The following is a 57671-nucleotide window of genomic DNA, read 5'->3' as shown; positions in this document are numbered from 1 at the left end:
CTCGGCCAGCCGCGCTTCCAGCTTCACCGGTCGTTTTTCGCCGGGCTGCTGCGTGCCCCGCATCAGGGAGAAGGGGTCGTCGGAGTGAACCGATGGCGTGCTCTGGGCCAGCGCTGCCGCCGGCGCGGCCAGCAAAAGCCCGGCCATGACAGCGGCGACGGGCCGAAGGGTCTGATGTCTGGGCGTTCTGTGCGGAAACATGCTGCTCGCCGGTTGACTTGCCTGACGCAAGTGTTCACTTCAATGTCCGATTGCGTAGTGACCCGAATATCGTGGCGTTTTCAAGAGCGTCGCGTGATTTTTTGACCGAGTGAGGCCCGCCGTGAATGCCAAGAATGACACCCTCATCGATTTCCTGAAAACCCGCCGCTCGACGCCGGTGTTGCAGCTTGCGGCCCCCGGTCCGAGCCGCGGCGAGATCGAGGAAATGCTGACCATCGCCTCGCGCGTTCCCGATCACGGCAAGCTCGCGCCCTGGCGCTTCATCGTCTTTGCCGGCGCGGCGCGCGAGGAGGCGGGCGAAAAGCTCGCCGGTATCGTCAAGGCGGACGATCCGGAAGCCTCGGCGGAGCGGCTGAAGCTGGAGCGCGAGCGGCTTTCGCGCGCGCCGCTGGTGATCGCCGTCGTCAGCCGGGCGGCGGTTCATCCCAAGATCCCCGAATGGGAGCAGGTGATGTCGGCGGGCGCGGTCTGCTACAATCTCGTGGTTGCGGCCAATGCATTCGGCTACGGCGCGACCTGGCTTACCGAATGGTACGCCTTCGATGAGCGCGCCAAGCCGGCGCTGGGCGTGGAAGCGGACGAGAAGATCGCCGGCTTCATCCACATCGGCACCCGCACGGAAGCGCCGTTTGAGCGCGTGCGGCCGGCGCTCGAAGATATCGTCACCTGGCGCGGCGAGGCCTGATCATGTTTTACACCACCGACACCAATGCGCATGGCATGCCGCACGATCCTTTCAAGGCGATCGTCGCGCCGCGGCCGATCGGGTGGATCGGCTCGCGCAGCCGGGACGGCAAGGACAATCTGGCGCCCTATTCATTCTTCAACGCGGTCTCGTCCGCGCCGCCGGTGGTGATGTTTTCCTCCGACACGGTCAAGGACAGCTTTACCTATATCGAGGAGACCGGCGTGTTCACCGCCAGTCTCGTGAGCCGCGACCTTGCCGAACAGATGAACACCACCTCGGCACCTTTCGCTCGGGGCGAGAGCGAGTTCGAGGCGGCCGGCCTGACCGCCGTGAACGGGCAATTGGTGGACGCCGCCTTCGTGGGCGAAGCCTATGCGGCGCTTGAGTGCCGCGTGACCCGGATGATGGCGGCTCCCACGCTTGAGGGATTCGCTACCGAGAGCAGGCTGGTGTTCGGTCAGGTGGTCGGCATCCACATTCGCGAAGATGCAATCGGCGAGAATGGCCTTCTCGATATGGCCAGGATCCGCCCTGTCGGTCGCATGGGCTATCTGGACTATGCCGAGTGCGGCACGCCGTTCCAGATGAAACGTCCACGCCGCGGCTGAGGCAAGGCTTTCTCAGCTTTCCGCATCGTCGGCCTCCGCTTTCCACCGCGAGGCATAAAGACGCATGCCGGGCGTGGCGGTGACGCCGTGGACCAGGATCGAGCCCGCGACGGCGGCGCTGACCGCGTACCAGACGAACTGATCGCCGGTCCGCTCCACGCTTTCCATAGCGTAGAAGATCGCCGCGATTCCGATCGGTCCGAACCAGCCCGCAAAGGCGATATCGCGGCCGCTGAAACGGCTCGACAGCAGCGGTGCCAGCGCGAGCATCAGCGGCGGCCGGCGCAACAGAAGGATCGCCAGCGGAAACAGCACCGCCCACACGCCGAGGGTTGCCCAGCCGTGCCATGGAATGACGAGGCCGAAGATCACAAAGGCCGGCAGGTCCATCAATTTGCTGATGGTTTCGTGCACATTCTCCTCTTCCATGGCGTCGTGCCGTCCCACCGTCAGGCAGAATGCGCCGCCGGCGGCAAAGGCCGTGAGTATGCCATCCGCGCCCAGCATCCGTCCGAGCCCGAGCGCGCCAAAGGCGAGCGCGATCGATATAGCATGGTAGGAGTGGAACTCCGCCAGATGATAGCGGTCCGAGAGCCTTTGCAGACGGGCGACCAGCCAGTCGAGAACGATGCCGACGCCGGCCGCCAGCAGCACGTCGAGGATCAGGATATCGACAAGCCAGTGCCGAACCAGTTCGCCGCCGGCCTCGCCGCGCGCGATTGCCAGCATCGGCAGCATGACGAACAGATAGCCGAGCCCGTCATTCGCGCCCGATTCCAGCGAAAGCAGGCCACGCAGATTGGCGGGCAACATGTTTTCCGCGATAGGACCGGAGACGATCGCGCTGGCCGCCACCGGGTCCGTCGGCGTCAGGCAGGCGGCGGTCAGCACCGCGGTCGCAAAACTCAGCGAGAATGCGGGGCCGAGCGTGACCCAGGAAACCAGCGTGGACATTGCCCACATCCCGGCCATGCCGAGCGTCAACATCACCGTGACGGGACGGACGAGACGTTTCCAGGTTTCCGGCGGCGTGCGGATGGCGATACCCACCACGCTGATCGCGATCGTGAAGCGGGCGACCTCGCGGACGATGATTTCCTTGCTTTGCCAGTCGGAAGGGTCGATCCAGCCGGTTAGGGCTGGCCCGGCGACAATGCCGGTTACGACGGCAAGCAGAGGCAGCGACGCGAGCGTGCCCTGAACATAGGCGGAGAGCGCGCCGAGAATGATAACGACAAGGGAACAGAGGGCGACGACGTGGTAGATTTCGGACATGACGGACAGCGTTTATTGTTGCGCTCATATCCGTTCAATTGCTGTCGGGCGGACTTGTTCCGCACCGCGGCCTCGTTTTTCCCGCAGATCGGGATCAGGCGGCGCCGAAGGCGTGTTTGATGATGCCGATATGGTCGGGATTGCCGGTCAGCTTGCCGGTGAAGCCGGTGCGGGCGGACTGGTGGCAGGCGGTTTTGAAGGCGGCAGTGGCGCTTCCGGCGCCGGAAAAATCGATCGCCGGTATGCCGAGGTTGCGCGCCGCCAGCATGGTTGCCACTGCGCCCTGGCGGGCGATGTCACTGCTGCCGGATTCGTTCTGCAGGGGCTCGGCATCGTAGCCGAGCGCGATCAGCCGGTCGAGCTTGTGGATGAAGTGGCGGGCGTTCAGCAGGCCGCCGCCATTGTCACCGATCATCGCGATCAGGGCGATGGCGTTCTCGGTCAGGCCCTCCCGGGCCTCGACGACCCTGAGCAGGGTTTCGGCCATCTGGATCCGGGCCGCGCTTTCGACGCCGCGCAGGATGATGCCGTCCGGCGCGCATTTCGCGGCCTCGGAGAAGTCGGCGATATTGTAGGCCTTGGAGATCGGTTCGCAGATCAGGAAGATCGGCAGCGACGGCAGCAGGTTGCGGAACGTCGCGACGCGGCCGGCAAGGTTTCTCTCGCCGGCAACGGGAAGACAAAGGCAGTCGGGCTGGGTCTCTCGGGGATCGAACGGCAGGGGCTCATCGGAGCCAAGTAACCAGACTTTCATGCGGCGAATGTCCATGCGTCATTCCTCCAACCGGGTCTCCGTCGGGCTGCAGAATGCCAAAACGCCCGCCGGTTTCAAGCGGCGGGCGCGGGTATCCACGTCATTTATGACTAATATGCTGCGGCTTCGTGAAATTTTTGCGATTTTCGCATTCACGGTCGGTGGGGATACGGACCGCAATCATGCCGAAGCCGAATCAGTCGGCGTTGCGGATCGTCGCCAGCGGGCCGGCCCATTTGAACAGCTCGTCGAGCATGCCCTTGGCGCCCGCGTCCATTTCGTCGTTGGGCGTGAACACGCCGTCTTCGCTGATGAATTTGGGAAACAGCGGAACCGGAACGACCTGCGGAATGGCATGGGCATTGAGATTGCCGAGCAGCGTGCGAAGCTCCTGAGCGGAGCGCAGGCCGCCGGAAATGCCGCCAAAGCTGACGACGCCGGCCGGCTTGTAGCCCCATTCCAGCGAAAGCGCCTGGATGGCGTTGACCAATGCTGCCGGCGGAAAATAATCGTATTCCGGCGTAACGAACACGAAGGCATCGGCTGCCTGAACGCTGGCGCTCCATTTCTTGCTGTGTTCATGTTCGTATTTCTGCATCCGGGGATGCGCCGCTTCATCGAGCAGTGGCAGGTTGAAATCGACGAGATCGACCAGTTCGACCTCGAACTTGCCATGTTCGCGAGCCGCAGCTTCCACCCATTTTGCAATCTTGGGGCTGACGCGGCCGGGACGGGTGCTGCCGATGATGATGTTCAGTTTCACAATCATTCTCCTTGCCGCCGCAGGCGCGGCGGTCTTCAAATTCAAAACCCTTGATGGGTGTCATTTCCGGGGAGGAACGCGACCATAACGGTCACAAAAAATGACTTGCTAAAAATAAATGACCGAATACCCTGATGCAAGAACGCAATTTTTTGCAACCAGGTCACATCGAGATGACTAATACGGGGTCAAAGCCCGAAACAAGGCCAGATGCAAGGCCCGAGACTAGGCATGTTCTGGAACGGTGTCGAAATGTCGCGCCCATTCTGCAGCGCGTCGGCGACAAATGGTCGATGCTGATCATCATCGTGCTGATTGACGGGCCGTGCCGGTTCAGCGTCCTGAAGCGCAAGATCGACGGGATTTCCCAGCAGATGCTGACGCGGGTGCTGAAGGCGCTGGAGCGGGACGGGCTGATCAGCCGGACTACCTATCCGACCAGCCCGCCGCAGGTGGAATATGCTCTCACCGAACTCGGCCTGTCACTCAGCGAGCCGGTGCTTCGGCTTGGCGACTGGGCGCGGGACAATATTGGCAGCATAGAGCAGGCGCGCGCTGCCTACGACAGCAAATAGCGCGCCTGAGATTAGCCCCCGGCAAGCCGGAGGCTCAGTGACTCACTGATAGACGACGATCGGCGTCGGCAGGTTGTCGACCCGGTTGTAAAGGTCGATCACATCCTGGTTCAGCATGCGGATGCAGCCGGAGGAGACCGCCTTGCCGATAGACGTCCAGTCCGGATTGCCGTGGACGCGGTAGAGCGTGTCCTTGCCGTTTTCGAAGATATAGAGGGCGCGCGCGCCGAGCGGGTTCATCAGCCCGGCCGGCATGCCGCCATTGGCTTCGGAATATTCCTTGAGCTTGGGGTCGCGCTCGATCATTTCGGCCGGCGGGAACCATTTCGGCCATTCCTGCTTCCACTTGATCACGCCATTGCCGCCCCAGGAGAAGCCGGCGCGGCCGATGCCGACGCCATAGCGCATGGCGGTGCCGTTTTCTTCCACCAGATAGAGGAAGCGATTGGGCGTATCGACCACAACGGTGCCGGGCGCTTCGCCGGTCGGATCCTTCACGCGCTGGCGATAATACATCGGATCGATCTGCTGGTAGGGCACGGCCGGGATCAGATAGCCATTGTCCTCAACCGGGCCATACATGGCATCGAGCTCGGCGACCGTGTAGGGGGTGTCCTGGACGCGCGGGGAGGGCGGGGCGACCGGGGTGATATCGCGCTGGCTGACGCAGCCTGCAAGCACAGCGGTGGTCGAAACGGCGCCGAGAAGAAAAATCCGGCGCGACATCGTTTTATCAACGAGCATTCAAGCCTCTTGTATTGGTGAGATGTAAATCGATTACGGCTTTTATCCGACCGGATTGCCGCTTCATAGCGGCGCGTGATCACAATCACGGGATCGCTGCACTTGGAGTGATGAGTGTGGCGGAAAACACGCATTTCTGTGAAGAACGGCCGCCGCCGCGCGGCTTATTGCACCGCGCAGCCGGTATCCTTGCCCATATTGCAGATTTCTTTCAGTGCTGTCGTGCGTGCCGGCGACCAGTCCTGCGGACGGGAAACGGCGACCCAGGCGTCGATATAATCGCGTGCGAGATAGTTGTGGCCGAAGCCGGCCGGCAGCGCCTTCGACAACGCCATGTCGAGCGCGAGCTGGAACTGGGTGACGACCGGCACGAACCGCAGATAGGGCGAAACATCGGGCGCGGGCGGCTCGCGCATCCACTCCGGTTCTATGAAGCTCGCATTCGGCTCGAAAAACACAATTGGATCAGAGGCATATTGCAGGAAGTTGATGCGCACTCTGCCCCAGTCATCGCCTTCCGCCTGCGGTTTTCTGAACTGTGAGGAAAAGCGGACGACGGCGCTGTTGTCGATTACGGGCAGTACATAGGGCGTGCCGGCATTGCGGGCGGAAACGGTGTGACGCCAGAGATAGGACGGGAAGGGCGGGCCTGCCCAGACCGCTCCGGCAACCGGTTCATCCAGCATCTGGAACACGTTGAAGGAATACATCGACGACCATGCGCCGAGACTGATTCCATGCATATAGAGTTCCGGACGGCTGTCTTCCGGCAGGGTGCGCCAGTAGCGATAGACTTCTTCCATGGTCGCGGTGGCCTGCTTGAGGCCGGTATCGGTCTCGAAGATCAGCGCCAGCGGCGATTGCAGGAAGGAGTACTGAACCGCGACCGTCGCGACATCGCCATTATGCATATATTCGAAGGTGTCGTGCGCGCCGGGATCGAGCCAGCCGGTGCCGGTGGGGCTTGCAATCATCAGATAGGCGCGGTCGAACGCGCCGAGGCGCTGCATCTCCTCAAGCGCGATCCTAGCGCGCTCCTGCGGCTCGTCGGCCTGGGACCGGCCGACATAGACGCGGATCGGGCGTTCGGCCGGGCGGCCGGTGAAGGTTTCGATATCCTCGGCGGACGGCGCGCTGGTGACGAAATTGCGTCCGGGCTGGCCCATCGCCTCCCAGCTCGCCAGCGAGCCGGGGCCGCCGGCGATGAAGGAATCAGTGGGCGGCGGCGGGGCGGTTTCGAACAAGTCCTGCGCGGTCTCGTAGCTTTCGTCGAGGAAATCGAAGATCGCGGGCACCACCCAGTCGCGGCTGGCCACGACCACGACCAGCAACACGATCACGACGCCGGCCAGATTGGCCGCGCGCGGCGACATCACCCGGTAAAGCCGCAGCCGGACGATATCGAACGCCTTCTGAAACAGGGCGCCGATCAGGAACAGCACGATGAAGACGGCAAGCCCGACGGCGAGGATGCCGAGCACCGTGCCGCCTTCCAGCAGTTCCATATTGACCCGTGAGCGCACCGAATTCTGCCATTCGGTCATCATCGACAGGCAATAGACGAGAAGGATCAGCGCCGCGGCGTTCAACACCGCGAGGCTGATCGCGCGCCAGCGACCGCGCGGCTCCGGGATCTGCAATCCGCGCCACAGCGCCACGAAGAACCGCCCGATCATATAGCCAAGCGCCATCACAAGGCCGGCCAGCACGGCCTGCAGCGGCCATGCCCGCGGGATCAGCGACGGCGTGAGCGAGGCGGCGAAGAATGCCAATCCGAGCGCGAGCGAAAAAAGGCTGATTGAGAACCAGCGCGCGGTTGTCGGCGTTTCCGTCTGCATGGCGGCTGACCCGTCCTTATCTGTTCTGCTCTGCGAGCTCTTCCATCTGCCGCTTGAAGGCATCCTGGTCCTTGTCAACGGTCGAGAGGATGGTCTCGATGTTGAAGAAATCCAGAGGCTGATAACGCCCGACATTCGGCGCCACGAAAAGGTCCGGCGCCGCGTTTTTGAGTTTTTCCACCACGATCGAGTGTTCGGTGATGGAGAATGAACCGGCCCAGGTCTCGAACGACCCCGGAATGCTGCCGTCATTCTCGATCGTCGAGCCGGTCACGTCGATGCCGATGGTGATGTAGCGGTCGGCGTCGAGAAGGTCGAAGGGCGTCGGGTTCACGAAGCCGCCATCAATCAGCACCCGGCCGTCGCGACTGACCGGCGTCAGCAGAACGGGCAGGGCGGAGGACGCGGCGATCGCCGACAGCAGCGGCCCCTCGCGCATCACATATTCGTTCTGTTCGTAGAAATCGGTCGCGACGATCGCGAGCGGTATCTCCAGCCCGGCGAAATCGGCGGGCAGGTCCGCAGGCAGCAGCGCCGCGAACAGCACCTCCGGCTCGATCACCGCCGGGCGGAACAGGTTGAACAGCGAGCCCCAGGTCTCGCCGGTATCGATCAGCAGGCGTTTCAGCAGCGACTGGCGCTGGGTCAGAAGTTCAACGCCATATTCGCGGATTTCGGTGCCGGTCATGCCGCTGGCGTAGAGCGCGCCGATGATCGAGCCCATCGACGTGCCGGTCATCTGTTTCGGCTTGATGCCGAGTTCATCAAGGCTCTGGAGGTAGGGGATATGGGCAAAGGCCTTGGCCGCGCCGCCGCCGAGCGCCAGCGCGAAACCATCGCGGCCGACGGACTCAGCCTCCAGCGCGACGCCGGGCAGATTGCGGGTGATCGTTCCCGGTCGGCTTTCGGCCCTGGCAAGACCGGTCGCGCCGGCCAGACCGGCAGCAGAGGCGATGATGAAGTTTCGGCGCGAAGTCATTGTTTCACAGAGCTTTTCTTTTTTGTCAGGCACAGACTATAGAGAGCGTATCCATGCCCGACAAGCGCGGAAACCGGCTCAATTTTGGCGTTTGCGGAGAAACTGGTTTAAGTCGTTGGTACCATGGTTTGAGTTTCCTTCGTAACGCCATGTTTATTAAAGATATAATTAACCTTAACGCCAGCCTTTCACCATCACGTGCGGGCCCCGCGCTTCACGGAGATGCGGGCCCGCCCGTCGATTTGGCCAGCGCGTCTTCAGCGGCTGACGCCGGGCAGGTGGCCGATCCGGAAGGCCAGGAACTGGGTCTTCTGTTCTGCATTGAAATTATTGTCGGAGGCCAGCAGCAGGAGCGGCGTGCCGTCTTCGGCGCGGCCGATCGTCATTGCCTCGATATTGTCGGGGTCGATGCCGATGGCGCCGAGATCGAGAATCTGGGTCTTGGCGACCGGCACGATGGTCTCGTCGCTTTCGGCAAGCGAGGCGATCGCCGAAACATCGGTCGCGCCGTCGAGGTCGATCATGAAGATCCGGATGGTGAAGCCGCGGTTTTCGGCGAAGCTGCGTTCGGAAACCAGAAGGCGGGTATCGTCGAGCGGCATCATGTCGGACAGGCCGTTGTCGTTCCACGCGCCGCCGTCGACAGGCGCATGGGGAATAGGGTCGATCATGTAGATGTACTGCGCCGTCGGTTCGCCGCTTTCGGCATCGTAACGCACGATCCGGGCGGGGCTTGCGGTGGTGAGCGTCGAGGCGGGGCCGTCCTGATAGAGGGCTGCTTCATTGGCCACCAGCACGTCACCGGCCGGCATCAGTGCGATGCTCTCGAAAGCGTTATTGTTGCGGATGCCGGTGGCATGGTCCTCGCTCGGCGCAAAGCCGTCGGGCAGGGCGAATTCGCGCACGAAATCGCCATCGGTTGACGTGACGCGCACGAACGGCGCGATCATCGCCTTGCCGTCGCCCTCGCTGGACCAGATCAGATTTTCGCCGAACAGGCGGATCTGCTCGGGATCGACAGTCTTTTCCGCAAAGGGCGATCCGTTCTCGTCCTTCAGCGTCACGGTCTTCACGACCGAGACATCGTCGATGCCGTCGGCGCCGGATTTGATGTCGAGTTCGTAGAACCGGGCAGGGGCCTTTTGTGAACGGTCGTCGGAGATCGCGATGTAGCGGCCGGTTGCGGCATCGTAATCGATCCCGGAAATGCCGCCGAACTCTACGCCGTCGACCATGGTGCCGGTATCGATGGCGAATTCACCGGCGAATGTCAGGCCAATCGGGCTGTCGCAGTCGTTGAGCGGGCAATCGACGGCAATTGTCTTGCCGATCTCGGCGGCATGGGCGCCGGCGGCGAGCGCGGCGAAAAGGGCAGTGGCGGAAAGCAGGGATTTCATGGCAGCACCTCGTGTGAGACGGCGGGAGTTGACCGTCACTGAGGTAGTGCCCTCGCTCGTTATCAGGCGTATGACACCGGCCGGGTGAGAACGTCTCCGGGCCGGCGCTCGCCGTCAGATATCCAGGTTTTCCGCGAATGCCGCGTTTTCCTGGATGAAGCGGAAGCGGGCTTCGGCCTTGGTGCCCATCAGGTCTTCCACTGCGGCCTTGGTGCCTTCGAAATCGACGTCGTCGATGTCGACGCGCAGAAGCGTGCGCTTCTTCGGGTCCATCGTGGTTTCCTTGAGCTGAGCCGGCAGCATTTCGCCAAGGCCCTTGAAGCGGCTGATCTCGACCTTGCCGCGCCCGGTGAACACCGACTTTATCAGCTCCTCGCGGTGGGCGTCGTCGCGGGCGTAAGCCGTCTTGCCGCCCTGGGTGAGCTTGTAGAGCGGGGGGACCGCCAGATAGAGGTGGCCCTGGCGGATCAGCTCGGGCATCTCGGTATAGAAGAAGGTGATCAGCAGCGAGGCGATATGGGCGCCGTCGACGTCGGCATCGGTCATGATCACGATGCGTTCGTAGCGCAGGTCTTCCTCGCGATACTTCGTCCGCGTGCCGCAGCCGAGCGCCTGGATCAGGTCGGCCAGCAACTGGTTGGACGAAAACTTGTCGCGCCCGGCGCTCGCCACGTTCAGGATCTTGCCTCGCAGCGGCAGGATCGCCTGGTTGGCGCGGTTGCGCGCCTGCTTGGCCGAACCGCCGGCAGAGTCGCCCTCGACCAGAAACAGTTCGGCGCCGGCGGCGGTGTTCTGCGAACAGTCGGCAAGCTTGCCGGGAAGGCGCAGCTTCTTGACTGCGGTCTTGCGGTTGACCTCGCGCTCCTTGCGGCGGCGCAGCCGCTCCTCGGAGCGTTCGATCACCCAGTCGAGCAGTTTTTCGGCTTCGGCGGGATTGGCCGAAAGATAAAGGTCGAAGGGGTCGCGCAGCGCGTTCTCGACAATCCTCTGCGCCTCGACGGTGGCCAGCCTGTCCTTGGTCTGGCCCACGAATTCCGGCTCGCGGATGAATACGGAGAGCATGCCGACGGCCGAAATCATCACGTCGTCGGTGGTGATCTGCGCGCCGCGCTTGTTGCCGATCATTTCGGCATAGTTCTTCAGCCCGCGCATGAGCGCCTGGCGCAGGCCCGCCTCGTGCGTGCCGCCTTCGGGCGTCGGGATGGTGTTGCAGTAGGAATGGACGTTCGGGTCGCCGCCATACCAGGCCACCGCCCATTCCACCGCGCCGTGGCCGCCGGCCTTTTCGGTCTTGCCGGCGAAGATTTCGCGGGTGACGGTGAAGTCCTTGCCGATGGTGGCGGCGAGATAATCCTTCAGTCCGCCGGGGAAATGGAACTCCGCCTTTTCCGGCAGGTCCTCCTTGCCTTCCACGAGCGCGGGATCGCAGGACCAGCGGATTTTCACGCCGCCGAACAGATAGGCCTTGGAACGCGCCATCCGGAAGAGGCGGGCGGGATCGAACTTCGCGCGCGGCCCGAAGATTTCGGCATCGGGATGGAAACGGATCTTGGTGCCGCGCCGGTTCTGCGTCGGGCCGCAATCTTCAAGCTCGCCCTGCGGCACGCCGCGCGAGAAGGAAAGCCGGTAAAGACGTCGGTCACGGGCGATCTCGACCTCCAGCACATCGGAAAGCGCATTGACGACCGAGACGCCGACGCCGTGCAGACCGCCGGAGGTCTCATAGGCCTTGCCGTCGAACTTGCCGCCGGCATGCAGCTTGGTCATGATGACTTCCAGCGTCGACTTGCCGGGCACCTGCGGATGGTTTTCCACCGGAATGCCGCGGCCATTGTCCGTGACCGTCAGGAAGCCCTCGGCATCGAGATGGACTTCGATGAAATCGGCATGCCCGGCGACAGCCTCGTCCATGGAGTTGTCGATAACTTCCGCAAACAGATGGTGCAGCGCCTTCTCGTCGGTGCCGCCGATATACATGCCCGGCCGCATGCGCACCGGCTCCAGCCCCTCGAGCACGCGGATCGAGGATGCGCCATAGTCAGCGTTTTCCACGGAGGCGGGTGCGGAGGCTCTCGGCTTCGCCGCGCTCTTGCGCTCGGGCTGCGTGGTATCGGTTTCGGCCTTGCTGCCGCCAAGATCGGCGAAGAGGTCTTTGCTGTTGTCCATAGGGTCGGGCAGCCTGTAAAGATCGGTTTGCGCTGGTGCCGGCGCTTTGCGGCGAATCACCCCGCTATTCTGGCAAAGTTTTGGTCGCGAAGCGATGCCGCGCCAGATTCTCGCTATAAGGGTGTGGATAGTCTGATGCGCCGTTTAAAGCCGTGATTGGGCCTGCTGTCAAACCGAGAGCGGCAAAACGCCCTTTGACGGCGCGCGCAAAACGGACGACAAGGGAAAACCTTTGCCGGTCGCGCCGGCCACAAAAGCAATGAACGGGAGAATGACGAAGATGACTGCCGCAATACGCCCCATGGTCGCCGGTAACTGGAAGATGAACGGCACCCGCGACTCGCTGGCTCAGATCCGGGCCATCGCCGAAGGCGTGAGCGGCGGGCTCGCCGACAAGGTCGACGCGCTGATCTGCCCGCCGGCCACGCTGCTTTACGTCGCGACCACGCTGACGGAAGACACAAAGCTGATGATCGGCGGCCAGGACTGCCACGAAAAGGCGCGGTCGGGGGCGCATACAGGCGATATCTCGGCGGAGATGATCAAGGATTGCCTCGCCACCCATGTCATCGTCGGCCATTCGGAACGGCGCGCCGAGCACCACGAAAGCAACCGCACAGTTTCCACAAAGGCGCGCGCGGCCTACGACCAGGGCCTGACTGCGATCGTGTGCATTGGCGAGACCCGCGAGGAACACGCCGCCGGCCGCACCATGGAAGTGCTGAAGACCCAGCTTTTTGAATCCATGCCCGATGATGCCGCCGCCGAAAACACGATCATTGCCTATGAGCCGATCTGGGCGATCGGGACCGGCCAGACGCCGGGCCCGGAACAGGTGGCCGAGGTCCACGCCGCCATGCGCGCGGATCTGGTCGAGCGTTTCGGCGAGGCGGGCGAAAAGATCCGGCTTCTCTATGGCGGCTCGGTGAAGCCCGCCAATGCGCGCGAACTGCTGAGTGTGCCCAATGTCAACGGCGCTCTGATTGGCGGCGCCAGCTTGAAAGCGGCCGATTTCCTCGCCATCTATCAGGCCTATGAGGATATCCTGTCCTCGACAAAGTAGGAATCGACGGCGGATCGGGCCGAAAACGGCCAGAAAAAGGGGTTGGATTGCGCGCCGGCCTCATGTAGAGAGACGCCAGTTATTCTAGCGGGCCCGGACCTTCAAGGCGGGGCCGGATTGGACATTCATGCAGACGGTATTGATCGTAATTCACCTGATAATCGTCGTTGCGCTGGCCGGTGTGATCCTCATCCAGAGGTCAGAGGGCGGCGGGCTCGGCATCGGCGGTGGTTCCGGTTTCATGACCGCGCGCGGCACGGCCAATGCGCTGACGCGCACCACGGCCATTCTCGCAACGCTGTTTTTCGTGACCTCGCTCGGTCTCGGCATTCTCGCCCGCTACCAGGGCAATCCGTCGGATATTCTCGACCGGATCGAACAGAACGCCGAAACGGACGGGCAGGGCATCCTGAACCAGCTCGGCGGGTCCGTGACCACGACGACGCCGGCCGCGTCTGACGAAAGCGGCGTTCCGAGCGGCAGCGAAGGTTCTTCGGCGCCTGCCGTCAGCACCCCGGCGCAGGATTCGAACGCCACCGGCGTTCCTACCGGCGACTGATCGCCGACATATGTAAAGACATCAGCCGGCGGGCCTCCCGCCGGCATTTCTTTGGGCCGCTCGTCCCGCGCAAGCGTCGGCGATGCGGCATTATTGTGACAATTGGCCGGGAATGGACGGGCTTTTTTACGCGAAGGCTCTGGCAGAATCGGTTTGAAAACGGTATCGGAATAAGCCCATGGCGCGATATATTTTCATCACAGGCGGCGTGGTTTCCTCCCTCGGAAAAGGCATTGCCGCAGCAGCACTCGGTGCATTGCTGCAGTCACGGGGCTATCGGGTCCGGCTCAGGAAGCTCGATCCCTATCTCAACGTCGATCCGGGCACGATGAGCCCGACCCAGCACGGCGAGGTGTTCGTCACCGACGACGGCGCGGAGACCGACCTCGATCTTGGCCATTACGAGCGCTTTACCGGCCGCTCGGCGACCAAGACCGACAACATCACTACCGGCCGCATCTACAAGAACATTCTCGACAAGGAACGGCGCGGCGACTATCTCGGCGCGACGGTGCAGGTCATTCCGCACGTTACCAACGAGATCAAGGACTTCGTGCTCGAGGGCAACGAAGATTTCGATTTCGTGCTTTGCGAGATCGGCGGCACGGTCGGCGATATCGAGGCGATGCCGTTCATGGAGGCGATCCGCCAGCTCGGCAATGATCTGCCGCGCGGCAACGCCGTCTATGTTCACCTGACTCTGATGCCCTATATCCCGGCGGCGGGCGAATTGAAGACCAAGCCGACCCAGCATTCCGTCAAGGAATTGCAGGCGCTCGGCATTCATCCCGATATCCTGCTGGTGCGCGCCGACCGGGAAATTCCCGAGGCCGAGCGCCGCAAGCTTTCGCTGTTCTGCAATGTCCGCGAATCCGCCGTCATCCAGGCGCTCGATGTCGCGAACATCTACGACGTGCCGCTCGCCTATCACCACGAAGGGCTGGATGACGAAGTGCTGCACGCCTTCGGTATCGATCCCGCTCCGGTGCCGCGCATGGATGCGTGGAAAAAGGTCAGCGAGCGCATTCGCACCCCGGAAGGGGAGGTGACGATCGCCATCGTCGGCAAATATACCGGGCTGAAAGACGCCTATAAATCGCTGATCGAGGCGCTGCACCACGGCGGCGTCGCCAATCGCGTCAAGGTCAATCTCGAATGGATCGAGTCGGAGATTTTCGAGAAGGAAGACCCGTCGCCCTATCTCGAAAAGGTCCATGGCATTCTGGTACCGGGCGGCTTCGGCGAGCGCGGTTCGGAAGGCAAGATCCAGGCGGCCCGCTTCGCCCGCACCCACAAGGTGCCGTATTTCGGAATCTGCTTCGGCATGCAGATGGCCGTGATCGAGGCGGCGCGCAATCTGGCGGGCATCAAGGACGCCTCATCGACGGAGTTCGACCGCAATGCCGCCGAGCCGATCGTCGGTCTGATGACCGAGTGGGTGAAGGGCAATACGCTGGAGAAGCGGTCCGATACCGATGATCTGGGCGGCACGATGCGGCTTGGCGCGTACAAGGCGCACCTTGGCGCGGATACCAAGATTGCCGAGATTTACGGCACGACCGAAATCTCGGAACGCCACCGCCACCGCTACGAGGTGAACTTCCGCTATCGCGACAAGCTGGAGGCCTGCGGGCTGGTGTTTTCCGGCACCTCGCCGGATGGCGTGTTGCCGGAGACGATCGAGTATGCCGACCACCCGTGGTTCATCGGCGTGCAGTACCATCCGGAATTGAAGAGCCGGCCGCTGGAGCCGCATCCGCTGTTTGCAAGCTTCATCGAAGCCGCGCTGGAGCAGAGCCGGCTGGTATAGCCTGTCATCGGAAACGGCTGCGGCCGCTACACCAGTTCAGTCTGCTTGCGCAGCACTTTCTCGAACTCGCCGGCCGGCATCGGCCGGCCCAGCCAATAGCCCTGAAGAACGTCGCAGCCGAGCTTGGTCACGATCTCGGCGTGTCGTCTGGTTTCCACGCCCTCGGCGATCACCTTGATCTTCAGCGTTTTGGCGATGTCGATGATCGATTTGACGATCGCGCGCTGATCGGGCGAGTGCGGCAGCGGCAAGACCAGTTCGCGGGCGATCTTGAGGCCGTTGGGCGCGACCTTCAGCAGGCCGCTGATCGATGTATATCCCGTGCCGAAATCGTCCACGTCGATCCCGATGCCGAGCCTTCTGAGCTGTTTCAGATTGTAGGCGCTGATATCGTCGGGCTCGTCTAGGAAGATCGATTCCAGCAGTTCGAAGGTCAGCTTGCCCGCAGGCAGTTCGAATTCCTCCAGCGCGGAAACCAGCGCCGGATCGCTCAGGCGGCGCGGCGACAGGTTGAGCGATATGCCCGGCGGGTCGAGCCCGAGATCGCTCCAGCGCCGGAAGTCGCTGGTCGCCTGGGCGAGGATGCTGGTATCGATCATGTTCATCAGGTTCAGCGTTTCCGCCAGCGGCATGAATTCCGATGGCTGGCCGAAACTGCCATCTGCGTGGCGCCAGCGCGCCAGCGTCTCGACGCCGGTCAGCCGCAGCGTTCTCGCGTCAAACTGCGGCTGGTAGAACGGGATGAAGTCGCATTGCTCCACCGCCTGCATCAGCCGGTCGGTGGGCGTCCGGTTGGCGGCAACCGCGCTTTTGAGATCGGGCGAGTAGAAGGCGATGCGGTTCTTGCCCTGCTGTTTTGCCAGCTTGAGGGCAAGGTCGCTGTTCTTCATGAGGCTGCCGGCGGACAGGTCCTCGCAGGCATCCGCGGTGACGATACCGACGCAGGCGCCGATGCGGATGCGATGCTCGCCCAGTTCGACCGGTTTGGATAGTTCCAGAAGCATCCGCTTTGCGACCTGCTCAAGACTGGTCGCGCCATTGCCATAGCTGCAGATGAAGGCGAATTCGTCGCCGCCGACGCGCGCGACGAAATCATTGTGGCGGCTGACGCTCAGCAGGACCTGGGCGGCATGGCGCAGCACCGCATCGCCGGCGCCATGTCCATAGCTGTCGTTGACGGCCTTGAAATCATCGATATCGATCTGCATCAGCGCAAGCTTGCCGGCCGTTGTCGGCGCCATCTCGACGCGGCGCGACAATTCATCGTCAAGAAAGCGCCGGTTGGGCAGGCTGGTCAGATAGTCGTGCAGGGCTGCCTGTTCGATATCGGATTTGGCGCGGTCGAGCTCGAAATTGCGGGCTTCGGCAAGCTGCTTGGCGGTGATCAGATCCTGACGCAGCCGCACCTCTTCGGTGACGTCCCAGTTGATCCCCAGGATGTTCTGCTGCCCTTCATCGTCGATCCGCATGGTCATCAGAGCGCGAACATGACGCACTGCGCCATCGTCCTCGCGGTTGATCCGGAACTCATCGGATATCGGAGGGTCGCCTGGCTTCAGTGTTTGCAATGCGGCCCTGATGCGATTCAGGTCTTCCGGGGCGGTGATCGCGCCAAGACGGCTGGCGTTGTAGGTTTCTGCCTCTTCCCCAAAACCATAAATCTCACAGATACGCTTGTCGGCAATCACCATGCCCGTTTCCGGATTGTATTCGAACACGCCGATGCGGGAGGTGCTCAGGGCCAGTTCGAGCCGTTGCCGGGTCCGCGAAAGCAGCATTTCCGCGTTCTTGCGATCGGTGATGTCGCGATCGGTGCCGACGATACGGGCCGGTTTGTGGTCGGAGAAGCTCGATACCGCATCGCCCCGACACTCGATCCAGATCCAGTGTCCGTCCGCATGGCGCTCGCGGTATTCGAAGTTCATGTACTGGGGATCGCCGGTCTTCTGGCGTTCGATCGCGTTGGCAACGAAATCGCGATCGTCGGGGTGGACCAGTTGCAGCCATTCCTCGGTCGAGCCGAAGGGCTGCGGGCCGCCGCCGGGATAGCCGCGCATCGTCAGCCAGGTTTGCGAATAGAAGAACTGGCCGCGCCGGTAATCATGGTCCCAGACGCCGAGCCCCGAACTGACGAGCGCATAATCCCAGCGATGGGCGCGCTCATTGGCTTCCAGTTCGCGCAGCTTTTGTGCGTTGATATCCGTGCAGCTCAGCAGGGAAAGCGTTTTGCGTCCGTCGTGTTCGGGCGGCAGGGGCCTGTTGGAGCAGAGCATCCAGCGCCAGGGGCCATCGGGACGCGGGCCGAAACGTATTTCCCGGGTAAGCGGCTTGCCCTTCTTGTCCGCTGTGGACAGCAGGGACTGCAGCACCGGGCGGTCGTCACTGTGAACCCAATCGAGAATATTCGCGCCGACAAGATCGCTTCCCTGAGCGATCGCCTTGAAGCTTTCATTGACGGCCCGGATCTTGAAACTGAAGACGTCAAGCGCCGCCATCGCGACTGCCGAGCCTTCAATTGCGGCGGCCGCTATTCCGGATTTGCTCCAAAACTCACTCCTGTCCTCCGTCAACGTTTGCCCTCTTGCTGGAGGCGGTTTTGACAGATGCTGAACTTGCTTTGCTCGGCTGCAAGGCCGCATCAGCCCGGTTCGCGCGCTCCCCTCAATTTTCTATATTTGGCCGATCCGGATGCAAAGTCATCGTGGACCAACAGTACAAGTGTGGTCCATGAATGGAGAAAGTCAATTCTGATTTGAAAGCCGCAATGATTTCAGTTCGCTGAAGCGGCGTTTGCGATATCGCGAATTCCACGCGTCCTACAGCTTTATCCTGCCCTCACAGATGCGACAGAAAACGCCCGAACATCAATATGCCCTCGGGCCAGGGGCCGAAGCCGTCTTCCTCGTTGATGTGCCCGGCCTCGCCGACATCGAAGAAAGCCGACCCCCACGCATTGGCGATGTCGCCGGCATGGTCGAATGAGCCGAAGGAATCATTGCGGCTGGCGATCACGATGCTAGGAAACGGCAGCGGGTCGCGCGGATAGGGGCCAAAGGTCTGGAGATGCTTCGGCCGGATCTTCGGATTGTCGACTTCCGGCGGCGCGACGAAGAAGCCGCCGGCCACCGGTTTCTCGAATTTGGGCAGCGCGAGGATAGCGGTGGGAATGCCGAGCGAATGGGCGACCAGCACGGCCGGGCGCGTCGAGGCGTTGACCGCTTCCACAAGCTTGTCGACCCAGTCTTCGACAACCGGCTTGTTCCATTCAGCCTGCTCCACCCGCCGGGCCGTCGAGAGCTTCTGCTCCCAGCGGCTCTGCCAGTGACCCGGCCCGGCATTCTTGTAGCCGGGGATGAGAATGATATCTGCTTCGGAGGCTTTCATGCGGATCGTCGTCTTTGATAGGGAGCGGGCGTCAGGCTTCGCCGAAAACCCGCTTGAAAATGGTATCGGCATGCTTGGTATGATAGCCGAGGTCGAATTTCTCGCGGATCGTCTCTTCGGAAAGGGCGGCGCGCACTTCCTCGTCGGCGAGCAGTTCTTCCAGGAAGTCCTTGCCTTCCTCCCAAACCCGCATGGCATTGCGCTGGACGAGGCGATAGGCGTCCTCGCGCGACACGCCGGCCTGCGTCAGCGCCAGCAGCACGCGCTGGGAATGAACCAGCCCGCGGAACTTGTTGAGATTGTTCATCATCGTCTCGGGGTAGACGAGCAGCTTGTCGACAACGCCGGTGAGCCGCGCGAGCGCGAAGTCGAGCGTCACGGTCGCGTCGGGGCCGATCATGCGTTCGACCGAGGAGTGCGAAATGTCGCGCTCATGCCACAGCGCCACATTCTCCATCGCCGGCATCGCGAAGCTGCGCACCATGCGGGCGAGACCCGTCAGGTTTTCGGTTAGCACCGGGTTGCGCTTGTGCGGCATGGCCGACGAACCCTTCTGACCCGGCGAGAAATACTCCTCCGCTTCCAGCACCTCGGTGCGCTGCAGGTGGCGGATTTCCGTGGCAAGCCGCTCCACTGACGAGGCGATCACGCCGAGCGTGGCGAAGAACATCGCATGCCGGTCGCGCGGGATCACCTGGGTCGAGACCGGCTCCGGCTTCAGGCCCATGGCTTCAGCGACATGCTCTTCAACGCGCGGATCGATATTGGCGAAGGTGCCGACGGCGCCGGAGATGGCGCAGGTGGCGATTTCCGCGCGCGCGGCGACAAGCCGGTCGCGGCAGCGGTCGAATTCGGCATAGGCCTGGGCGAGCTTGATGCCGAACGTGGTCGGCTCGGCATGGATGCCATGCGAACGGCCGATCGTGACCGTGTCCTTGTGCTCGAAGGCGCGGCGCTTCAGGGCGGCAAGCAGCTTGTCGAGATCGGCCAGCAGCAGGTCGCTGGCGCGGGTGAGCTGGACGTTGAAACAGGTGTCGAGCACGTCGGACGACGTCATGCCCTGATGGACGAACCGGGCATCGGGGCCGACGATTTCGGCAAGGTGGGTGAGGAAGGCGATGACGTCATGCTTGGTGACGGCCTCGATCTCATCGATGCGGGCGACATCGAAGGTTGCGGCGCTGCCCTTTTCCCAGATGGTCTTGGCGGCACTTTCGGGAATTACGCCGATTTCGGCGAGCGCGTTGCAGGCATGGGCCTCGATTTCGAACCAGATCCGGAATTTCGTTTCCGGCGACCAGATTTCCGTCATCTCGGGGCGGGAATAACGCGGTATCATCGAGGCTTCGTCCTTCACATTTTCATCTGGCAAAGCGCATAGACCATTTCCGGCGCAAATGAAATCTTTGCGCCCGCACAATGCTCCGTGTCCCTGTGTTTTACGGGCGGAACGGCACGGCGATCCAGCGCCCGTTCGGTCCCTCGAAGCCTTGCGACAGCACGATCACCAACGCGACATGCACGGCATCCGGCCCGCCGCCGCCATAGGTCATCATGCCGCCAAGGCGGTAATCCAGCGGGCAGTTGCGGCTTTCCGGCAGGCGCGTGTCGGCGTGAATTTCCCGCTCTTCGCCCTCAGGGCTGCGATAGGTCAGGCGAAAGCCGCGGGCATCGGGTGTGATGTCGGTGCAGGCGGGGTTCGGCGCGAGCGGAAAGGTTTCGAGGACCATCTCGCTGACGGGCGACAGGTTCGGGTGGGCGCGATACCTGATTGATCCGTTATCGCCATTGTTCTCCGTCACTGGGTTGAAGGCGGCAAGCCAGCCGGGGTGGTCTAGCAGGTTGTAATCCTGGATCATCTGCAGAGCCTCGCGCACGGCGAGCGCGCGGGCCGCGCTGATCGAGGCATTGTCGGTTTCGGTGCGAAGGCGGAACGGCGTGCCGTCCAGAAAGGCGTCGTTTTGCGTGTCGATGAAGAAGATGTTGGAATAGGCGAAGCCGGAACCGTCTTCCTGGCCGTATTCCTCGAAAGCAAAGACCTTGCCGTCTTCCGAAAAACCGAGTGGGGTGAAGGCGGCGAAATCGCCGGCGCTCGCGGTCGCGGCGGCGAGGCCGGAAAGCACCGTTGCGCCGAGAAGGCGTGTAAGACCTGGCATTGCAGCTCCTTATTGTTGGCCGGCGCGGTGCCGGCATATCGGCAAACCTCATCGGGCCGGGCGCGTGACATCGCTCCCGGCCGTTGACCCATTTCCAGAATACGCCTGAAACGCTTTACGCTAAACTGCGGCCGACCGCATCGCATCCATGGCCGGTCGGTAACTGCCGCCTTCGGCCTTGCCGAAGATGGCCGAGCCCGCGACCAGCACATTGGCGCCGGCCCTGGTGACCGCTTCCACTGTGTCCGGCGCGATGCCGCCATCGACCTGAAGCTCGATCGGGCGGTCGCCGATCAGCGCATCGACCTGCTTGATCTTCTCAAGCATGGCGGGGATGAAGGCCTGGCCGCCGAAACCGGGATTGACGGTCATCACCAGAATGAGGTCGAGATCGTCGATCACGTTTTCGATCGTCGAAACCGGGGTTGCCGGGTTCAGCGCCACGCCCGCCTTCTTGCCCAGGTTGCGGATGGTCTGCAGCGAGCGGTGCAGGTGCGGACCGGCCTCCTGGTGCACCGTGATCCTGTCCGATCCGGCCTTGGCAAAGGCCTCGAGATAGGGATCGGCGGGCGCGATCATCAAATGGCAGTCGAAGACGGCATCCGTGTGGCCGCGCAGCTTGGAGATGATCGGCGGGCCAAACGTGATGTTCGGCACGAAGTGGCCGTCCATGACATCGAGATGCACCCAGTCGGCGCCGTCATCAACGACGGCCTTCACATCCTCTCCCAGTCTGGAAAAGTCGGCGGAAAGTATCGAGGGGGCGATGCGCAGGGGACGTTTCACTGCATGTATCCTTCTTGGTATTACTGGCGGGCCGAATCGAAAACCGGCACGAACTGATTACCCTGCCAGCGCAAAAGAAAATACGGATTGTCTGCCAGTTCGTGGCGATCGGTGAAGGAAACCGGGCCGAGCGCGGTGTCGAATTCACCGGTGGCAAGCATAGCGGCGAGCCGGGCGGCATCGCCATCCGCCGCCGCCATTGCCTGGGCGGCAACATCGACCGCGCTTGCGGCGGGCACGACATAGCCTTCCGGGATGATGCCCTCACTTGCGGCAAGATCCACGAGCTCGGCGGCAGGGGGGAGTTCGCCATATTCGGGAATTCCGATCGCCAGAACGCCGGGTTCGAGCGGCACATCGGTTTCCCTTGCGCTGAGCGCCTCCGTGCCGAGGATGGTGAGATCGACGCCCTGCTTCAGCGCATCGCGCGCCACGATGGCGACATCGCCGCGCGTGCCGCCGATGAAAACATGGGTTGCGCCGGCCTGGGAGAGGCGGCGCACCAGCGACAATTGCTGTTCCTGCGCCGGGCGGAACGTATCGACGAGAACGGGCTGCAGCCCGCGCTCCTCCAGCGCGTTGCGCACGGCATTGACCATCTCGCGGAAATAGATGGTTCCGTCATCGAGCAGGGCGACCGGCTGGTCGATCCATTCGCCCATGATGAAATCGACGATCGCGTCGGTCTCGTCCTGATCATTGGGCGCCATGCGGAACAGCGGCCAGCCTTCCTTCAGCGCGGTCGCCATCAGCGGCATCGAACGGGCGGAAAGGGTGATCGCCGGAATGCCGGAATCCCTGAGCATCGGCATGGCCCCGCGCACGGTCTCGGAGCAGAAAAAGCCGATGGCGATATCGACGCCGGCATCGGCAAGCGTGCGGCCGATATCCGCGCCGCTGCCATCCTCGCAGCTTTCATCGACCGGAGTGAGCTCTATGTCCTGGTTTCTGGCGGCAAGGTTCGCGCCATCAAGCGTCTGCTCGCCGAGAATGGCGTAGTCTCCGCTCACCGGCGCGACAACGCCGATCTTCAGGCTCTCGGCCGCAAGGGAAGGAGCGGCGGCGAGCCCGGTGATGGCGAGGCCAAGGAGACAGGCGTGAATGGATCTCATGATCGCGCGTCCTCTTCTCAAAACTTGCCGCAATGAACCCTGTCATAACCCTTGCCAGATGCAGGGGCAACGCCGTAAGTACCGCAACTGAGTATTAGAGGGATGGTTCCTTGACAGTCTTTTCCACGCATAAGCGCGGCATTTCCCATGCATGATGATCCGCAGTTTTCCAAACACTACCGCGACGCAATGGCCCATTATGCCGGCCATGTTCAGATCGTGACCACCGCCCATGGCGGTGTGATGCGCGGCGTGACGGCGACCGCCGCCTGCTCGGTATCCGACGCGCCGCCGACGGTGCTCGCCTGCGTCAATCGCCTGAACGAGCACAATGCGATATTCGAGGAAAGCGGCAATTTCGCGCTCAATACGCTTGCCGCCCATCATCGCCCGCTCGCCGATGCCTTCGCCGGCTTCACCGGGCTTTCGGCCGAGGAACGGTTCGCCATGGCCGAGTGGGAGGTCGAGGCAAGCGGCGCGCCGGTTCTGGCCGATGCGCTGGCCAGCTTCGATTGCAAACTTGTGGAAGCGAAGGCGATGACGACGCACTGGATCCTGATCGGCGAGGTCGTCGGCGTGAAGATGAGCGCGCCCGGCGAAGCCTTGCTATACTACAGGCGCGGTTACCACTACTTGTCGTGAAGTGCGAGCTTCTCGAAAATATAATTGACCGATAATGCGCATTTGTAGTATATAATGCGTATACCAAATGAATATTGAGAGATTTTTATCTGTATGTATTTCTGTAAAGGCAAGCTTACTGACGGTTTTTTGACGGCATATCAGGCATATGATGAGAGCCGCACCTCCTGAAGGAGATGCGGCTCTCATCATATTCAAGGAATAGTTCCGACGTCAGGCCTTGGCGGCGACCAGCATGAAGGCCGGGATTTCGTCACCGAAGCCGACAGGCGTCTGGTCGTCGTCGCGGTCGCGGCGGCGCGAGCGCCGGCGATCGTCATTGGCGGGCTTCTTCGACGGGGCCGGCTTTTCGACCGGCGCAGGTTTCGCCGCCTCGGGGGGACGTGCAGCCTCTGCCTTTTCCTCGGCGGGCTTGTTGTCCTGCTTGCGCGACTTGCCCTTGCGGGTGCGCGCGGCGGGCTTTTCGCCCTCGTCTTCAGCCGCGACCGTGCCGAGATCGCCGTCGAGATACTCGATCTTGCGATCGATCAGCTTTTCGATGGCATCGACGAACTTGGCGTCCTTGGGAGCAACCAGCGTGAAGGCCGCGCCCTTGCGCCCGGCGCGACCGGTGCGGCCGATGCGGTGGACATAGTCCTCGGCATGGATCGGCACGTCGTAATTGAAGACGTGGCTGACATCGGGAATGTCGAGGCCGCGGGCGGCGACATCGGAGGCCACCAGCAGCGGCAATTTGCCGTCACGGAAATTCTGCAGGATCGTCGTGCGCGAATGTTGGTCCATGTCGCCATGGAGCGCGCCGCAGGGATATTCGTGGCGCTGCAGCGAGCGTAAAAGATCGGCGACCGACTTCTTGCGGTTGCAGAAGATGATCGCGTTCTTCAGATCGTCCTGCTTGTCGATGATGGCGCGTAGCGACGCGCGCTTCTCATAGTCCTTGCCGCCGGTGGCGACGAGCTTCTGCTCGACGGTGGCCGCGGTGGAGGAGGGCGGCGCGACTTCGACGCGGGCCGGATTCTGCAGGAACCGGTCGGCGAGCTTCTGGATCTCCGGCGGCATCGTCGCCGAGAAGAACAGAGTCTGGCGCGTGAACGGAATAAGCTTGGCGATCCGCTCGATATCGGGAATGAAGCCCATGTCGAGCATGCGGTCGGCCTCGTCGATGACGAGGATTTCGACGCCGGTCATCAGGAGCTTGCCGCGCTCGGTGTGGTCGAGCAGGCGGCCGGGCGTGCAGATCAGCACATCGGCGCCGCGTTCAAGCTTGCGGTTCTGCTCCTCGAAGGAAACGCCGCCAATCAGCAGCGCGACATTGAGCTTGTGGTTCTTGCCGTATTTATCGAAATTCTCGGCGACCTGGGCCGCGAGTTCGCGGGTCGGCTCGAGAATCAGCGTGCGCGGCATGCGCGCCCGCGCCCGGCCGCGCTCCAGAAGCGTCAGCATCGGCAGCACGAAGGAAGCGGTCTTCCCGGTGCCGGTCTGGGCGATACCGCAAACATCGCGGCGCTCCAGAGCATGCGGAATGGCGCCCGCCTGGATGGGCGTGGGTTCGCTGTAGCCGGCCTCGGTTACAGCGGAGAGTACTTTGGGACTGAGCCCAAGATCGGAAAATGAGGTCAAAGGAAAACGGGTTCCGTGTTTTCGTGACAAATTCGACGGCGCTTTCACCATCGTCATGCGTACGAGGGGCGGGATAGTCGCAAACGGCCCGAGAGTCAAGAAAACCGGGCGATCAAGGGCATTTCAGCGCAATGAAATGCCCTTTTTCGTCGGTTACCCGCCGTTGACGGCCTCAAGCACCGCTTCGGCATGGCCGTCCGCCTTCACCTTGCGCCAGATGCGCTTGAGCGTGCCGTCCGGCGCAATCAGGAAGGTCGAGCGCTCAATCCCCATATAGGTCTTGCCATACATGCTCTTTTCCTTCCACACGCCATAGGCCTCGGCCACCGCGTGGTCCTCGTCAGCGCCGAGCAGAACGGAAAGGTCGTGTTTCTTGGCGAACTTCGCGTGGCTCTTGAGCCCGTCGGGCGAAACGCCCAGAACAATTGTGTTTGCCTTTTCAAAGGCTTCCGCAAGGGCGGTGAACGCAATTGCTTCGACGGTGCAGCCCTTGGTGTCGTCCTTGGGATAGAAGTAAAGCACCAGGTTCTTGCCCTTGGCGTCCGCCAGCGCGAACGTCTCTTCCTCGGAAACGGGAAGGGAAAAATCGGGGGCTTTGTCGCCTTCTTTCAGTTCGGTCAAATTCTCACTCCTTTGTTCATTTAGCGTTCAAGCACAGGTCGGCATAAATGGCGACCGGATGGAGGGTTGCGCGCTTGCCAGCGATGCGCTTCGTCGTGAATATGCCTTCAGAGATTCGCGCCGGGCAGACCTGTTTCAGCGCAGTTTATACGCTTACGGAGCGGCTTTGGACGACAGCAAGCAAAAAGATTCCCTGATCAGAGGCGAACGCACCCGTTTCGGCCGCGGCGAAAATGTTTCGCTCCACAAGCTGCCGTCCGCCCAGGCGCATGAGCCGATGATCGTGCGCGCGTCGAAGCATCGCAGCTTCACCCGTCACTGCTTTCGTTTCCTGGCGTTTTTCGGACTGTTCGCCGGCGGTCTTCTCCTCATCGTCTATTATGTTATCGAAAGCGGATCGCTGGACCGGTTCCTGGCCGCCAAGGCCAATGAGCAGATCGCTGCGGCGATGCCGGACGGCTATCACGCCCGCATCGAGACCGCGCGGTTGAGGCTCGGCGGCGATCTTGACCTGAAGCTCAGCGTGCGCGGCGTCACGCTGCTCGGCCCGGGCGAAAAGCAGATCGCGTCGATCGGAACCATGGATTTCGCCGTGGACCCGATCAAGCTCGCCGGCGGCCAGGTGACCGTCAACTCCGTGTCCGTCGATGACATCGCGGTTGATTCCGCGGCGCTGCCTTCCACCGGGACCTTCCGCCTCACCGAGCACCGGGTCGACAGCCTGCCGGTTCTGGTGGAGCAGATGTTCACCCATACCGATTTCGCCCGCGGCATTCTCACCGCCGCCGATACTCGCTCGATCTATCTGAGCGATATCGTGTTCCCGGTCGGCAGCGCCTCGCCCGGAAAATCCGTCAATGTCGATATCCGCGAGATCAATCTCAACCTTCTGGCCGACGGCATACTCCGGGTCGATGGCGAGGTGCTGCTGGACGGAACGGCGGCCGCGTTTTCTGCCGAATCGGTGGAGCAGGACGGCCGCACACAAAGCCTGCAGGCCGAGGTTTCCAACCTGGTTCTGACGCCGTTCCTGCTGAGGACGAAGGAAGACGGCGAACCGATGCTGGGCCTTGAGGGGACAGCCGACCTCGTGCTTTCGCTCGAGCGGGCGCGCGTTGACGGCGAGCCGGCGGTCGCCGCGCAGATCGATGTCGGCGCCGGCCGCTTCATCGCGGATTCGATCGCGCGGCCCTTCAATGACGCCAATCTGAACCTGATCTACGATACCACCAAGAAATCGATCGAAATCAGCGATTCCTCGTTCGAGTTCGACGGCAGTCAGTTTCCCTTCACCGCCGGGATCATCGATCTCGACCGCTATCAGCCCGATGCCACGGATGGCTATGCGCTGGACGTGCTGGTGCGCGGGGGCCGGTTTAAGTCGCGCGAGCCGGGCCTGCCGCCGCTGATCTTCGATGCCAAGTTCACCGGGGAATACCGCGCCTCGATCCCGCGTCTGCTGCTCGACGATATTTCGATCAGTTCTCCGCAGGGCATGATGGCGGCCTCGTTCAAGGCGGTGTTCGGCGACGCCAGCCCGGAACTGAGCTTCGGCGCGCGGATCGAGCGGATGGATACCGAGGCGGTCAAGCAGCTTTGGCCGTTCTGGATCGCTCGGAAGCCGCGCGAATGGGTCAGCCGCAATCTCCATGGCGGTGTGGTCACCAATGGCGATATCGCCATCTATCTCTCTGCCGGGCGGATCGAGGGACCGGGCATTCCGGTTCAGCTCGACGAGACCGAGATGAAGGTCGCCTTCGATATCGATGACACAAGGATCACGCTCAGCGACCAGATGCCCGATGTCGAGCGCAGCGACGCCCGCGTCGCGATCAATGGCGGCCGGGTCGATGTCGAGATCAGGGACGGCTCGCTCAGCGTTGCCAAATCCCGCACGGTGAAGCTGAAGGAGGGAACCTTCGCGATCGCCGACACCTATTCCAAGCCGCTGACCGGGGCTGTCGACATCATGCTCGCCGGCGAAGTGCGCGATCTGGTGAAGCTCGCCGAGGCGCCGCCGATCAACGCGCTGAAATCGACGGATTTCACCTCCGACCAGTTTTCCGGAAACACCGAGGTCAATCTCAGGGCGAGCTTCCCCCTCGATCGTGACGTCGCCTTTGATCCGGACTGGCATGTCGTGGCCGATATCACGGATGGCGCGATCGCCACGCCGATCAGCGGCCGTCAGGTCAGCGGCCTCAACGGACTGGTCGAGATCGTGCCCAGCCGGATTTCCTACGAAGGCAAGGGCAGTGCTGACGGCATACCGCTTGACGTGCAATGGAGCATGCCGCTCGGCAAGCCGGGCGCGGATGGCGAGGATGCTCAGTCGGTGCTGTGGCTCGCCGGCAATCTGAGCGATGCCCAGCGCAACCAGCTTGCGCCCGGCCTTGACGACTATGTCAGCGGCCCGGTTTCCGTCACGGTCGAAGGCGGCGATGAGGGCAATATCATCGCGGTCGACCTGCAGCAGACGACCCTGTCTTTGCCCTTCATCGGCTGGCAGAAGCCGGCGGGCGTGCCCGCCACGCTGTCCTTCACGCTCACGCCCGGCGAAAACGGCGTGACGACGCTCAACGATCTGCACCTGACGGGTAGCGGGCTTGGCGCCAGGGGGCGGGTCACGCTCGACAAGGAGGGCCTTCTGGCCGCGACGCTGACCGATGTGGCGATCTCGCCCGGCGACAGCGTCAATATCGGCATGCAGCGCGGCGCGAGCGGGCTCGACGTGACGCTGACCGGCCGGTCCTTCTCAGCCAAGCCGTTGCTCGACCAGCTCGTCAAAAGCGGCAATGGCGGTTCGATCGGCGGCGGGGGAAGCGGCGGCGGCAATGTCGATGTGCATTTCGATATCGCCCGGGTTTCCGGAGAAAACGACCGTCAGCTTTCCGGCGTCAATGGCGACATCAAGGTTCGCGCGGGCAAGATGGCGGATGCCACGCTGAAGGCGACCACCGCCTCGTCACAGCCGATGGCGCTGACCGTGGCGCCAGACGGCGACCGGCAGTCGGTGTCGCTCAAGACCAGCGGCGCCGGCGCGCTGCTGCGTTTTCTCGGCATCTATCAGAAGATGACCGGCGGTTCGCTCAATCTCGACATGATCGAGACCGATGCCGGCTGGCAGGGAATGGCAACGCTGACGGATTTCCGTCTGATCAAGGACGAGCAGCTCAAGAAAATCCTGTCGGACCCGGTCGCCGCCAATGGCAAGAGCCTGAACGCCGCCTACAAGAACCAGATCAACGAGACCGACCAGCGCTTCCAGCGCGCCCAGGCGGTGATCGATATCTCCAACGGCGTGCTGCGGGTGTCAGACGCCTTCGTGCGCGGCGACCAGGTGGGCGCGACCATCAAGGGCGTGGTGCGCGATGCCGCCGGCAATATCGACATGACCGGCACCTTCATGCCCGCCTACGGCCTCAACCGGATCTTCGCGGAAATCCCGATCTTCGGCCCGCTGCTCGGCAATGGCAACGACAAGGGCCTGTTCGGCATCACCTTCCGTCTCACCGGCAAGACCGAAAAGCCGGAGCTGATCGTCAACCCGCTCTCCGCCATCGCGCCCGGCGTGTTCCGCAAGATCTTCGAGTTTCAGTGATGTGAGGCTTCGCGGCTTGTCGTGATGATCACGTTCAGGGGAGTATCCGCATAGCCCCCCAGTCTTCTCGCCCCGGAGGGGAGAGATGTCGCGAAAGCGACAGTGAGGGGGGAGACTATCACCGCGAACGCCCTCACGAGTTGATATGCTGCACCACCCTCACTGCCCCTTTCGGGGCATCTCTCCCGCCAGCGGGAGAGAGTATTGGGAGCAAGCTGCAGGGCTGTGTCCGACACCCGGCCTTAGAGCAAGAGGCGAGTAGGGCGACCGCAGGACGCCGACACCGCAGCCCTTTGTCACACCGGCCGCACCAGAATGTGCTTCTTCTTGCCCACCGATAGCTTGGCCACGCCTTCCTGCGACAGCGCATCGGCGCCGACCGAGAGACGTTCGTCGGAGACGGCCTTGTCGTTCAGCTTCACCGCGCCGCCCTTGATATGGCGGCGGGCCTCGCCGTTGGAGCCGGCGAGACCGGCCTGGACCATAAGGGTCAGAATGCCGATGCCATTGTCGAGTTCGGCCTTCGCCACCTCGACCGTCGGCAGGTTTTCGGCGAGCGCGCCTTCCTCGAAGGTCTTGCGGGCGGTCTCGGCGGCTTCCTCGGCGGCAGCGCGGCCATGCAACATGGCGGTCACTTCGGTCGCGAGGATCTTCTTGACCTCGTTGATCTCCGAACCGCCAAGCGCTGCAAGGCGAGTAACCTCATCCATCGGCAGCGTGGTGTAGAGCTTCAGGAAACGGCCAACATCGGCATCCTCGGTGTTGCGCCAGTACTGCCAGAAATCATAAGCAGAGAGCATGTCCGGGTTCAGCCAGATCGCGCCATTGGCCGACTTGCCCATCTTGGCGCCCGATGCCGTCGTCAGGAGCGGCGAGGTCAGCGCGTAGAGCTGCGGGCAATCCATGCGGTGGCCGAGATCGATGCCGTTGACGATATTGCCCCACTGGTCCGATCCGCCCATCTGCAGCCGGCAGTCATAGCGCTTGCAAAGCTCGACGAAATCATAGGCCTGGAGGATCATGTAGTTGAATTCGAGGAAGGACAGCGATTGCTCGCGGTCGATGCGCATCTTGACGCTCTCGAAGGACAGCATCCGGTTGACCGAGAAATGGCGGCCGACATCGCGGAGGAATTCGAGATAGTTGAGCCCGCGCAGCCATTCGCCATTGTTGATCATCAGCGCGGATTTCTCGCCGGCGTCGTAATCCATGTAATTGGCAAAGACGCGCTGGATCGAGTTGATATTGTCCTCGATCATGTCGAGGGTCATCAGCTTGCGGGCCTCGTCCTTGAACGAGGGGTCGCCGACCATACCGGTGCCGCCGCCCATCAGCGAGATCGGCCGGTGGCCGGTCTTCTGCAACCAGTGCAGCATCATGATCTGGATCAGCGAGCCGGCATGCAGTGAAGGCGCCGTCGGATCAAAGCCGATATAGGCCGTCACCCGCTCCTTCGAAAGAAGGTCATCAAGCCCGGTCTCATCGGAAATCTGATGAATGAAACCGCGCTCAAAAAGCGTGTGCAGGAATTCAGACTTGTACTTCGACATGGCTATCTGCTTGTATTTTCGCTGTAAGTGGTAACTACCTGATCCGCTTCGGCGCCGGCTCCGGCACCAGTTCGCCGTCGAGGCGGCGGTCGAGGTAGTCCTCGCATTCGGCGAGCAACTCGTCATTCTTGCCGGAGAAGAAGTGGTTGGCGCCGGCCACCGTCTTCTGAGTGATCAGGATGCCTTTCTGGGTCTTCAGCTTTTCCACCAGCCCGTTGACGTCGCGCTGCGGAGCCACCTTGTCGGCGTCGCCGTGGATGATCAGGCCGGAGGAGGGGCAGGGGGCGAGGAACGAGAAATCGTAGATGTTGGGCTGCGGCGCGATCGACATGAAGCCCTCGATCTCCGGCCGGCGCATCAGAAGCTGCATACCGATCCAGGAGCCGAAGGAATATCCGGCGACCCAGCAGGTCTTCGAATCGGGATGCAGGCCCTGCACCCAGTCGAGTGCGGCCGCCGCATCCGACAATTCGCCCGAGCCGTGATCGAACTCGCCCTGGCTGCGGCCGATGCCGCGGAAATTGAACCTGAGCGTCGTGAAGCCGCGCTTCTGGAACATGTAGAACAGTTCGTAGACGATCGGATTGTTCATCGTGCCGCCGAAGCGGGGGTGGGGATGCAGTACGATCGCGATCGGTGCATTCTTTTCCTTGGACGGCTGGTAACGGCCTTCAAGGCGACCGGCCGGACCGTTGAAAATCACTTCGGGCATTTGTTCTCCGGAAATTTCGGCTCAAACACTCCAACCGGCTTGCAGCGACCCGTTTGACTTGACTAATAGGGTCATCTTTTCTAAAACCAGTTTAGAATTGTTCGAAAGAAAGAGGTCTTCTGTTCTGCGGTCCAAATAGGGCAAGCGGGCAGTCAATTTCAAGGAAAATGCGTTGCCGGGCTGTTTTGCCCGTGTAAACAGGGCCGCCAAAAGAAAGAACATGAGCACCAACCGGATCTATCTCGACTGGAATGCCACCGCGCCGCTTCTGCCCGAAGTGCGTGAAGCGGTGCTGGACGGTCTTGATCTTTGCGGCAACGCCTCCTCCGTGCACCGCGAGGGGCGGACCGTCAGGGCGCGCGTCGAGGCGGCGCGGCGTCAGGTGGCGGCGCTTGTGGGGGCGGACCCCGCGCATGCCACGTTCCTCGCCGGCGCCACCGAAGCGGCGAATCTGGTGCTGACGCCCGATTTCCGCATGGGGCGCAGGGCTGTGACGCTCGGCGCGCTTTATGTCTCGGCGATCGAGCATCCGGCCGTGTTCGAAGGCGGACGGTTCTCCGCCGAGCGGCGTCATGAAATCCCGGTTCTGCCCTCCGGCGTGGTCGATCTCGACGCGCTCGATGCCATGCTTTCCGCCCATGACAAGAGCCTCGGCCTGCCGATGGCGGCGGTCATGCTGGTTAATAACGAGACCGGCATGATCCAGCCGGTCGAAGCCGCAGCCAAGATCGTGCATCAGCATGGCGGGCTTCTGGTGGTGGATGCGGTGCAGGCAGCAGGTCGAATCCCGGTATCGATCGAGGCGCTGGACGCCGATTTTCTGATTCTGTCGTCGCACAAGCTTGGCGGGCCGAAGGGCGTGGGCGCGCTGGTTTCGCGCGGCGAGACGTTGATGCCGGCTCCGCTGGTGCGCGGCGGCGGGCAGGAAAAGGGTCATCATTCCGGTACGGAAAACGTTCCGGGCATTCTGGGCTTCGCCGCTGCCGCAGCTTATGCGGCGCAGGATATCGAGGCCCGGAACCAGCGGATCGCGGCGCTGCGCGACCGGCTGGAGGATGGCATGCGGGCGGCGGCTGGCGATGTCGAGATTTACGGGGCCGATTTGCCGCGGGTTGCCAACACCGCGTTCTTCACCCTGCCGGGGCTGAAGGCGGAAACCGGCCAGATCGCCTTCGATCTGGAGGGCATAGCACTGTCGGCCGGCTCGGCCTGCTCCTCCGGCAAGGTTGGCGAAAGCCAGGTGCTGAAGGCGATGAGGCGCGATCCGCGCCTCGGCGGCCTGCGTATCTCGCTCGGTTGGGCGACCACGGATCAGGATATCGACGCGGCGATTTCGGCTTTCGGAAAAATCGCCGGAAGACGCAGGGCGGCCGGACAGGCGGCCTGAAAAATTGACGAATCGCAGGCCGCGCGGGGTGTAATTGCCGCGCAGTCTGATTAAATAGAGCGGTGAACCCGCTTGGGAATGCGAACCGCCGGACCTTGAACCCGGTTATGAGTGGAGTGACAATATGGTTGCCGTAAAAGAGACCGTCGATCAGGTCGCTGAGATCGACGTCGATCAGTATAAATACGGTTTTGAGACGATGATCGAGGTGGACAAGGCGCCCAAGGGCCTGTCCGAGGACATCATCCGTTTCATCTCGCACAAGAAGAACGAGCCCGACTGGATGCTGGAATGGCGTCTGGAGGCCTATCGCCGCTGGCTCACCATGGAAGAGCCGAGCTGGGCGCGCGTCAGCTACCCGAAGATCGATTTCAACGACATCTACTACTACGCCGCGCCGAAATCCTTCACCGGTCCGAAGACCCTGGACGAGGTCGATCCGGAGCTGCTCAAGACCTATGAGAAGCTCGGCATTCCGCTGCAGGAGCAGGAAATCCTCGCGGGCGTTGAGGACAAGCAGCACCAGCCGAAAAACCGCGTCGCCGTTGATGCCGTGTTCGATTCGGTTTCCGTTGTCACGACCTTCAAGAAGGAGCTTGCGAAGGCCGGCGTGATCTTCATGTCGATTTCGGAAGCGATCCGCGAATATCCGGAACTGGTTCAGAAATATCTGTTCTCGGTCGTGCCGCGCGGCGACAACTACTATGCCGCTTTGAACGCCGCGGTCTTTACCGATGGCTCGTTCGTCTATGTGCCGAAGGGCGTTCGCTGCCCGATGGAACTGTCGACTTATTTCCGCATCAACGAGAAGAACACCGGCCAGTTCGAGCGCACGCTGATCATCGCCGAGGAAGGCTCGTATGTTTCCTATCTCGAGGGCTGCACCGCGCCGCAGCGCGACGAGAACCAGCTTCACGCGGCCGTCGTCGAGCTGATCGCGCTGGATGATGCCGAGATCAAGTATTCCACCGTCCAGAACTGGTTTCCGGGCGACAAGGAAGGTAAGGGCGGCATCTACAACTTCGTCACCAAGCGCGGCGATTGCCGGGGCGACAATTCCAAGATTTCGTGGACCCAGGTCGAAACCGGCTCGGCGATCACCTGGAAATATCCGTCCTGCCTGCTGCGCGGCGACAATTCGCGCGGCGAGTTCTATTCGATCGCGGTCTCCAACGGTCATCAGCAGATCGATTCGGGCACCAAGATGATCCATCTCGGCAAGAACACGTCGAGCCGCATCATCTCCAAGGGCATTTCGGCGGGCGTTTCCAACAACACCTATCGCGGCCAGGTCTCGGCCCACCGCAAGGCGGAAAACGCGCGCAACTTCACCCAGTGCGACAGTCTGCTGATCGGCGACAAGTGCGGCGCCCACACCGTGCCCTATATCGAGGCCGGCAATGCATCAGCCCGCTTCGAGCACGAGGCCACCACCTCGAAGATTTCCGAGGACCAGCTGTTCTACTGCATGCAGCGCGGCATTCCCGAGGAAGAGGCCATCGCGCTGATCGTCAACGGCTTCGTGCGCGAGGTGATCCAGGAATTGCCGATGGAGTTTGCGGTCGAGGCGCAGAAGCTGATCGGGATTTCGCTGGAAGGCTCCGTCGGCTAGCCACACTCTCAGGCGTCATCCTCGGGCATGACCCGAGGATCCAACCACCGGGCAGCGACTGGGGCGTGGGTTTGTGCGAGCGAGAACTGGCAAAATAGAGCATGGCCCGACACTCCGCTCGTATGGAGACGTGATTAGATCCTCGGGTCAAGCCCGAGGATGACGGAACCGAGAGGGTGGGGGTGCGCAATGTCAGGCTATGTTTACCTGATGTCGGACAAGCCGCGCGGCGTTCTCTATACCGGCGTTACGAGCGACCTCCATGGGCGTGTCTGGGAACACAGGAACGAATGGAACGAAGGGTTTACATCGAAGTACAGGGCGAAAAATCTGGTCTGGTTTGAGCTGCACCCGAACATCGTTCTGGCAATCCAGAGGGAGAAATCCCTGAAGCGCTATCGGAGAGAATGGAAGATCAGGCTTGTAGAGGAACTGAACCCGAACTGGCTGGATTTGTTCGAACGGATCGATGAAATCGAGAATGTATATAAGCCGCATCCGGGAATGCGGAAGTATGGAGACTACAATTGAATGAGCGATGTCGCTGAGCTGACACTGTCGGCTTTGACAAAACCAGCCACACCCAAAGGCGTCATCCTCGGGCTTGTCCCGAGGATCCAACCACCGGGCCGGGAATGAGACGTGGGTTTGTTCGAGCGAGGACTGGCAAGGCAGAATGCGACCCGACACGCCGCTCGTATGGAAATGTGATTAGATCCTCGGGACAAGCCCGAGGATGACGCAGAGAAAATAACAGGGCCCGAGAGACACCGCGGCCGGCCGCTGACTGAAGGAAACGAAAAATGCTTGAGATCAAGAACCTGCACGCACGCATTGCCGAGGATGGCACCGAGATCATTCGCGGGCTGAACCTGACAATCCAGGACGGCGAAGTGGCGGCGATCATGGGACCGAACGGGTCGGGCAAGTCGACGCTCTCCTATATTCTCGCGGGCCGCGAAGACTATGAGGTCACCGAGGGCGAGGTGCTCTATAATGGCGAAAACATTCTGGAGCTCGATGCCGCCGAGCGCGCCGCCAAGGGGCTGTTCCTGGCGTTCCAGTATCCGGTCGAAATCCCGGGCGTCGCCACCATGCAGTTCCTGAAGGTCGCGATCAACGAGCAGCGCAAGGCGCGCGGCGAGGAAGAGCTTTCGACGCCGGACTTCATCCGCAAGGTGCGCGAGGCCTCCGCCGAGCTGAAGATCGATTACGAGATGCTGAAGCGACCGCTGAATGTCGGCTTTTCCGGCGGCGAGAAGAAGCGCGCGGAGATCCTGCAGATGGCGCTCCTGGAGCCGAAGCTCTGCGTGATGGACGAGACCGATTCGGGCCTCGATATCGACGCGCTGAAGATCGTCGCCGATGGCGTCAATGCGCTGCGCGCGCCGGATCGCTCGGTCATGGTCATCACCCACTACCAGCGCCTGCTCGATTACATCGTGCCGGATACGGTTCACGTGCTCTACAAGGGCCAGATCATCCGCACCGGCGGCAAGGAACTGGCGCACGAACTCGAAGCCAATGGCTATGCCGATATCATCGGCGAAGCGGCCTGAGGCGGGAGCGTTGTGATGAATGTGCAAAACAAAATAACGCTGACGGCCGCCGAGGAGGCGCTGGTCGCCGCCTTCGGTCGGCTGTCCGGCTCGCTGCCCGGCAATGCCGATGTCACGATGGAGCGCGACCGGCTGGCGGCCGACCTGCGCAAATCCGGCCTGCCGACCCGGCGGATCGAGGCCTGGCACTATACCGACCTGCGCAACCTGCTGCGCGCCGTGCCCGAGGATGCCGGCGAGGCGGTAAACCCGTTGCCGGCCCTGTTGCAAGGCAGCGACGTTCTGCCGCTGGTGCAGGGCCGCGCCGGTGATGGACCCGCTATCGATGGGGTCGCGCGAAGCAAGGTTTCCGACGCGCTTTCAGGCGGCGACAAGACGGTGCGTTTCGCGCTGTCCCATGCCGATGACGCGATCGGCCGCATCAACGGCGCGCTGGTGAGCGACGGCTACGTGCTCGACATCGCCGAATCCTTCGATGCGCCGCTGGAGCTACAGGCCGTCCATGGCGGCGGGCAGGTGCATACCCGCAACCGCCTGAACTTTGCCGAGGGCGTGACCGGGATGGTGATCGAACGCCATGTCGCGCCGGCAGGCGCTGCGGCGCTCGTCAGCAATCTTTCGGCGCTGACGCTCGGCAAGGACGCCGAGATCACCTATGTGGTGATGCAGAGCCAGGGCGCGGACGACACCCATCTCGGCAAGCTGAAGATCGAACTCGGCGAAAACGCCAAGCTGAAGCTGCTGATCGTGAATGCCGGCGGCAAGCTGGTGCGCCACGAGATCGACTGCGCGGTTGTGGGCGAGGGCGCCGACCTGATGCTGCGCGGCGTCAACCTGCTTGGCGGCGACACCCATACCGACATCACCTTCGACCTTGGCCATAACGTGCCCAACACCACTTCGACCGAGATCATCCGCAATGTGGTGTTCGACAAGGCCAAGGGCGTGTTCCAGGGCCTGATCCGGGTCGCCCCCGATGCCCAGAAAACCGACGCCAAGATGTCGTGCAACACGCTGCTGATGAGTGATTTCGGCTCGTTCAACGCCAAGCCGGAGCTGGAAATCTTCGCCGATGACGTGCAGTGCGGCCATGGCGCGACGGTGACGGATATCGACCCGAACCACCTCTATTACCTGATGGCGCGCGGCATTCCGCGCAAGGTGGCCGAAGGGCTGCTCATCCACGCCTTCGTTGCCGAAGTGGTGGAGGAACTGGAGCACGAGGCGCTGTCTGAAGCCGTGGAGGCGATTATCGCGGATTGGCTCGATCGCCATGAGTGACGGCTCCGCGCTCCGGACGGTTCATTGATGGAGTTCATCAATTATGGACACTAAGGTTTCCACCTACGACGTCGAAAAGATCCGGCAGGATTTTCCGATCCTGTCGCGCACCGTGCATGGCGACAAGCCGCTGATCTATCTCGACAACGGCGCCTCCGCCCAGAAGCCGCAGGTGGTGATCAACACGATCGCGAATGCCTATGGCCATAAATACGCCAATGTGCATCGCGGCCTGCATTTCCTCTCCAACGCCGCGACCGATGCTTATGAGGCCGCGCGCGAGAAGGTGCGCGCCTTCCTGAATGCCGGTTCGGTGAACGAGATCGTGTTTACCCGCAACACCACCGAGGCGATCAATACGGTTGCCTATGGCTGGGCGATGGAGCACCTGAAGGCGGGCGACGAGATCGTGCTCTCGATCATGGAGCACCATTCCAACATCGTGCCCTGGCATTTCCTACGCGAGCGCATGGGCGTCAAGCTGGTCTGGGTTCCGGTGGATGATGACGGCGAATTCCACATCGAGGACTTCGAGAACTGCCTGACCGAGCGCACCAAGCTCGTCGCCATCACGCAGATGTCGAATGCGCTCGGCACCATCGTGGATGTGAAGGAAGTTTGCCGCATCGCCCATGAGCGCGATATTCCGGTGCTGGTCGATGGCTCACAGGGCGCGGTTCACCTGCCGGTCGACGTCCGCGATATCGATTGCGACTGGTACGCGATGACCGGCCACAAGCTTTACGGCCCGTCCGGAATCGGGGTGCTCTACGGCAAATATGACCGGCTCGCCGAGATGCGGCCGTTCCAGGGCGGCGGCGAGATGATTGCCGATGTGTTCGAGGACCGCGTCACCTATGCCGAACCGCCGCATCGCTTCGAGGCCGGCACGCCGCCGATCGTCCAGGCTATTGGACTGGGCGCTGCCCTTGACTATATGCAAGGGGTGGGGCGCGCGGCGATTGCAGCCCACGAGGCGGACCTGACGGCTTACGCGCGTGAACAGCTTGGCCATGTCAATGCGCTGCGGGTCATCGGCAACGCCGCGAAGAAGGGCAGCATCTTCTCCTTCGCGATCGAAGGCGTGCATGCCCATGACATCTCGACGATCATCGACCGGCGCGGCGTCGCCGTTCGCGCCGGCACCCACTGCGCCCAGCCGCTTCTGGCGCGTTTCGGGGTCACGTCGACCTGCAGGGCCTCGTTCGGCCTGTACAATACCCGCGCGGAAGTGGACGCGCTGGTGGAAGCGCTGGATTACGCGCGCACATTCTTTGCCTGATAGGGGCCGGAAAGGTCCGATAAGAGGATTGCCATGAGTGTCGAAGAAAAGACTGAAGACCAGACGGCCGGCGCGACTGCCTCTTCCATTCCCCCGGAAGAACTGGCGCGGCTGAGCGACGACATCATCTCCGCGCTGAAGACGGTTTACGACCCGGAAATCCCGGCCGATATCTTCGAGCTAGGCCTGATCTACAGGATCGATGTCGATGACGACCGGGTGGTGAAGATCGACATGACGCTGACCGCGCCCGGCTGCCCGGTTGCCGGCGAAATGCCCGGCTGGGTCGAAAATGCCGTGGGCACGGTCGAAGGCGTCTCCGGCGTCGAGGTTGAAATGACATTTGATCCGCCATGGACGCCGGACCGGATGTCGGAAGAGGCCAAGGTGGCGGTCGGCTGGTATTGACGCGACAAGAGGGCAGGCGGTCATCGCCTGCTCAGTTGCACTTTGTCCCTCGCGTCAGTCCCACCCCACAGCCGTCATCCTCGGGCTTGACCCGAGGATCCAACCACCTGGCCGGGAATGAGGCGCGGGTTTGTTCGAGCGTGGACTGGCAAGGCAGAATGCGACCCAGCACTCCGCTCGTATTGAGACGGGATTAGATCCTCGGGTCAAGCCCGAGGATGACGCAGAATGGAAGGAAAGGCTTCGGCAGGCAGCTCGATTAGACACGCAGAGCGCCTATTGACGCCGCCTTCGCGCGCTGATGCAATGCACTTCGAACGCCGGGCCTTGAACCCGGATGTTGATGGAGAATGAAATGGGCTTTCAGGTCATCACCCTCACCGATGCGGCAGCGACACGCATCAACGAAATCACCGGCAATGCCGGACCGGATGCGCTCGGTATCCGCATATCGATCAAGAAGGGCGGCTGCGCCGGCTTCGAATATGCGGTTGACCTTGTCACGCGCGACAATACCAAGGCCGGCGACGACACCGTCGAACATGCCGGCGCCAAGGTCTGGGTCGATCCCGCTGCCTCGCTCTATCTGCTGGGCACCGAGATGGATTTCGAGGTCACCAAGCTCAGAACCGGCTTCGTGTTCCGCAATCCCAACGAAACCTCGGCCTGCGGTTGCGGCGAATCGGTTGAACTCAAGGCCGCCGATCTTGCCGAACTGGCACGGGCGCGCGAGGCCGCGGCGCATTGACCGGTAGGATGATCGGTCAATTGTTTGGATATACCAAGACAGGCTTCCGGGAAAAGCTTCAGCCTTGATTGTATCGCAGGTGTACGCCCTTGCGCGTACGGGCCTAACATGGTGAATTGATTGCGCCGCGTTTCCGGCGCAATCCATCACCTGCGAGGCTTCCGTGACATCAGACAAGAATGCACTCTGGCGCGAATGGCCGATTGTGCTGATCTGGTGCGCGTTTGCGCTGTTTACCTTCGCGGGCGCTTCATTGAAGCCTGACTATCTCGGCACGATGGCCTCGTTCGCGGTGCTTGCCGTGATCTTCGCGGTCATGCTGATGGCGGTGTTTCGCGTGGTGCACCACGCCGAATGCCTGGCGGCGATCTTCGGGGAGCCGCTTGGCACGCTGATCCTGACGCTTTCGGTGATCGGCATCGAGGTGGCGCTGATCACGGCGGTGATGCTGACCGGCGACAACGCGCCGACGCTTGCGCGCGACACCATGTTTTCGGTGCTGATGATCGTGCTGAACGGGCTTGTGGGGCTGAGCCTCCTCATCGGCGGGCTGCGGCACGGGTTGCAGGTATTCAACCTTTCCGGCGCCAATGCCTATCTGATCGTGCTTTTGCCGGTGGCGATCACCAGCCTGATACTTCCGAGCTTCACCTCGTCAGCGCCGGGCGGAGGGTTGTCGACGCTGCAGACCGTGTTCCAGATCGTGATTTCGCTGGTGCTCTACGGCATTTTCCTGCTGTTCCAGACGGTGCAGAACCCGGTGAGCTTCCAGCAGCCGCGCCATGGCGACGAGGCTCCGGATGACCATCACCACCATCTCCAGCCGAAGAGCGCCGGCTTTCATGCCGCGGGCCTGCTTCTGGCCCTGCTGCCGCTGGTGCTGATGTCGAAGAAGCTCGCCGTCTATGTCGATTTCGGCATTGCCCAGGTCGGCGCGCCGGTGGCGCTCGGCGGCTTCATCGTGGCGATCATGATCCTGACGCCGGAGGCGCTGGCAGCGCTGGAAGCCGCCCGCAAGAACCAGCTTCAACGCGCCGTCAATATCTGCCTTGGTTCGGCGCTCGCCACGATCGGCTTGACGGTGCCGGCGGTGCTGATCGCCGCGCATTTCGTCGGCCTGCCGATCGAGCTTGGCCTGTCGCCGGCGGGTGTCGTGGTGTTGACGCTGTCGCTCGCGATCAGCATCGTCACCTTCGTCGGCACCCGCACCAATTCGCTTCAGGGCGTGGTACATCTGGCGGTGTTCTTCGCCTACGTTATCTTGATCTTCGACGGCGATTTCTAAACTCTGCGGGGCAACTGAGGAGCGGGCATGCGAAACGACATCATCTTCGGCGCGGTGCTGCCCTATGCGGCATTTCTGGTCGCCCGTCACTTCGGCCTGTCGACCGTCCATGCGCTGGCGATCGGCTCGATCTTCCCGATCGCGGTGATCCTGATCACCTATGTCAGAAACCGCAGGCTCGCTCCGATCAGCGTGATCACGCTGGCTGCGACGCTCGCCTCGCTTGTCGGCAGCCTCTATTTCAACAGCGCCTATCTGGCGCTTTTGAAGAATTCGCTGATTACCGGCTTCGTCGGCCTGGTGTTCGCCGCCTCGCTGCTTATGCCGCGGCCGCTGGTGTTCTACTTCGCGACTGAAAAGGGCGGGGAGGAGCGCGCGAGCGGCAACCGGCTCTGGGAAGTCTCGCCGCCCTACCGGGCGCTGATGCGCCGGATGACGATCGCCTGGGCGGTCGTGCTGATCTGCGAGGCGACGGTGCGCGCGCTGCTCATCCCGCTGCTGCCGGTCGACATCTTCCTGGTGGTCTCGGAGGCGATGTGGATCGTGGTGTTCGCGCTGATGATCTCCTGGAGCCTGCGCTATGGCAGCCGCAAGGGCGAGGAGATTGCCTCCGCCGCCGGTGAAGGCGGGGGCGGTTGAGGGCCCCGGCGTATTGCCAAAGCCCGTCCCACTCTCCGCCGTCATGCTCGGGCCTGTCCTGAGTATCCAAGCACATATCAACGCGAGAAGCGTCTCGGATGATACGGTTTTCCGCCAACTCCGCTCGTGTGGAGCCGTGGTTAGATCCTCGGCACAGGGCCGAGGATGACGTCCGTAAAAAGGATAGGATTGTCAGTAAATTGACGGGGCCAATTGAGCGGCAACGGCGCGCCGGCGTTCCTCAGGCGCGCTCTTCCAAGAGCGCCTCGCCCTTCTTCTCGCGCACAAGATTGATGAAGCGGCGGAAGAGGTAGTGGCTGTCCTGCGGGCCGGGGGAGGCTTCCGGGTGGTGCTGGACGGAGAATACCGGCTTGCCGGCGAGTGCGATGCCGCAATTGGAGCCGTCGAACAGCGACACATGGGTTTCCGCGACGCCCTCCGGCAGCGAGGCCGAATCGACCGCGAAGCCGTGGTTCATCGACACGATCTCGACCTTGCCGGTGGTGTAGTCCTTCACCGGATGATTGGCGCCGTGATGGCCCTGATGCATCTTCACCGTCTTGCCGCCAAGCGCGATCGCGAGGATCTGGTGACCGAGGCAGATGCCGAAGATCGGCAGGCCGCTGTCGATCAGTTCGCGAATCACCGGCACGGCATATTCCCCTGTCGCGGCCGGATCGCCGGGGCCATTCGACAGGAACACGCCATCGGGCGAAAGCGCCAGGATCTGTTCCGCCGAGGTCTTGGCCGGCACGACCGTGACCTTGCAGTCAAGTCCGGCAAACAGCCGCAGGATGTTGCGCTTCACGCCGTAATCGATGCAGACGATGTGATAGCGGGCGTCGGCTTCGGCGAGCGTGTCGTAGCCTTCGTTCCACACCCACGGCTTTTCGTCCCATTTCGACGACTGGCCGGAGGTGGCCTCGATGGCGAGGTCGAGCCCTTCAAGCCCGCCCCAGGCCTTGGCCTTTGCCTTCAGCGCGTCGAGATCGAACTTGCCGGACGGCTCGTGGGCGATCACGGCATTGGGCGCACCATGCTCGCGGATCCAGGCGGTCAGCGCGCGGGTGTCGATGCCGGAAAGGCCGATAATGCCACGCTTCTTCAGCCAGGCGTCGAGGTCTTCGCTCGAGCGGTAGTTGGAGGGCGCGGTGATATCGGCCCTGAAGATCGCGCCGACGGCGCCGCGGCGGGCGGCGGGCACCAGGTCTTCGATATCCTCGCCATTGGCGCCGATATTGCCGATATGGGGGAAGGTGAAGGTGACGATCTGTCCGAGATAGGACGGGTCGGTCAGGATTTCCTGATAGCCGGTCAGCGCGGTGTTGAAGCAGACTTCCGCCTCGACGCTGCCTGTGGCGCCCACGCCCTTGCCGTAGATTACCGTACCGTCGGCCAGAACCAGCGCGGCCGTCGGCGTTTCCTGTGTCCATGGGGCAGTCATGATCATTCCTTGCTCGTCGCCGGCCGGGGCCGATTGAACGGGCCCTGTCCCGATCCTATATTAGAGCCCGAGCCAAAGGGTTCGCGGGCAAGCTGCGTTCGGGTAGGCCACTTTTTGATGCGGTTGCGGGAAAATAGTGAAACCGCGCTTGCGGGTCAATTGCTCTTGCGGCAAAGTTGTGGCATCTGCTCAAAATAAATGACGCGCCCGAAGATTTGATTTGATCGCAGCCCCGGTATTCGGTAAACGCCGCCGCCATTCGGCATGTGTCGATGCGGTACCTTGAAGATGGCGTTGCCAGGAGTGAATGAATGTTGCGCGATAAACTCGCACTTGCACAAAAAGACGCTTCGAAAGAGGAAGATCCGGTACGCTTCTGCACATTGAGACTGGTTCACGCGGCCATCAAGGACCGCGACCTGGCTCATCGTGCCAATGGCAAGGACCCCGTCAGCGATGACGACATCGCCGGGATTCTGTTCCAGATGCTGAAACAGCGCAAGGAATCCTCCCGCCTCTACGAAGAGAAGGGCCGGCCCGACCTTGCCGCTCAGGAGCGTCAGGAAATGGCGGTCATCCGCGAATTCCTCCCCGCCCAGTTGCCCGAGGATAAAATCCGCGAAGTCTGCGCCTCCGTGGTCGAGGAGACCGGCGCGCAGGGCCTGCGCGACATGGGCAGGTGCATCGAAACGCTGAAGGACCGCTATTCCGGCCAGATGGACTTCTCCAAGGCCTCCGGCGTGGTCAAGGACATGCTGAAATAGGTTTGTCTTGTCTGACTGCTGTGGATATCCGCAGTGGATATGTGGGATAAACCGCCCCGCGCCCGCTAAACCGTTGCGGGGCCTGTAGGCTGTCAGGCCTGCCGGCACACCCGAGGACCTTATGCGTTTTCCGCCATCCTTTCTCGATGAAATCCGCGACCGTGTGCCGATCTCGGCATTGATCGGCCAGCGGGTCACGTGGGATCGCAAGAAGACCAATGTCGGGCGCGGCGATTACTGGGCCTGCTGCCCGTTTCACGGCGAAAAATCCCCGAGCTTCCACTGCGAGGACCGCAAGGGCCGCTACCACTGTTTCGGCTGCGGTGTTTCCGGCGATCATTTCCGCTTCCTCACCGATCTCGATGGCATGAGCTTTCCCGAAGCCGTGCAGCGCGTCGCCGACATGGCGGGCGTCGCGATGCCGGAGCGCGACCCGCAGGCCGAACGCCGCGAGGAAAAGCGCCGCACGCTCATCGACGTCATGGAGCTTGCCGCGAGCTTCTTTCAGGACCAGCTTCAGACCGGGGCAGGGGCGAAGGCGCGGGCTTACTTGCGCGAACGCGGCCTTTCGGCGCGCACGATCGACACGTTCCGGCTCGGCTACGCGCCGGAAAGCCGCAATGCGCTGAAGGAGTTTCTTGCCTCCAAGGGCGTCGAGAAGCAGGAGATCGAGGCCTGCGGGCTTGTGGTCCACGGGCCGGATATCGCGGTCTCCTATGACCGTTTCCGCGACCGGATCATGTTTCCGATCCTGTCGTCACGCGAACAGGTGATCGCCTTTGGCGGCCGGGCGATGCGGCCGGACGCGCCGGCGAAATATCTCAATTCCAACGAAACCGAGCTGTTTCACAAGGGCAATGTGCTCTTCAACTTCGCCCGCGCTCGCCGGTCGCTTTCCGGCGCGGAAGGCGCGAAGACGATCATTGCGGTCGAAGGCTATATGGATGTGATCGCGCTCCATCAGGCCGGCATCGAAAACGCCGTCGCGCCGCTTGGCACGGCCCTGACCGAAAACCAGTTGCAACTGATCTGGCGCATGACCAGCGAGCCGGTGCTCTGCTTTGACGGCGATGGTGCGGGCATCCGCGCTGCCGAGCGCGCCGCCGGTCTGGCGCTGCCAATGCTCAAACCCGGCCACTCGCTGAAATTCGCGCTCTTGCCCGGCGGCAAGGATCCGGACGATCTGGTGCGCGAGGGCGGCCGGCAGGCGTTTGACGCCGTGATCGCCCAGGCCCGCCCGCTGGCCGACACCGTGTTCGAGCGCGAGGCCGGCCAGCCGGAAGCCGGCGAAACGCCGGAGCGGCGCGCGGCGATCGAGGCGCGGGTCAACGCGCTGGTGGCGACGATTGCGGACGAAAGCGTGCGCCGGCATTACCAGCAGGACTTCCGCAACCGGCTCTACCAGCGGTTCCGGGGAAGCTCGCGCGGCGGCGGGAATTTCGTCGGCGGCCGGGGCAATTTTTCCGGTGCCGCCAGAGCGGGCGGGCGGTACAACGCGCCGCGCGGCAATGGTCTTCTGTCGGCGTCCGAGCGCCTGTCGCGGTCCCCGCTCGCAAGCCTGCGTCCGGCGACCGCCAATCTCACCTTTCGCGAATGCCAGCTCGTGTTCTGCCTGATCTCGCATCCCGAACTGGTGCGCGAGGATTTCGACAGCATCTCGACGCTCTCCTTCGAGGCGGCCGAGATGCGGGCGTTCTGGCCGGCGTTTCTCGCCGAAGCCTCGCGCCCCGACATGGGACGGGAAAAGCTGCGGCAGCGGCTGGAGGAAGCGGGCTTTGCAGGGCTCGTCGACCAGATTTCCGCCCATGTCGGGCGCAATGTCAACTGGATCGCTGGACCCGACGCCGCGCTGGAGGACGTCCGCGAGGTCTATCACCAGGCGCTGGCGCTTCATAACCGCGCACGCTCGCTCGCCCGCCACAAGAGCGAGCTGGAACGCGAGATCGCCGAGGCGACGGAGGAGGGCAATGCGGAGCTGCTTTCCGAACTGATGCCGGCTCTGGTTTCCGTTCAAAACGAAATCGCCCGCATCGACAATCAGGAGGCCGAAATCGACGGTTTCGGCCTGATGTCCGGACGCGGCGGAAAATCCGGAGCGGGCGGATAAAGCGCTGCGGGAAAGCAATTCCGGGATGCGCCCGAACCGATTCCTTTCGCCCGCCACTTGTATTTGCGGCGAAGCATTCTAAATTAACGTTTCTAGGGCCGACAGAGAGCTGCATCGGTTCCTGTCATCGTCAGAAGCGTCTCATGGGCGGATTTTCGATATGAAATCACGCAAATATGGAAATGACGCTTGACGGATGGCGAAAATCTGGGAATCACCAGTGCGGATGGCAGTGAGCAGCACATTTTCATGATCTGGACAGCATTCACCGGGGGTGATGAAAGCCGCCGCGTTGAAGTCTGTCCTGTTCATGTGTGGTTTTTTGAATCCGGCAGACCTCGCAAAAGAGGTCCTTAATCATTTGCCGGTATGCCGCTTGGCAACAGCGACAAAGCGTCAGGGAAACAATATTTATGGCTACGAAAGTCAAGGAAAACGAAGAAGCCGAAACCGAACGCGAAGGCGGTACCGACGGCCCTCTCCTGGACCTTTCCGATGACGCCGTCAAGAAGATGATCAAGGCCGCCAAGAAGCGCGGCTATGTCACCATGGATGAGCTGAATTCCGTTCTCCCGTCCTCGGAGGTAACCTCCGAGCAGATCGAGGACGTCATGTCCATGCTCTCCGAAATGGGCATCAATGTCGTCGAAGATGAGGACGAAGTCGATAACGACAACAATTCCGACGATAGCTCCGACGACAGCGACAGCGATAATGACAGCGACAGCACCGAAGTCGCGACCACGACCGGTTCGGCTGTAGCGCAAACCAAGAAGAAAGAGCCCACCGATCGCACCGACGATCCGGTGCGCATGTATCTGCGCGAGATGGGCTCGGTCGAGCTTCTGTCGCGCGAGGGCGAAATCGCGATCGCCAAGCGGATCGAGAGCGGCCGCGAGACGATGATCGCCGGCCTTTGCGAAAGCCCGCTGACCTTCCAGGCGCTGATCATCTGGCGCGACGAGCTGAACGAAGGCACGACTCTTCTGCGCGAGATCATCGATCTGGAGACCACCTATTCCGGTCCCGAGGCCAAGGCTGCGCCGCAGTTCCAGAGCCCTGAAAAGATCGAGGCCGACCGCAAGAAGGCCGAGGAAAAGGAACAGGCCCGCAAGAAGCGCTCCGACGACGTCACCGATGTCGGCGGCGAGGGCGTGCAGCCGGAGGAAGACGACGAGGAGGATGATGAATCCAACCTGTCGCTGGCCGCCATGGAGGCCGAACTTCGTCCGCAGGTCATGGATACGCTCGACCTGATCGCCGAGACCTATGTGAAGCTCAGGAAGCTGCAGGACCAGCAGGTGGAGGCGCGGCTTGCCGCTACTGGCACGCTGACCAACGCCCAGGAGCGCCGCTACAAGGAGCTCAAGGAAGGGCTGATCACGGCTGTGAAGTCGCTGTCGCTCAACCAGAACCGCATCGATCTTCTGGTCGAGCAGCTCTATGACATCAACAAGCGGCTCGTGGAAAACGAAGGCAAGCTGTTGCGCATGGCGACCCATCGCGGCGTCAAGCGTGACGACTTCCTGGAGCATTATCACGGCGCCGAACTTGACCCGAACTGGATGAAATCGATCGGCAATCTTTCCGGCAAGGGCTGGAAGGAATTCGCCAGCCAGGATGGCGCCGATATCAAGGTGATCAGAAGCGAGATTCAGAGCCTTGCGACCGAAACCGGCATCTCGATTGCCGAGTTCCGCCGCATCGTGCACATGGTCAAGAAGGGTGAGCGCGAGGCGCGCATCGCAAAGAAAGAGATGGTGGAAGCCAATCTCCGTCTGGTGATCTCGATCGCGAAGAAATACACCAATCGCGGCCTCCAGTTCCTCGATCTCATTCAGGAAGGCAATATCGGCCTGATGAAGGCGGTCGACAAGTTCGAGTATCGCCGCGGCTACAAGTTCTCGACCTATGCGACCTGGTGGATCCGGCAGGCAATCACCCGTTCGATCGCCGACCAGGCCCGCACGATCCGTATTCCGGTGCACATGATCGAGACGATCAACAAGATCGTCCGCACATCGCGCCAGATGCTGCACGAGATCGGCCGCGAGCCGACGCCTGAGGAACTTTCCGAAAAGCTCAACATGCCGCTCGAAAAGGTCCGCAAGGTGCTGAAGATCGCCAAGGAGCCGATCTCGCTCGAAACCCCGGTGGGCGACGAGGAAGATTCGCATCTCGGTGACTTCATCGAGGACAAGAACGCGCTGCTGCCGATCGATGCCGCGATCCAGGCGAACCTCCGCGAGACCACGACCCGCGTTCTCGCCTCGCTGACGCCGCGCGAGGAACGCGTGCTGCGCATGCGCTTCGGCATCGGCATGAACACCGACCATACGCTGGAAGAAGTCGGCCAGCAGTTCTCGGTCACCCGCGAACGTATCCGCCAGATCGAGGCCAAGGCGCTCCGCAAGCTGAAGCACCCGAGCCGCTCGCGGAAGCTCCGGAGCTTCCTGGATAGCTGAGATGGCGAAAGCCAAACCGTGATGATCAAGAACCCGGCTGAAAGGCCGGGTTCAGTTTATTGACAAACCTGTCCTCAAATTCGGCGTCATCCTCGGGCTTGACCCGAGGATCCAGGCAGCGCGGCAAGGATTCGCAATAGATTGTAACAAATTCAATGACTTAGGTCGCCTTGATGCTCGGCTCAAGTCCGAGCATGACCCCTGTGAGGAAGGTCAGGAAGGTGTCAAACTGCAGATTCAGGAGTTTGCCCGCGGTCTGAACCCGGCTGAGAGGCTGGGTTTTTGCCTCCTGAAAAAGCAAACCTTACGAGCCGCCGTCTTGTGCGGACCTGTCCCGAGCATCCAGGCACGTTTCAGCGCGACAGGCGTGTCGGGACGGAATCTACTTGAAAACACAACATTATCGGTCACTCACTGCGCTCGTAGCGAGGCGTGGTTAAATCCTCGGGACAAGCCCGAGGAAGACGTTCGTATGGGTGGCGGGTTTGTCGACAGGGTAAACGCGACCGATAGATCGGGTTCTCGATTTACGGCGATAATGAAATTCTCGTGCCCGACGCTGCGTCAGAAGCTTGGCCGCGCTCCGGTGACCGAAAGACAAGTTCATACACCGATCCGCTTCGCGATATCGCTGTTTGCCGCCATGCCGGTAACGGACCGGCGCCCTGCCGCGCGCCGGTTCAAGGCGTTGTGGCGCAGGGAACAGAAACCTATTCCGTGACCTGCAGGTTGACGGCCTTGGGGCCCTTGCCGCGGCGGTCCGGCTCGGTGTCGTAGCTGACCTTCTGATTTTCGGTCAGGCCCGTCAGTCCGGACGACTGCACGGCGGAAATATGGACGAAGATGTCCGCGCCGCCATTGTCCGGCTTGATGAAACCGTACCCCTTGTCGGTATTGAAAAACTTTACGATGCCAGTTTCGGCCATGCTTCAAGGTCCTTTTCTCGCCCATTCCCTTGCTGATGGAGGGGAGGGGCAGATATTTCGATGCTCGTTTTGCCCTGAGGGGCAGCGCAGGCGTTTCTCGAATTTGGAGGAAAGGTGCCTTTTATTACCGCGGGTTCCGATTTGCCTGGACAACGAAAGCAGGCCAAATCAAGGTCCGCCCGAAAAATTAGCGTTTCCGGCGCGCATCAGATTATATGGTCTTCCCGTGCTCGCAAAATGCCCGAACATGAACAGAATGCGGTGTTTGGGGGTTTTTGGCAAGCGAAACTTTGGAATCGGACCTTCAGGCCCGCTAACGGGCAGGGTATCCGTGTAACGGCCAGTCCCTAATCAAATGATTATCTGGAACTATTTTCTTTTATACTGTGTCAACGGGTTTTGGCTGTGCTACCGTTGAAACGGTGTCGACAAAGCCTGTGACCTAAGGGAGGGAGGCCTAGCTTTTGCCGACGAAGCTGGTGTAGGAGCGAGTAACCGGCCAAGCATGACGAGCGCGCGGGCGGTGCGCAAATACTTGACTGGCAAATACCGGGGGTCCGCCATGCGTCGTGACATGTTCATACGCTTTCTTGCGTCTGTTGTCGTGCTCTGCTGTTTCGCGTCCGTCGGCGCGCGCGCTTTCGAATATCGCCAGATCGAGGGCTGGGCGGTCAGCTGCAACAACGCCTATACCTGCAACATATCCCTGACCTCGGCCGCCGGTGCGAGCGGCGGCGCTACGCTTGCCGCCATCCAGTGGCAGCGCTCGGTCGCGCCATCGGCCCCGCTCACCCTCAGCATTCCCTATCCGCCCGGTTTCCTGCCGCGGGGCGATGCCTCCGGCGCGATCACCATCGCGGTCGATGGCGTCACGGGGTTTTCCGCCGATATAGCGAGCCTCGTGCGGGAGGATGCGCTTGGCATGTTCGGCGTCAACGAACCCGAGGTTCTGGTGGCGCTGTTCCGCAAGATGTCAGACGGCGCCAGAGCGACGATCCGCTACGAGGGCGGGATCGGATCGTTTTCCTCCGAGATCGTGTTGACCGGGCTTTCCGACGCCGCCCGCTTCATCGACGACTGGCAGGGCCGCGGCGGTCGCACCGATGCGCTGATCGATGTCGGGGAAAAGATGCCGCCCGAAAGCGTCGATATCTGGACGATCGATAGCTACGATCAGCTCCCGCCCTCGGTTCTGCGCAATCTGAGCGATCCCGAAAGCGCGTGCTATACCGATCAATCCCATATCGATCAGGCGGACGCCTTCGCCTTCAGCACCGGCAAGAGCACCATCATGCTTCTGCCCTGCGGGCCTTCCGGCGCCTATAACCAGCCCTATCAGCTCTATGTCGGCAAGGATGACGAGTTCCACCGCGCGGAATTTCCCAATGTCAGCGATGCCGGCATCACCGTTCTCGATACCGTCTACAACGTCAATTTCGATCTGAAGGAAAAGCTGTTGTCTTCGGTCTATCTCGGTCGCGGGCTCGGCGATTGCGGGTTGGCGCATTACTGGACGATCAACGAGGCCGCCGCCGGCAATCCTCTGGCGCTCACGCTGGAGCGCTCGAAGACGGCCTGCGACGGCGTCGATATCGGTCCGGAAAACTGGCCGGAGATCTGGCGCCCGCAAATGACGGCGGATGAGAGGCAGGAGCAGTAACGCTCACTCGGCCCGGTAGACCCGCAACAGCGCGCCATCGGGCTCGTCCGTCACCAGCAGAACAGCGCCGTCGGGCGCGACCTTCACATCGCGCAGCCGGCCGAATTCGCCGGCAAACAGCCGGTTTTCGGTGGCGGGCATGCCGCTCTCGTCAAGGCCGATGTGAGACAGAAGCTGGTCCTTCAACGCGGTGACCAGGAAATCGCCATCCCATTCGGGAAACATATCGCCCCGGTAGACCGCGATCGCCCCCGGCGCGATCGACGGGTCCCAGTAGTAGAGCGGCTGTTCAAGCCCCGGCGCCTTGGTGCCCTGTCCGATCTTCGCGCCCGAATAATGCACGCCGTAGGAGATTTCCGGCCAGCCATAGTTCTGGCCGGCGCGCGGTATATTGATCTCATCGCCGCCGCGCGCGCCGTGTTCAACGGTGTAAAGCGTGCCGGTCTCCGGATCGATGGTGATGCCCTGCGGGTTGCGGTGGCCGATAGACCAGATTTCCGGCTCCCAGCCCTCAGGCGTGGGGTTGTTTTGCGGGATGCCGCCATCGGGCGTGATGTGGAGGATCGAGCCGGCGTGATCGCCCGGGTCCTGCGCCCGCTCGCTTTCGCCGCGATCGCCGATGCCGAAGAACAGATTGCCGGCGCTGTCGATCGCAATGCGCGAGCCGAAATGACGATTGGTGCCGGAAAACCGGTTCATCGCGAAAATCTGGCTGACATTCTCAAGAAGCGCCTGCTGACGGTCGAGCGTTGCGCGGAAGACCGCCGTTCCCTGGCCGCCGTCGCCGGAAACGGAGGCGGTCAGATAGATGCGGCCGTTTTCGCTGAAGCCGGGATCGAGCGCGACATCGAGCAGGCCGCCCTGGCCGGCGGAATAGACCTCGGGAACACCGTTGACCTGTTGCGTCGCGCCATCCTTTGAAACGATGTTGAGGCGGCCGGGCCGCTCGGTAACCAGATAGCCGCCATCGGGCAGAACCTCGACGGCCCAGGGGTGGGCAAGACCATGGGCGATACGCTCGACCTCAAGCGGCGGGGTGGCCTCCTGCGCGGCGGATGGAAACGGAGAAAAGGCAAGGGCCGCGATCATGCCGGCCAGGACGGGGGTGGCTTTCATAAAAGTCTCCTCTCGTTTTACCGGTGACGTATGGCGCTCCGCGCGCTGCTCAAGTGGCGCGGCTTACACAAACCCGTGAACCGCGACACGGAACGCGAAGCTTCTGTTCAGAAGTCCTTGAGGTCGTTGCGTTGCCTGCGCTCGGCGTCGGCCTTCAGATGGCTCACATTTTCGCGCCATAGGTAGGACGCGCCGACGACCATGGCGAGGCAGATCGCAAACATCGCCGCGATCATCAGATCGCGCGCGGCGGTGTGGGACAGAAGGCCCTGAAGCGCGCTGCCGCCCGGCGAGGAAAAGGGCAGGTAGCCGTCAAACAGCATTGCCCCGCCATTCGTTCCCGGCAGAGGGGCGGATTGCCATGCCTGGTCGGCCGAAGCCACGGCCGGCGCGAACGCCGTCAGAACCGGCAGCGCCGCAAAAGCAAAAATCCCGCGTTTGATGAAAATCGAGCGCCTGGCGATCCCTCTCGCCATCCGTTTGACCATCCTCATGTGCCTTCTCCTTCGGCAATGTTTCAGCGCATCGTCATAACGCCATGTAAATACGTCGCCTTCTGGATGAATGATGGTCGAACACGAACCATTTTGAGGCGGAATCATGGGAGCGGATTTGTGCCGCCACTGAAGTTGAGACGGCGGAATATCTCCGGTTGTGCGCTGAAACGGTCAATCCGCGACGATAGCGCTTGAAACCGCAGGCGAATTGCGTTTAGACCAAACGCTTGGAAGTTGTCGCTCGCTGCAGCGCTTTCCAAGGATCAATCTAGATATCAGGACATTGAAAATGGCCCTTCTTGCTGACGCTCTCTCTCGTGTGAAGCCTTCCGCCACCATCGCCGTGGCCCAGAAAGCGCGCGAACTCAAAGCGAAAGGCCGCGATGTCATCAGCCTTGGCGCGGGCGAGCCCGATTTCGATACGCCCGACAACATCAAGGCCGCCGCGATCGACGCGATCAACCGCGGCGAGACGAAGTATACGCCGGTTGCCGGCATCCAGCCGCTGCGCGAGGCGATCGCCGCCAAGTTCAAGCGCGAGAACAATCTCGACTACACGGCCGCGCAGACGATTGTCGGCACGGGCGGCAAGCAGATCCTGTTCAACGCTTTCATGGCGACGCTGAACCCGGGCGATGAAGTCATCATCCCCGCACCGTACTGGGTTTCCTATCCGGAAATGGTGGCGCTTTGCGGCGGCACGCCGGTGTTTGTTTCGGCAACACAGGAGCATGGCTTCAAGCTTCAGGCCGAAGACCTCGAAAAGGCGATCACGCCGAAGACCAAATGGTTCATCTTCAACTCGCCGTCCAACCCGTCTGGCGCTGCCTATACCCATGACGAGCTGAAGGCGCTGACCGATGTGCTGATGAAGCACGAGCAGGTTTGGATCCTGACCGACGACATGTATGAGCACCTGACCTTCGGGGATTTCAAGTTCGTGACGCCGGCGGAAGTGGAGCCGGGCCTCTATAACCGCACGCTGACGATGAACGGCGTGTCCAAGGCCTATGCGATGACCGGATGGCGTATCGGCTATGCCGCCGGCCCTGCCGAGCTGATCACCGCGATGACCACGATCCAGAGCCAGCAGACCTCGGGCGCGTGCTCGATCGCGCAGTGGGCCGCGGTCGAGGCGCTCAACGGCAATCAGGATTTCATCGCCGAAAGCAAGAAGGCCTTCGAAAAGCGTCGCGATCTGGTGGTTTCCATGCTCAACCAGGCCCCCGGCATCGAGTGCCCGACGCCCGAAGGCGCGTTCTACGTCTATCCGTCCTGCGCCGGGCTGATGGGCAAGACCTCGCCGGGCGGCAAGGTGATGGAGACCGACGAGGATTTCGTGACCGAACTTCTGGAAGCGGAAGGCATTGCCGTCGTTCACGGCTCGGCCTTCGGTCTCGGCCCCAACTTCCGCATTTCCTACGCGACCTCGGAAGCCGAACTGGAAGAATCCTGCATGCGCATCCAGCGTTTCTGCAACGCCTGCAAGTGAGGCGTGCTGCGGCTTGTTGACAAGCCTCGCCCCACTCTCGTTCGTCACCCTCGGGCTTGTCCCGAGGGTCTAAGCACGTATCGACGCGACAGGCGTGTCGGGCGAAAACTAGATTTGCAACAACCGTTTACAGGCCCGCCAACGCCGCTCGTGTGGAACGGTGGATAGATCCTCGGGTCAAGCCCGAGGATGACGTCCGTAGAATGGATAGGCGGGAGAGCCGTCTCGCGGCGTGCCGCAAGGCGCGCCCTTTTTCGTTGCGGGTCGCGGCGTGATGCAGCTATAGACTGTCACCGCGTTTGCCGGACTTGCTTCGGGCGGCGCGGGGACCGAATGAGTGCGGGAGATCATGCGCCACACTTTCCACGACAATGTCTTGCTGCGCCGCCTTGTTGCGGCGGGATTTCTGGCTGCCTGTCTGCTGCTGGTCGCTGCCGTCACTCCTGTCTTTGCCCAGGATGCGCCAGCGCCGCAGACAACCGCCGATCAGCCCATGACCGTCGGCGTGCATGCTCTGCCGCCCTATGTCATGCAGAACAAGGATGGCAGCTGGTACGGGCTCGGCATCGATATGCTGGACGTGATGAGCCGCCGGCTCGGCAGGGAATATCGCCTCGTCCAAGCCATGCCCGATGCGATGGTGCAGGATGTGGCGGGCGGAAAGCTCGACATGGCGCTGGGCGGGGTGCCGATCAATGCGGCCGACGAGGCGGTGATCGATTTCTCGGTGCCCTATTACAGCGGCGATCTCGGCGTCGCGTTGCGCGTGGTCGACAAGATCGGCCCGACGATGATGTTCCAGCTTCTGACCTCGCCGGCCTTCCTCTATATGCTCGGCCTGCTGACCGGGCCGGTCTTCGTCATCGGCGCGCTGATCTGGCTTCTGGAGCGGCGCGCCAATCCGGAGCAATTCGAGCCGCGCCCGGCGCGCGGCGTGTTTTCCGGCTTCTGGTGGGCGACCGTGACGATGACCACGGTGGGCTATGGCGACAAGGCGCCGGTGACCTTTTTCGGCAGACTTCTGGCGATGGCCTGGATGTTCACGGCCTTGATCCTTGCCGCGATCACCACCGCGCAGCTTGCTGCCGGGCTGACATCATCGCTGCACACCAATTTCGTCGATAACATCCACGATCTCTCCGGGCTGACGGTCGGCACGATCGCCGATTCGCCGGCCGCCGCCGAACTCGGCCTGCTCAACCTTTCCTTCACCTCTTTCGACACCGTCCCGGACGGCCTCAATGCGCTCGAGAACCACGATATCGACGCGTTCATCTATGATCGCGCAATTCTGCAATGGTCGCTCGACAACTACCGTGACCTCTATCTGAGCAATCTGGAGTTCATGCAGCAGAACTACGCCCTGATCCTTCCCCAGAACGATCCGGAGCGCGACGCGATCAACATCGCGATCCTGCAGACGCTCGAGTCCCAGCAATGGCATCTCATCCTTGAGCGCTATCTGGCGTCGGGCGTGCGCTAGCGGCCTTGCCCGACCTGCCGATATAGGCGGACATGCCCTTTACCAGCGCATCGAAGGTGACGCGGCAGCGGGGCGAGCGGCGCAGGTCTTCATGCATGGCGATCCACAGCGGGAGCTGGAACGGGATCTGGCCGTGCAGCACCTCCGTCAGCGCGGGATCGCGTTCGCCGAGCGGCCGCTGGCAAAGGCCGAACCCGCAGCCGGCGCGAATGGCGGCAAGCTGGGCGAGATTGCTGTCGGAACGGAAGGTAAAGCCGGGCAGGGCAAGGTCGGGAAAGGCCTCCAGCACATCGCGCACATAGGCGAGCTCCCGGTCGAAGCCGATCGTCGGCAGCCCCTTCAGGTCTTCGATCGTCCGCGGCGTGCCGGCTCGGGCGATCACGTCGTTGCGGGCAAAGCAGCCGATCGGGATTTTGCCGATATGGCGCACCACCAGCGCCGACTGGCTCGGCTCGACCATGCGCAGCGCGATATCGGCCTTGCGGTTCAGCAGGTCTTCCACGGCGTCGGAGACGGAAAGCTCGAACTCCAGCCTGGGATAGGTGGCCATCACCGGCGCGAGGATCTCCGGCAGGACTTCGACCGCAATGACATCGGAAGCGCTGATGCGCACGCTGCCGGAGATCTGGTCGCGGGTTTCGGAGGAGGCCCGTCGCATGGCGTTTGCGGAGGCGGCCATGGCCTCGGCGAGCGGTCTCATCGCGCGTGCAGTGTCGGTCGGCTCCAGTCCGCGCTGCGAGCGGGTGAAAAGCTGCTGGCCGGCGTCGCGCTCCAGCGCCTCGATATGGCGGCCAACGGTTGGCTGGGTCAGACCCAGAAGCCGCGCGGCGCCGGAAAGCGAGCCGCTTTCAAGCACCGCAAGAAAGGTGCGGTAATAATCCCAACTCTGCGTATCCATAAAAATATGTATATCAATAGCACGATTTTATACAATTCCGTTTAATGAGATTTACCCCGATATTGCAGTCACACTCGAATGAAGGAGACGGCAATGTCGGACATGAACAGACAACCCGTGGCGCTTGTTCTTGGAGCCACAGGCGGCGTTGGCGGCGCGGTGGCCCGGGCGCTGCATGATAGGGGCTACCATATCCGCGCGCTCAATCGCGACCCGTCCAGATTGGACGGACGTCTGGCGCATTATGAATGGATCAAGGGCGACGCGATGCGCCGCGCGGACGTGGAGAACGCGGCGCGGGGCGCGGAGCTGATATTCCACGGGGTCAACCCGCCCGGTTACAAGGACTGGGACAAGCTGGTTCTGCCGATGCTTGAAAACACCATCGGCGCGGCGCGCCTCGCCAATGCCCGCATCCTGTTTCCGGCCACGATCTACAATTTCGGGCGCGATGTGTTTCCCTATCCGCACGAGGATAGCCCGCAGAACCCGCACACCCGCAAGGGACGCATCCGGGTTGCGGTGGAAGAGCGTCTCAGGGAAGCGGCCTTTGAGGGCACCCAGGTCATTCTGGTGCGCGCGGGCGATTTCTTCGGCGGCGGTGCCGCGGGCAACAGCTGGTTCGGTCAGATGGTCAAGCCGCATGCGCCGCTCACCCGGATCACCAATCCGGCAACCCCCGGCGTCGGCCATCAATGGGCCTATCTGCCCGATCTCGCCGAAACCTTCGCGCAGCTTAACGACAGGGCAGGGCAGTTGTCGAAATTCGCCAACTTCCATTTCGAGGGCTTTTACGATGCCGACGGCATGCAGATGGCGGAGGCGATCCGCCGGGTCTCCGGCGATCCGAAGCTGAAAGTCAGCCGTTTTCCGTGGTTCGCGGTGCCGCTGCTTGCGCCGTTCATGACCCTGATGCGTGAGGTGCTGGAGGTGCGCTATCTCTGGAAGGAGCCGATGCACATGACCAACGAAAAGCTGGTTGCCGTGCTGGGC

General features: G+C 62.1%; 49 protein-coding genes and 1 pseudogene (2 of these 50 running past the window's edge). 25 read left to right on the top strand and 25 right to left on the bottom strand.

Going from position 1 to position 57671, the window contains the following annotated elements; genetic code table 11:
• Window positions 1–201: the beginning of a hypothetical protein gene (locus V6767_RS01035; protein ID WP_448471714.1), read on the bottom strand. The gene continues 759 nt to the left of window position 1, outside the view; the window shows 201 of its 960 coding nt (coding positions 1–201); the start codon lies at window positions 199–201; its stop codon lies off the left edge, out of view.
• Between the two features lie 121 nt (window positions 202–322).
• Here V6767_RS01035 and V6767_RS01030 point away from each other — a divergent pair, with 121 nt between their 5' ends.
• Together V6767_RS01030 and V6767_RS01025 are read left to right on the top strand one after the other, a co-directional pair.
• Window positions 323–907, top strand: coding sequence for a nitroreductase family protein (locus tag V6767_RS01030; RefSeq protein WP_448471713.1), 585 nt, complete (start codon window positions 323–325; stop codon window positions 905–907).
• 2 nt (window positions 908–909) lie between these two features.
• Complete coding sequence (locus V6767_RS01025; protein WP_448471712.1) at window positions 910–1518, top strand: flavin reductase family protein; 609 nt, start codon at window positions 910–912, stop codon at window positions 1516–1518.
• A 12-nt stretch (window positions 1519–1530) separates the two neighbouring features.
• On the opposite strand, the gene V6767_RS01020 is transcribed toward V6767_RS01025, so the two are convergent.
• From V6767_RS01020 to V6767_RS01010, 3 genes are all read right to left on the bottom strand, one after another.
• The gene (locus V6767_RS01020) at window positions 1531–2793 is read right to left on the bottom strand and encodes a cation:proton antiporter domain-containing protein (RefSeq protein WP_448471711.1); all 1263 of its coding nucleotides are present in this window, start codon (window positions 2791–2793) and stop codon (window positions 1531–1533) included.
• 94 nt (window positions 2794–2887) lie between these two features.
• Window positions 2888–3562 (bottom strand): hypothetical protein, encoded by a 675-nt coding sequence (locus tag V6767_RS01015; RefSeq protein WP_448471710.1) that lies wholly within the window; start codon window positions 3560–3562, stop codon window positions 2888–2890.
• A gap of 181 nt (window positions 3563–3743) precedes the next feature.
• Complete coding sequence (locus V6767_RS01010) at window positions 3744–4316, bottom strand: NADPH-dependent FMN reductase (RefSeq protein WP_448471709.1); 573 nt, start codon at window positions 4314–4316, stop codon at window positions 3744–3746.
• Window positions 4317–4546: 230 nt separating this feature from the next.
• Here V6767_RS01010 and V6767_RS01005 point away from each other — a divergent pair, with 230 nt between their 5' ends.
• Window positions 4547–4885 carry a winged helix-turn-helix transcriptional regulator gene (locus V6767_RS01005; RefSeq protein WP_448471851.1) on the top strand — a complete coding sequence of 113 codons (339 nt, stop codon included), beginning with the start codon at window positions 4547–4549 and terminating at the stop codon, window positions 4883–4885.
• 42 nt (window positions 4886–4927) lie between these two features.
• Here V6767_RS01005 and V6767_RS01000 read toward each other — a convergent pair whose 3' ends face one another.
• The 5 genes from V6767_RS01000 to parE all read right to left on the bottom strand — a co-directional run bounded on the left by V6767_RS01000 (window position 4928) and on the right by parE (window position 12009).
• Window positions 4928–5629 (bottom strand): L,D-transpeptidase, encoded by a 702-nt coding sequence (locus V6767_RS01000; RefSeq protein ID WP_448429607.1) that lies wholly within the window; start codon window positions 5627–5629, stop codon window positions 4928–4930.
• 164 nt (window positions 5630–5793) lie between these two features.
• A complete protein-coding gene (locus V6767_RS00995; protein ID WP_448471708.1) occupies window positions 5794–7467 on the bottom strand; it encodes an alpha/beta hydrolase in 1674 nt (557 codons plus the stop codon).
• A gap of 16 nt (window positions 7468–7483) precedes the next feature.
• Window positions 7484–8446, bottom strand: coding sequence for a patatin-like phospholipase family protein (locus V6767_RS00990; protein WP_448471707.1), 963 nt, complete (start codon window positions 8444–8446; stop codon window positions 7484–7486).
• A 257-nt stretch (window positions 8447–8703) separates the two neighbouring features.
• Complete coding sequence (locus V6767_RS00985; protein ID WP_448471706.1) at window positions 8704–9843, bottom strand: esterase-like activity of phytase family protein; 1140 nt, start codon at window positions 9841–9843, stop codon at window positions 8704–8706.
• Between the two features lie 114 nt (window positions 9844–9957).
• On the bottom strand, window positions 9958–12009 hold the full coding sequence (gene parE / locus V6767_RS00980) for a DNA topoisomerase IV subunit B (protein ID WP_448471705.1): 2052 nt from the start codon (window positions 12007–12009) through the stop codon (window positions 9958–9960).
• A 280-nt stretch (window positions 12010–12289) separates the two neighbouring features.
• Here parE and tpiA point away from each other — a divergent pair, with 280 nt between their 5' ends.
• From tpiA to V6767_RS00965, 3 genes and pseudogenes are all read left to right on the top strand, one after another.
• Window positions 12290–13072 (top strand): triose-phosphate isomerase, encoded by a 783-nt coding sequence (tpiA, locus tag V6767_RS00975; RefSeq protein WP_448471704.1) that lies wholly within the window; start codon window positions 12290–12292, stop codon window positions 13070–13072.
• Window positions 13073–13199: 127 nt separating this feature from the next.
• Window positions 13200–13619, top strand: a pseudogene (gene secG / locus V6767_RS00970) (preprotein translocase subunit SecG); the annotation flags it as partial.
• 190 nt (window positions 13620–13809) lie between these two features.
• Window positions 13810–15441, top strand: coding sequence for a CTP synthase (locus V6767_RS00965; protein ID WP_448471703.1), 1632 nt, complete (start codon window positions 13810–13812; stop codon window positions 15439–15441).
• Window positions 15442–15467: 26 nt separating this feature from the next.
• Here the strand turns inward: V6767_RS00965 and V6767_RS00960 are convergent, their stop codons facing one another.
• The 6 genes from V6767_RS00960 to V6767_RS00935 all read right to left on the bottom strand — a co-directional run bounded on the left by V6767_RS00960 (window position 15468) and on the right by V6767_RS00935 (window position 22879).
• A complete protein-coding gene (locus V6767_RS00960; protein ID WP_448471702.1) occupies window positions 15468–18080 on the bottom strand; it encodes a sensor domain-containing protein in 2613 nt (870 codons plus the stop codon).
• Window positions 18081–18276: 196 nt separating this feature from the next.
• Window positions 18277–18825, bottom strand: a complete 549-nt coding sequence (locus V6767_RS00955; protein WP_448429592.1) for an RBBP9/YdeN family alpha/beta hydrolase — start codon at window positions 18823–18825, stop codon at window positions 18277–18279.
• Window positions 18826–18856: 31 nt separating this feature from the next.
• The gene (gene purB, locus V6767_RS00950; protein WP_448471701.1) at window positions 18857–20164 is read right to left on the bottom strand and encodes an adenylosuccinate lyase; all 1308 of its coding nucleotides are present in this window, start codon (window positions 20162–20164) and stop codon (window positions 18857–18859) included.
• A 100-nt stretch (window positions 20165–20264) separates the two neighbouring features.
• Window positions 20265–20981, bottom strand: a complete 717-nt coding sequence (locus V6767_RS00945; protein ID WP_448471700.1) for a DUF2259 domain-containing protein — start codon at window positions 20979–20981, stop codon at window positions 20265–20267.
• Between the two features lie 120 nt (window positions 20982–21101).
• On the bottom strand, window positions 21102–21767 hold the full coding sequence (rpe, locus tag V6767_RS00940; protein WP_448471699.1) for a ribulose-phosphate 3-epimerase: 666 nt from the start codon (window positions 21765–21767) through the stop codon (window positions 21102–21104).
• A 20-nt stretch (window positions 21768–21787) separates the two neighbouring features.
• Window positions 21788–22879 (bottom strand): branched-chain amino acid ABC transporter substrate-binding protein, encoded by a 1092-nt coding sequence (locus tag V6767_RS00935; protein WP_448471698.1) that lies wholly within the window; start codon window positions 22877–22879, stop codon window positions 21788–21790.
• 147 nt (window positions 22880–23026) lie between these two features.
• On the opposite strand from V6767_RS00935, the gene V6767_RS00930 reads away from it, so the two are divergent.
• Entirely contained in the window at window positions 23027–23521 is a 495-nt protein-coding gene (locus V6767_RS00930) for a flavin reductase (RefSeq protein WP_448471697.1), read from the top strand.
• 213 nt (window positions 23522–23734) lie between these two features.
• Here the strand turns inward: V6767_RS00930 and V6767_RS00925 are convergent, their stop codons facing one another.
• The gene (locus V6767_RS00925) at window positions 23735–25141 is read right to left on the bottom strand and encodes a DEAD/DEAH box helicase (RefSeq protein ID WP_448471696.1); all 1407 of its coding nucleotides are present in this window, start codon (window positions 25139–25141) and stop codon (window positions 23735–23737) included.
• 153 nt (window positions 25142–25294) lie between these two features.
• Window positions 25295–25762, bottom strand: a complete 468-nt coding sequence (bcp, locus tag V6767_RS00920) for a thioredoxin-dependent thiol peroxidase (protein WP_448471695.1) — start codon at window positions 25760–25762, stop codon at window positions 25295–25297.
• 166 nt (window positions 25763–25928) lie between these two features.
• Here bcp and V6767_RS00915 point away from each other — a divergent pair, with 166 nt between their 5' ends.
• Window positions 25929–29363, top strand: coding sequence for a YhdP family protein (locus V6767_RS00915; protein WP_448471694.1), 3435 nt, complete (start codon window positions 25929–25931; stop codon window positions 29361–29363).
• 296 nt (window positions 29364–29659) lie between these two features.
• Here the strand turns inward: V6767_RS00915 and tyrS are convergent, their stop codons facing one another.
• The gene (tyrS, locus tag V6767_RS00910) at window positions 29660–30913 is read right to left on the bottom strand and encodes a tyrosine--tRNA ligase (RefSeq protein ID WP_448471693.1); all 1254 of its coding nucleotides are present in this window, start codon (window positions 30911–30913) and stop codon (window positions 29660–29662) included.
• A 34-nt stretch (window positions 30914–30947) separates the two neighbouring features.
• Entirely contained in the window at window positions 30948–31625 is a 678-nt protein-coding gene (locus tag V6767_RS00905; protein ID WP_230718853.1) for an alpha/beta hydrolase, read from the bottom strand.
• A gap of 220 nt (window positions 31626–31845) precedes the next feature.
• On the opposite strand from V6767_RS00905, the gene V6767_RS00900 reads away from it, so the two are divergent.
• From V6767_RS00900 to V6767_RS00855, 10 genes are all read left to right on the top strand, one after another.
• Complete coding sequence (locus V6767_RS00900; RefSeq protein ID WP_448471692.1) at window positions 31846–33012, top strand: cysteine desulfurase family protein; 1167 nt, start codon at window positions 31846–31848, stop codon at window positions 33010–33012.
• Window positions 33013–33136: 124 nt separating this feature from the next.
• Entirely contained in the window at window positions 33137–34624 is a 1488-nt protein-coding gene (gene sufB, locus V6767_RS00895; RefSeq protein WP_448471691.1) for a Fe-S cluster assembly protein SufB, read from the top strand.
• 189 nt (window positions 34625–34813) lie between these two features.
• The gene (locus V6767_RS00890; protein WP_448471690.1) at window positions 34814–35155 is read left to right on the top strand and encodes a GIY-YIG nuclease family protein; all 342 of its coding nucleotides are present in this window, start codon (window positions 34814–34816) and stop codon (window positions 35153–35155) included.
• A gap of 272 nt (window positions 35156–35427) precedes the next feature.
• Entirely contained in the window at window positions 35428–36183 is a 756-nt protein-coding gene (gene sufC, locus V6767_RS00885; RefSeq protein ID WP_292056132.1) for a Fe-S cluster assembly ATPase SufC, read from the top strand.
• Between the two features lie 15 nt (window positions 36184–36198).
• Window positions 36199–37464, top strand: a complete 1266-nt coding sequence (gene sufD / locus V6767_RS00880; protein WP_448471689.1) for a Fe-S cluster assembly protein SufD — start codon at window positions 36199–36201, stop codon at window positions 37462–37464.
• A 43-nt stretch (window positions 37465–37507) separates the two neighbouring features.
• On the top strand, window positions 37508–38746 hold the full coding sequence (locus V6767_RS00875) for a cysteine desulfurase (protein WP_448471688.1): 1239 nt from the start codon (window positions 37508–37510) through the stop codon (window positions 38744–38746).
• A 33-nt stretch (window positions 38747–38779) separates the two neighbouring features.
• Window positions 38780–39154 carry an SUF system Fe-S cluster assembly protein gene (locus V6767_RS00870; RefSeq protein WP_448471687.1) on the top strand — a complete coding sequence of 125 codons (375 nt, stop codon included), beginning with the start codon at window positions 38780–38782 and terminating at the stop codon, window positions 39152–39154.
• Between the two features lie 355 nt (window positions 39155–39509).
• Window positions 39510–39902, top strand: coding sequence for a Fe-S cluster assembly scaffold SufA (sufA, locus tag V6767_RS00865; RefSeq protein ID WP_448471686.1), 393 nt, complete (start codon window positions 39510–39512; stop codon window positions 39900–39902).
• Between the two features lie 163 nt (window positions 39903–40065).
• On the top strand, window positions 40066–41187 hold the full coding sequence (locus tag V6767_RS00860; RefSeq protein ID WP_448471685.1) for a calcium:proton antiporter: 1122 nt from the start codon (window positions 40066–40068) through the stop codon (window positions 41185–41187).
• A 27-nt stretch (window positions 41188–41214) separates the two neighbouring features.
• A complete protein-coding gene (locus tag V6767_RS00855; protein WP_448471684.1) occupies window positions 41215–41826 on the top strand; it encodes a VC0807 family protein in 612 nt (203 codons plus the stop codon).
• Between the two features lie 241 nt (window positions 41827–42067).
• Here the strand turns inward: V6767_RS00855 and carA are convergent, their stop codons facing one another.
• Window positions 42068–43276 carry a glutamine-hydrolyzing carbamoyl-phosphate synthase small subunit gene (gene carA / locus V6767_RS00850; protein WP_448471683.1) on the bottom strand — a complete coding sequence of 403 codons (1209 nt, stop codon included), beginning with the start codon at window positions 43274–43276 and terminating at the stop codon, window positions 42068–42070.
• A gap of 305 nt (window positions 43277–43581) precedes the next feature.
• Here carA and V6767_RS00845 point away from each other — a divergent pair, with 305 nt between their 5' ends.
• Both V6767_RS00845 and dnaG read left to right on the top strand, forming a co-directional pair.
• Complete coding sequence (locus V6767_RS00845; protein WP_033410820.1) at window positions 43582–44034, top strand: GatB/YqeY domain-containing protein; 453 nt, start codon at window positions 43582–43584, stop codon at window positions 44032–44034.
• Window positions 44035–44155: 121 nt separating this feature from the next.
• The gene (gene dnaG, locus V6767_RS00840; protein WP_448471682.1) at window positions 44156–46141 is read left to right on the top strand and encodes a DNA primase; all 1986 of its coding nucleotides are present in this window, start codon (window positions 44156–44158) and stop codon (window positions 46139–46141) included.
• A 141-nt stretch (window positions 46142–46282) separates the two neighbouring features.
• Here the strand turns inward: dnaG and V6767_RS00835 are convergent, their stop codons facing one another.
• Window positions 46283–46453 carry a hypothetical protein gene (locus V6767_RS00835; RefSeq protein WP_448471681.1) on the bottom strand — a complete coding sequence of 57 codons (171 nt, stop codon included), beginning with the start codon at window positions 46451–46453 and terminating at the stop codon, window positions 46283–46285.
• A 101-nt stretch (window positions 46454–46554) separates the two neighbouring features.
• Between V6767_RS00835 and rpoD the strand changes: the two genes are divergently transcribed.
• Window positions 46555–48606, top strand: a complete 2052-nt coding sequence (gene rpoD / locus V6767_RS00830; protein ID WP_448471680.1) for an RNA polymerase sigma factor RpoD — start codon at window positions 46555–46557, stop codon at window positions 48604–48606.
• A gap of 710 nt (window positions 48607–49316) precedes the next feature.
• On the opposite strand, the gene V6767_RS00825 is transcribed toward rpoD, so the two are convergent.
• The gene (locus V6767_RS00825; RefSeq protein WP_018066559.1) at window positions 49317–49532 is read right to left on the bottom strand and encodes a cold-shock protein; all 216 of its coding nucleotides are present in this window, start codon (window positions 49530–49532) and stop codon (window positions 49317–49319) included.
• 562 nt (window positions 49533–50094) lie between these two features.
• Here V6767_RS00825 and V6767_RS00820 point away from each other — a divergent pair.
• A complete protein-coding gene (locus V6767_RS00820; RefSeq protein WP_448471679.1) occupies window positions 50095–51192 on the top strand; it encodes a DUF1176 domain-containing protein in 1098 nt (365 codons plus the stop codon).
• A 3-nt stretch (window positions 51193–51195) separates the two neighbouring features.
• Here V6767_RS00820 and V6767_RS00815 read toward each other — a convergent pair whose 3' ends face one another.
• Together V6767_RS00815 and V6767_RS00810 are read right to left on the bottom strand one after the other, a co-directional pair.
• The gene (locus V6767_RS00815) at window positions 51196–52308 is read right to left on the bottom strand and encodes a PQQ-dependent sugar dehydrogenase (protein ID WP_448471678.1); all 1113 of its coding nucleotides are present in this window, start codon (window positions 52306–52308) and stop codon (window positions 51196–51198) included.
• Between the two features lie 107 nt (window positions 52309–52415).
• A complete protein-coding gene (locus V6767_RS00810; RefSeq protein ID WP_448471677.1) occupies window positions 52416–52802 on the bottom strand; it encodes a hypothetical protein in 387 nt (128 codons plus the stop codon).
• A 292-nt stretch (window positions 52803–53094) separates the two neighbouring features.
• Here V6767_RS00810 and V6767_RS00805 point away from each other — a divergent pair, with 292 nt between their 5' ends.
• Window positions 53095–54297, top strand: a complete 1203-nt coding sequence (locus V6767_RS00805) for a pyridoxal phosphate-dependent aminotransferase (RefSeq protein ID WP_448471676.1) — start codon at window positions 53095–53097, stop codon at window positions 54295–54297.
• 349 nt (window positions 54298–54646) lie between these two features.
• Window positions 54647–55780: a transporter substrate-binding domain-containing protein gene (locus V6767_RS00800; RefSeq protein WP_448471675.1), complete on the top strand. Its 1134-nt coding sequence runs from the start codon at window positions 54647–54649 to the stop codon at window positions 55778–55780.
• Here V6767_RS00800 and V6767_RS00795 read toward each other — a convergent pair.
• A complete protein-coding gene (locus V6767_RS00795) occupies window positions 55743–56678 on the bottom strand; it encodes a LysR family transcriptional regulator (protein WP_448471674.1) in 936 nt (311 codons plus the stop codon). The two genes, V6767_RS00800 and V6767_RS00795, sit on opposite strands and share 38 nt — an antisense overlap.
• A gap of 93 nt (window positions 56679–56771) precedes the next feature.
• Here V6767_RS00795 and V6767_RS00790 point away from each other — a divergent pair, with 93 nt between their 5' ends.
• Window positions 56772–57671 carry the 5' portion of an NAD(P)H-binding protein gene (locus V6767_RS00790; RefSeq protein WP_448471673.1) on the top strand. 123 nt of this gene lie beyond the right edge of the window, so 900 of the gene's 1023 nt are visible here — the first part of the coding sequence; its start codon is at window positions 56772–56774; the stop codon falls past the right edge of the window.

This window comes from Martelella sp. FLE1502 (assembly GCF_053484255.1).
The sequence above is the reverse complement of the archived record's forward strand: the minus strand, read 5'-3'. Positions and strand labels throughout refer to the sequence as shown.

Coding starts and splice junctions, on each gene's coding strand:
- rpoD (WP_448471680.1), top strand. CDS start 46,555: ATGGCTACGAAAGTCAAGGAAAACGAAGAAGCCGAAACCGAACGCGAA.
- V6767_RS00855 (WP_448471684.1), top strand. CDS start 41,215: ATGCGAAACGACATCATCTTCGGCGCGGTGCTGCCCTATGCGGCATTT.
- sufC (WP_292056132.1), top strand. CDS start 35,428: ATGCTTGAGATCAAGAACCTGCACGCACGCATTGCCGAGGATGGCACC.
- V6767_RS00935 (WP_448471698.1), bottom strand. CDS start 22,879: ATGAGATCCATTCACGCCTGTCTCCTTGGCCTCGCCATCACCGGGCTC.
- V6767_RS00990 (WP_448471707.1), bottom strand. CDS start 8,446: ATGACTTCGCGCCGAAACTTCATCATCGCCTCTGCTGCCGGTCTGGCC.
- V6767_RS00905 (WP_230718853.1), bottom strand. CDS start 31,625: ATGCCCGAAGTGATTTTCAACGGTCCGGCCGGTCGCCTTGAAGGCCGT.
- sufB (WP_448471691.1), top strand. CDS start 33,137: ATGGTTGCCGTAAAAGAGACCGTCGATCAGGTCGCTGAGATCGACGTC.
- carA (WP_448471683.1), bottom strand. CDS start 43,276: ATGATCATGACTGCCCCATGGACACAGGAAACGCCGACGGCCGCGCTG.
- sufA (WP_448471686.1), top strand. CDS start 39,510: ATGGGCTTTCAGGTCATCACCCTCACCGATGCGGCAGCGACACGCATC.
- tyrS (WP_448471693.1), bottom strand. CDS start 30,913: ATGTCGAAGTACAAGTCTGAATTCCTGCACACGCTTTTTGAGCGCGGT.
- V6767_RS01000 (WP_448429607.1), bottom strand. CDS start 5,629: ATGCTCGTTGATAAAACGATGTCGCGCCGGATTTTTCTTCTCGGCGCC.
- V6767_RS01015 (WP_448471710.1), bottom strand. CDS start 3,562: ATGGACATTCGCCGCATGAAAGTCTGGTTACTTGGCTCCGATGAGCCC.
- V6767_RS00825 (WP_018066559.1), bottom strand. CDS start 49,532: ATGGCCGAAACTGGCATCGTAAAGTTTTTCAATACCGACAAGGGGTAC.
- V6767_RS00820 (WP_448471679.1), top strand. CDS start 50,095: ATGCGTCGTGACATGTTCATACGCTTTCTTGCGTCTGTTGTCGTGCTC.
- V6767_RS00795 (WP_448471674.1), bottom strand. CDS start 56,678: ATGGATACGCAGAGTTGGGATTATTACCGCACCTTTCTTGCGGTGCTT.
- V6767_RS00930 (WP_448471697.1), top strand. CDS start 23,027: ATGCATGATGATCCGCAGTTTTCCAAACACTACCGCGACGCAATGGCC.
- V6767_RS00890 (WP_448471690.1), top strand. CDS start 34,814: ATGTCAGGCTATGTTTACCTGATGTCGGACAAGCCGCGCGGCGTTCTC.
- V6767_RS00955 (WP_448429592.1), bottom strand. CDS start 18,825: ATGAAAGCCTCCGAAGCAGATATCATTCTCATCCCCGGCTACAAGAAT.
- sufD (WP_448471689.1), top strand. CDS start 36,199: ATGAATGTGCAAAACAAAATAACGCTGACGGCCGCCGAGGAGGCGCTG.
- V6767_RS00810 (WP_448471677.1), bottom strand. CDS start 52,802: ATGAGGATGGTCAAACGGATGGCGAGAGGGATCGCCAGGCGCTCGATT.
- V6767_RS00815 (WP_448471678.1), bottom strand. CDS start 52,308: ATGAAAGCCACCCCCGTCCTGGCCGGCATGATCGCGGCCCTTGCCTTT.
- V6767_RS01025 (WP_448471712.1), top strand. CDS start 910: ATGTTTTACACCACCGACACCAATGCGCATGGCATGCCGCACGATCCT.
- V6767_RS00800 (WP_448471675.1), top strand. CDS start 54,647: ATGCGCCACACTTTCCACGACAATGTCTTGCTGCGCCGCCTTGTTGCG.
- parE (WP_448471705.1), bottom strand. CDS start 12,009: ATGGACAACAGCAAAGACCTCTTCGCCGATCTTGGCGGCAGCAAGGCC.
- V6767_RS00875 (WP_448471688.1), top strand. CDS start 37,508: ATGGACACTAAGGTTTCCACCTACGACGTCGAAAAGATCCGGCAGGAT.
- V6767_RS00835 (WP_448471681.1), bottom strand. CDS start 46,453: ATGAACAGGACAGACTTCAACGCGGCGGCTTTCATCACCCCCGGTGAA.
- purB (WP_448471701.1), bottom strand. CDS start 20,164: ATGATACCGCGTTATTCCCGCCCCGAGATGACGGAAATCTGGTCGCCG.
- V6767_RS00995 (WP_448471708.1), bottom strand. CDS start 7,467: ATGCAGACGGAAACGCCGACAACCGCGCGCTGGTTCTCAATCAGCCTT.
- V6767_RS00805 (WP_448471676.1), top strand. CDS start 53,095: ATGGCCCTTCTTGCTGACGCTCTCTCTCGTGTGAAGCCTTCCGCCACC.
- V6767_RS00845 (WP_033410820.1), top strand. CDS start 43,582: ATGTTGCGCGATAAACTCGCACTTGCACAAAAAGACGCTTCGAAAGAG.
- V6767_RS01010 (WP_448471709.1), bottom strand. CDS start 4,316: ATGATTGTGAAACTGAACATCATCATCGGCAGCACCCGTCCCGGCCGC.
- V6767_RS01020 (WP_448471711.1), bottom strand. CDS start 2,793: ATGTCCGAAATCTACCACGTCGTCGCCCTCTGTTCCCTTGTCGTTATC.
- V6767_RS00960 (WP_448471702.1), bottom strand. CDS start 18,080: ATGCGGCCTTGCAGCCGAGCAAAGCAAGTTCAGCATCTGTCAAAACCG.
- V6767_RS00945 (WP_448471700.1), bottom strand. CDS start 20,981: ATGCCAGGTCTTACACGCCTTCTCGGCGCAACGGTGCTTTCCGGCCTC.
- dnaG (WP_448471682.1), top strand. CDS start 44,156: ATGCGTTTTCCGCCATCCTTTCTCGATGAAATCCGCGACCGTGTGCCG.
- V6767_RS00870 (WP_448471687.1), top strand. CDS start 38,780: ATGAGTGTCGAAGAAAAGACTGAAGACCAGACGGCCGGCGCGACTGCC.
- V6767_RS00985 (WP_448471706.1), bottom strand. CDS start 9,843: ATGAAATCCCTGCTTTCCGCCACTGCCCTTTTCGCCGCGCTCGCCGCC.
- V6767_RS00900 (WP_448471692.1), top strand. CDS start 31,846: ATGAGCACCAACCGGATCTATCTCGACTGGAATGCCACCGCGCCGCTT.
- tpiA (WP_448471704.1), top strand. CDS start 12,290: ATGACTGCCGCAATACGCCCCATGGTCGCCGGTAACTGGAAGATGAAC.
- V6767_RS00965 (WP_448471703.1), top strand. CDS start 13,810: ATGGCGCGATATATTTTCATCACAGGCGGCGTGGTTTCCTCCCTCGGA.